General features: G+C 50.2%; 54 protein-coding genes and 8 pseudogenes. 46 read left to right on the top strand and 16 right to left on the bottom strand.

The genetic code is table 11. The features are described 5' to 3' along the window. Positions 1-81: 81 nt before the first annotated feature. On the top strand, positions 82-1,989 hold the full coding sequence (locus LH51_RS03475; protein WP_036519734.1) for an ATP-binding cassette domain-containing protein: 1,908 nt from the start codon (positions 82-84) through the stop codon (positions 1,987-1,989). Between the two features lie 3 nt (positions 1,990-1,992). On the opposite strand, the gene LH51_RS03470 is transcribed toward LH51_RS03475, so the two are convergent. Continuing rightward, on the bottom strand, positions 1,993-2,436 hold the full coding sequence (locus tag LH51_RS03470) for a universal stress protein (RefSeq protein WP_036519732.1): 444 nt from the start codon (positions 2,434-2,436) through the stop codon (positions 1,993-1,995). 215 nt (positions 2,437-2,651) lie between these two features. Here LH51_RS03470 and LH51_RS03465 point away from each other — a divergent pair, with 215 nt between their 5' ends. Further along, entirely contained in the window at positions 2,652-2,990 is a 339-nt protein-coding gene (locus tag LH51_RS03465; RefSeq protein WP_052063402.1) for a hypothetical protein, read from the top strand. Positions 2,991-3,055: 65 nt separating this feature from the next. Then, positions 3,056-3,220: a DUF1653 domain-containing protein gene (locus LH51_RS03460; RefSeq protein WP_327124166.1), complete on the top strand. Its 165-nt coding sequence runs from the start codon at positions 3,056-3,058 to the stop codon at positions 3,218-3,220. Positions 3,221-3,232: 12 nt separating this feature from the next. On the opposite strand, the gene LH51_RS03455 is transcribed toward LH51_RS03460, so the two are convergent. After that, positions 3,233-3,949 (bottom strand): hypothetical protein, encoded by a 717-nt coding sequence (locus LH51_RS03455; RefSeq protein WP_036519731.1) that lies wholly within the window; start codon positions 3,947-3,949, stop codon positions 3,233-3,235. Positions 3,950-4,137: 188 nt separating this feature from the next. Here LH51_RS03455 and topA point away from each other — a divergent pair, with 188 nt between their 5' ends. Together topA and LH51_RS03445 are read left to right on the top strand one after the other, a co-directional pair. Next, complete coding sequence (gene topA, locus LH51_RS03450) at positions 4,138-6,783, top strand: type I DNA topoisomerase (RefSeq protein ID WP_036519729.1); 2,646 nt, start codon at positions 4,138-4,140, stop codon at positions 6,781-6,783. 39 nt (positions 6,784-6,822) lie between these two features. Beyond that, positions 6,823-7,347 (top strand): DUF6586 family protein, encoded by a 525-nt coding sequence (locus LH51_RS03445; protein ID WP_036519728.1) that lies wholly within the window; start codon positions 6,823-6,825, stop codon positions 7,345-7,347. 24 nt (positions 7,348-7,371) lie between these two features. On the opposite strand, the gene lexA is transcribed toward LH51_RS03445, so the two are convergent. Then, positions 7,372-7,986, bottom strand: a complete 615-nt coding sequence (gene lexA / locus LH51_RS03440) for a transcriptional repressor LexA (RefSeq protein ID WP_036519727.1) — start codon at positions 7,984-7,986, stop codon at positions 7,372-7,374. Positions 7,987-8,112: 126 nt separating this feature from the next. Between lexA and dinG the strand changes: the two genes are divergently transcribed. The 7 genes and pseudogenes from dinG to LH51_RS03405 all read left to right on the top strand — a co-directional run bounded on the left by dinG (position 8,113) and on the right by LH51_RS03405 (position 15,768). After that, positions 8,113-10,227, top strand: coding sequence for an ATP-dependent DNA helicase DinG (dinG, locus tag LH51_RS03435; protein ID WP_036519725.1), 2,115 nt, complete (start codon positions 8,113-8,115; stop codon positions 10,225-10,227). Between the two features lie 47 nt (positions 10,228-10,274). Then, entirely contained in the window at positions 10,275-11,843 is a 1,569-nt protein-coding gene (rhlB, locus tag LH51_RS03430; protein ID WP_081960639.1) for an ATP-dependent RNA helicase RhlB, read from the top strand. Next, complete coding sequence (locus tag LH51_RS03425) at positions 11,843-12,070, top strand: hypothetical protein (RefSeq protein WP_036519723.1); 228 nt, start codon at positions 11,843-11,845, stop codon at positions 12,068-12,070. Before rhlB ends, LH51_RS03425 begins: the two co-directional genes overlap by 1 nt. A gap of 99 nt (positions 12,071-12,169) precedes the next feature. Beyond that, a pseudogene (locus LH51_RS03420) lies at positions 12,170-13,166 on the top strand (NAD(P)H-dependent glycerol-3-phosphate dehydrogenase). Then, on the top strand, positions 13,163-14,035 hold the full coding sequence (locus LH51_RS03415; RefSeq protein ID WP_160173671.1) for an alpha/beta fold hydrolase: 873 nt from the start codon (positions 13,163-13,165) through the stop codon (positions 14,033-14,035). Before LH51_RS03420 ends, LH51_RS03415 begins: the two are co-directional and overlap by 4 nt. Before the next feature lie 11 nt (positions 14,036-14,046). Beyond that, positions 14,047-14,913, top strand: a complete 867-nt coding sequence (locus tag LH51_RS18760; RefSeq protein WP_052063400.1) for a DUF4892 domain-containing protein — start codon at positions 14,047-14,049, stop codon at positions 14,911-14,913. A gap of 3 nt (positions 14,914-14,916) precedes the next feature. After that, entirely contained in the window at positions 14,917-15,768 is an 852-nt protein-coding gene (locus LH51_RS03405; RefSeq protein ID WP_052063399.1) for a patatin-like phospholipase family protein, read from the top strand. A 1-nt stretch (position 15,769) separates the two neighbouring features. Here the strand turns inward: LH51_RS03405 and LH51_RS03400 are convergent, their stop codons facing one another. Genes LH51_RS03400 through LH51_RS03390 form a run of 3 tightly spaced genes read right to left on the bottom strand, consistent with a single transcriptional unit; the run spans position 15,770 to position 17,188 of the window. Next, the gene (locus LH51_RS03400; RefSeq protein WP_052063398.1) at positions 15,770-16,333 is read right to left on the bottom strand and encodes a Smr/MutS family protein; all 564 of its coding nucleotides are present in this window, start codon (positions 16,331-16,333) and stop codon (positions 15,770-15,772) included. A gap of 57 nt (positions 16,334-16,390) precedes the next feature. Next, positions 16,391-16,822, bottom strand: coding sequence for a helix-turn-helix domain-containing protein (locus LH51_RS03395; protein WP_036519722.1), 432 nt, complete (start codon positions 16,820-16,822; stop codon positions 16,391-16,393). A gap of 42 nt (positions 16,823-16,864) precedes the next feature. Further along, positions 16,865-17,188 (bottom strand): DUF4258 domain-containing protein, encoded by a 324-nt coding sequence (locus tag LH51_RS03390; protein ID WP_160173670.1) that lies wholly within the window; start codon positions 17,186-17,188, stop codon positions 16,865-16,867. 243 nt (positions 17,189-17,431) lie between these two features. On the opposite strand from LH51_RS03390, the gene aroC reads away from it, so the two are divergent. The 9 genes and pseudogenes from aroC (at position 17,432) to LH51_RS03345 (ending at position 25,343) form a co-directional block, all read left to right on the top strand. Then, positions 17,432-18,523, top strand: coding sequence for a chorismate synthase (gene aroC, locus LH51_RS03385; protein ID WP_036519720.1), 1,092 nt, complete (start codon positions 17,432-17,434; stop codon positions 18,521-18,523). Positions 18,524-18,527: 4 nt separating this feature from the next. Further along, complete coding sequence (gene speD / locus LH51_RS03380; RefSeq protein WP_081960638.1) at positions 18,528-19,019, top strand: adenosylmethionine decarboxylase; 492 nt, start codon at positions 18,528-18,530, stop codon at positions 19,017-19,019. Next, positions 19,016-19,882 (top strand): polyamine aminopropyltransferase, encoded by an 867-nt coding sequence (gene speE, locus LH51_RS03375; RefSeq protein WP_036519719.1) that lies wholly within the window; start codon positions 19,016-19,018, stop codon positions 19,880-19,882. Before speD ends, speE begins: the two co-directional genes overlap by 4 nt. Positions 19,883-20,085: 203 nt before the next feature. Next, a pseudogene (locus LH51_RS22095) lies at positions 20,086-20,678 on the top strand (YitT family protein). 68 nt (positions 20,679-20,746) lie between these two features. Further along, positions 20,747-21,304 (top strand): hypothetical protein, encoded by a 558-nt coding sequence (locus LH51_RS18755; protein ID WP_160173669.1) that lies wholly within the window; start codon positions 20,747-20,749, stop codon positions 21,302-21,304. Between the two features lie 145 nt (positions 21,305-21,449). Next, entirely contained in the window at positions 21,450-22,460 is a 1,011-nt protein-coding gene (gene cysP / locus LH51_RS03360) for a thiosulfate ABC transporter substrate-binding protein CysP (protein WP_036519718.1), read from the top strand. Positions 22,461-22,482: 22 nt separating this feature from the next. Next, positions 22,483-23,339 (top strand): annotated as a pseudogene (cysT, locus tag LH51_RS03355) (sulfate/thiosulfate ABC transporter permease CysT). A 1-nt stretch (position 23,340) separates the two neighbouring features. Beyond that, positions 23,341-24,198: a sulfate ABC transporter permease subunit CysW gene (gene cysW / locus LH51_RS03350; RefSeq protein WP_036519717.1), complete on the top strand. Its 858-nt coding sequence runs from the start codon at positions 23,341-23,343 to the stop codon at positions 24,196-24,198. Then, positions 24,195-25,343, top strand: coding sequence for a sulfate/molybdate ABC transporter ATP-binding protein (locus LH51_RS03345; RefSeq protein WP_036519716.1), 1,149 nt, complete (start codon positions 24,195-24,197; stop codon positions 25,341-25,343). The genes cysW and LH51_RS03345 overlap by 4 nt, the downstream gene beginning before the upstream one ends. Positions 25,344-25,371: 28 nt before the next feature. Here LH51_RS03345 and LH51_RS03340 read toward each other — a convergent pair whose 3' ends face one another. The 4 genes from LH51_RS03340 to LH51_RS03325 form a co-directional block, all read right to left on the bottom strand. Continuing rightward, entirely contained in the window at positions 25,372-25,812 is a 441-nt protein-coding gene (locus LH51_RS03340; protein WP_036519715.1) for a universal stress protein, read from the bottom strand. A 14-nt stretch (positions 25,813-25,826) separates the two neighbouring features. Beyond that, on the bottom strand, positions 25,827-27,110 hold the full coding sequence (locus LH51_RS03335; RefSeq protein ID WP_036519714.1) for a TRAP transporter large permease: 1,284 nt from the start codon (positions 27,108-27,110) through the stop codon (positions 25,827-25,829). 24 nt (positions 27,111-27,134) lie between these two features. Further along, entirely contained in the window at positions 27,135-27,710 is a 576-nt protein-coding gene (locus LH51_RS03330) for a TRAP transporter small permease (RefSeq protein WP_036519708.1), read from the bottom strand. Positions 27,711-27,803: 93 nt separating this feature from the next. Then, positions 27,804-28,829: a TRAP transporter substrate-binding protein gene (locus LH51_RS03325; RefSeq protein WP_036519707.1), complete on the bottom strand. Its 1,026-nt coding sequence runs from the start codon at positions 28,827-28,829 to the stop codon at positions 27,804-27,806. Positions 28,830-29,098: 269 nt separating this feature from the next. On the opposite strand from LH51_RS03325, the pseudogene LH51_RS22090 reads away from it, so the two are divergent. The 4 genes and pseudogenes from LH51_RS22090 to phaR all read left to right on the top strand — a co-directional run. Further along, positions 29,099-29,743, top strand: a pseudogene (locus tag LH51_RS22090) (MFS transporter); the annotation flags it as partial. 34 nt (positions 29,744-29,777) lie between these two features. Continuing rightward, entirely contained in the window at positions 29,778-30,263 is a 486-nt protein-coding gene (locus LH51_RS22085; protein ID WP_235263485.1) for an MFS transporter, read from the top strand. Between the two features lie 64 nt (positions 30,264-30,327). Then, positions 30,328-30,594 carry a DUF6489 family protein gene (locus LH51_RS03315; RefSeq protein ID WP_036519705.1) on the top strand — a complete coding sequence of 89 codons (267 nt, stop codon included), beginning with the start codon at positions 30,328-30,330 and terminating at the stop codon, positions 30,592-30,594. A gap of 4 nt (positions 30,595-30,598) precedes the next feature. Continuing rightward, positions 30,599-31,162 (top strand): polyhydroxyalkanoate synthesis repressor PhaR, encoded by a 564-nt coding sequence (phaR, locus tag LH51_RS03310; protein WP_235263484.1) that lies wholly within the window; start codon positions 30,599-30,601, stop codon positions 31,160-31,162. On the opposite strand, the gene phaC is transcribed toward phaR, so the two are convergent. The 3 genes from phaC to LH51_RS03295 all read right to left on the bottom strand — a co-directional run bounded on the left by phaC (position 31,159) and on the right by LH51_RS03295 (position 34,127). Beyond that, positions 31,159-32,235, bottom strand: a complete 1,077-nt coding sequence (gene phaC, locus LH51_RS03305) for a class III poly(R)-hydroxyalkanoic acid synthase subunit PhaC (RefSeq protein WP_036519703.1) — start codon at positions 32,233-32,235, stop codon at positions 31,159-31,161. The genes phaR and phaC overlap by 4 nt on opposite strands. Continuing rightward, positions 32,232-33,146, bottom strand: coding sequence for a poly(R)-hydroxyalkanoic acid synthase subunit PhaE (locus tag LH51_RS03300; RefSeq protein ID WP_160173668.1), 915 nt, complete (start codon positions 33,144-33,146; stop codon positions 32,232-32,234). Before LH51_RS03300 ends, phaC begins: the two co-directional genes overlap by 4 nt. Positions 33,147-33,248: 102 nt before the next feature. Continuing rightward, the gene (locus LH51_RS03295) at positions 33,249-34,127 is read right to left on the bottom strand and encodes a LysR family transcriptional regulator (protein ID WP_036519699.1); all 879 of its coding nucleotides are present in this window, start codon (positions 34,125-34,127) and stop codon (positions 33,249-33,251) included. Positions 34,128-34,265: 138 nt separating this feature from the next. Between LH51_RS03295 and leuC the strand changes: the two are divergent. The 19 genes and pseudogenes from leuC (at position 34,266) to LH51_RS03205 (ending at position 53,040) form a co-directional block, all read left to right on the top strand. Further along, positions 34,266-35,686: pseudogene (gene leuC, locus LH51_RS03290) on the top strand (3-isopropylmalate dehydratase large subunit). 14 nt (positions 35,687-35,700) lie between these two features. After that, entirely contained in the window at positions 35,701-36,339 is a 639-nt protein-coding gene (leuD, locus tag LH51_RS03285) for a 3-isopropylmalate dehydratase small subunit (RefSeq protein ID WP_036519697.1), read from the top strand. A gap of 32 nt (positions 36,340-36,371) precedes the next feature. After that, a complete protein-coding gene (leuB, locus tag LH51_RS03280) occupies positions 36,372-37,451 on the top strand; it encodes a 3-isopropylmalate dehydrogenase (RefSeq protein ID WP_036519696.1) in 1,080 nt (359 codons plus the stop codon). Positions 37,452-37,535: 84 nt separating this feature from the next. Continuing rightward, on the top strand, positions 37,536-38,654 hold the full coding sequence (gene asd / locus LH51_RS03275; protein ID WP_036519694.1) for an aspartate-semialdehyde dehydrogenase: 1,119 nt from the start codon (positions 37,536-37,538) through the stop codon (positions 38,652-38,654). Between the two features lie 122 nt (positions 38,655-38,776). Continuing rightward, entirely contained in the window at positions 38,777-39,784 is a 1,008-nt protein-coding gene (locus LH51_RS03270; protein WP_036519691.1) for an aspartate-semialdehyde dehydrogenase, read from the top strand. A 97-nt stretch (positions 39,785-39,881) separates the two neighbouring features. Beyond that, positions 39,882-41,783, top strand: coding sequence for a type IV pilus assembly protein FimV (locus tag LH51_RS03265; RefSeq protein ID WP_036519689.1), 1,902 nt, complete (start codon positions 39,882-39,884; stop codon positions 41,781-41,783). After that, entirely contained in the window at positions 41,783-42,364 is a 582-nt protein-coding gene (locus LH51_RS03260) for a FimV/HubP family polar landmark protein (RefSeq protein ID WP_036519687.1), read from the top strand. Before LH51_RS03265 ends, LH51_RS03260 begins: the two co-directional genes overlap by 1 nt. A 12-nt stretch (positions 42,365-42,376) precedes the next feature. Then, positions 42,377-42,808 (top strand): tRNA pseudouridine synthase A, encoded by a 432-nt coding sequence (locus LH51_RS23990; RefSeq protein WP_327124147.1) that lies wholly within the window; start codon positions 42,377-42,379, stop codon positions 42,806-42,808. A gap of 14 nt (positions 42,809-42,822) precedes the next feature. Next, entirely contained in the window at positions 42,823-43,218 is a 396-nt protein-coding gene (locus tag LH51_RS23985) for a hypothetical protein (RefSeq protein WP_327124145.1), read from the top strand. A 53-nt stretch (positions 43,219-43,271) separates the two neighbouring features. After that, positions 43,272-43,898 carry a phosphoribosylanthranilate isomerase gene (locus LH51_RS03250; protein ID WP_036519685.1) on the top strand — a complete coding sequence of 209 codons (627 nt, stop codon included), beginning with the start codon at positions 43,272-43,274 and terminating at the stop codon, positions 43,896-43,898. Further along, a complete protein-coding gene (gene trpB / locus LH51_RS03245) occupies positions 43,882-45,102 on the top strand; it encodes a tryptophan synthase subunit beta (RefSeq protein ID WP_200881852.1) in 1,221 nt (406 codons plus the stop codon). The genes LH51_RS03250 and trpB overlap by 17 nt, the downstream gene beginning before the upstream one ends. A 17-nt stretch (positions 45,103-45,119) precedes the next feature. After that, a pseudogene (gene trpA, locus LH51_RS03240) lies at positions 45,120-45,919 on the top strand (tryptophan synthase subunit alpha). A 32-nt stretch (positions 45,920-45,951) separates the two neighbouring features. Further along, the gene (accD, locus tag LH51_RS03235) at positions 45,952-46,866 is read left to right on the top strand and encodes an acetyl-CoA carboxylase, carboxyltransferase subunit beta (RefSeq protein ID WP_036519683.1); all 915 of its coding nucleotides are present in this window, start codon (positions 45,952-45,954) and stop codon (positions 46,864-46,866) included. 14 nt (positions 46,867-46,880) lie between these two features. After that, the gene (folC, locus tag LH51_RS03230; protein WP_036519681.1) at positions 46,881-48,185 is read left to right on the top strand and encodes a bifunctional tetrahydrofolate synthase/dihydrofolate synthase; all 1,305 of its coding nucleotides are present in this window, start codon (positions 46,881-46,883) and stop codon (positions 48,183-48,185) included. After that, positions 48,157-48,726, top strand: a complete 570-nt coding sequence (locus LH51_RS03225; protein WP_144244154.1) for an SPOR domain-containing protein — start codon at positions 48,157-48,159, stop codon at positions 48,724-48,726. Before folC ends, LH51_RS03225 begins: the two co-directional genes overlap by 29 nt. Positions 48,727-48,765: 39 nt before the next feature. Further along, positions 48,766-49,263, top strand: coding sequence for a CvpA family protein (locus LH51_RS03220; protein WP_036519677.1), 498 nt, complete (start codon positions 48,766-48,768; stop codon positions 49,261-49,263). Between the two features lie 43 nt (positions 49,264-49,306). Further along, positions 49,307-50,842, top strand: a complete 1,536-nt coding sequence (gene purF, locus LH51_RS03215) for an amidophosphoribosyltransferase (RefSeq protein WP_036519675.1) — start codon at positions 49,307-49,309, stop codon at positions 50,840-50,842. Positions 50,843-50,852: 10 nt separating this feature from the next. Beyond that, positions 50,853-52,067, top strand: a pseudogene (locus LH51_RS03210) (O-succinylhomoserine sulfhydrylase). Then, positions 52,036-53,040 (top strand): tRNA dihydrouridine synthase, encoded by a 1,005-nt coding sequence (locus LH51_RS03205; protein WP_235263483.1) that lies wholly within the window; start codon positions 52,036-52,038, stop codon positions 53,038-53,040. Before LH51_RS03210 ends, LH51_RS03205 begins: the two are co-directional and overlap by 32 nt. 24 nt (positions 53,041-53,064) lie before the next feature. On the opposite strand, the gene LH51_RS03200 is transcribed toward LH51_RS03205, so the two are convergent. The 3 genes and pseudogenes from LH51_RS03200 to acnB all read right to left on the bottom strand — a co-directional run bounded on the left by LH51_RS03200 (position 53,065) and on the right by acnB (position 56,410). Further along, on the bottom strand, positions 53,065-53,310 hold the full coding sequence (locus LH51_RS03200; protein WP_036519674.1) for a hypothetical protein: 246 nt from the start codon (positions 53,308-53,310) through the stop codon (positions 53,065-53,067). 12 nt (positions 53,311-53,322) lie between these two features. Further along, a complete protein-coding gene (locus tag LH51_RS03195; protein WP_036519672.1) occupies positions 53,323-53,745 on the bottom strand; it encodes an immunity protein Imm33 domain-containing protein in 423 nt (140 codons plus the stop codon). A gap of 69 nt (positions 53,746-53,814) precedes the next feature. Beyond that, positions 53,815-56,410 (bottom strand): annotated as a pseudogene (acnB, locus tag LH51_RS03190) (bifunctional aconitate hydratase 2/2-methylisocitrate dehydratase). A gap of 291 nt (positions 56,411-56,701) precedes the next feature. Between acnB and LH51_RS03185 the strand changes: the two are divergent. After that, on the top strand, positions 56,702-57,169 hold the full coding sequence (locus LH51_RS03185; RefSeq protein ID WP_036519670.1) for a hypothetical protein: 468 nt from the start codon (positions 56,702-56,704) through the stop codon (positions 57,167-57,169). A 12-nt stretch (positions 57,170-57,181) separates the two neighbouring features. After that, a partial coding sequence (locus LH51_RS03180; protein WP_036519668.1) for a hypothetical protein occupies positions 57,182-57,411 on the top strand: 230 nt, incomplete at its 3' end.

The following is a 57,411-nucleotide window of genomic DNA, read 5'->3' as shown; positions in this document are numbered from 1 at the left end:
AATTATTCCACACTAAGCATGAACAACAGGCTTTTCTGATAGAATACGCCCCTGTTTAAAAGAGGCTTAACCGGACGAATTATGGCACTGATCAGAATTGATGCATTAACCCTGGCATTTGGAAATCGCGTACTGCTGGATAATGCAGCATTACAAATAGAAGCAGGTGAGCGTATTGCCCTGGTAGGATTGAATGGGGCGGGAAAATCAACGCTGCTGAAGCTGATCAGTGGCGAGTTACACCCGGATAATGGCACGCTTTGGCGAGCCCCAGGTGCTCGTATTGCGCAGTTACCTCAATCCCTTCCGGCCGCTGATGAGCGCTTAGTGCGTGACGTTATCAGTGCGGGCCTGGCGGATGTGGTTGCTATGCGTGAGGCTTATGAAACACTGGCACAACGACCTGATGATGCGGCTATGCGTCAATTGGAGCAGTTGCAGCAGCAAATCGAAGCAGTTGATGGCTGGGACCTGGAGCGCAAGGTTGAAAAAGTGCTGACCCGTCTGGGGTTAAATCCGGATCAGACCATGGCCGAATTGTCTGGTGGTTGGCGTCGCCGTGCTGCATTGGGTGCTGCTCTGGTACAGGAGCCGGACCTTTTGCTGCTAGATGAGCCGACCAACCATTTGGATATAGAGGCCATTGAATGGATGGAGCAGATGCTGCTGGATTTCAAAGGCGGGCTGCTGTTTATTTCGCATGACCGTGCCCTGGTTGAACATCTGTCCACAGCAATTGTAGAACTGGATCGCGGCATACTGACCAAATTTCCGGGAAATTACAGTCGCTTCCTGGAGCAAAAAGAAGCTTTGCTGGAAGAGGAAGCCCGGCATCAGGCAGAATTTGACAAGAAGCTGGCTCAGGAAGAACGCTGGATTCGTCAGGGTATCAAAGCACGCCGCACCCGTAACGAAGGACGGGTGCGTGCTTTAGAACAGTTGCGTCGGGAGCGTTCTCAGCGTCGTGATCGGCAAGGCAAGGCCAGCTTTTCGCTGGATGATGCAGAAAAATCCGGCAAGCTGGTGGCTGAGCTGGAAAATGTTTCGCATGCCTATGGCGATAAGCGTTTGATTAATAATCTGAGCCTGAAGGTTCAGCGCGGAGATCGTATTGGTTTGATCGGCCCAAATGGCATTGGAAAAAGCACACTGCTAAAAATCTTGCTGGGTCAGCTACAGCCAGATTCAGGTCAGGTGCGTATTGGCACCAAAATGGAAGTGGCCTACTTTGACCAGATGCGCGATACATTGGATCTGGAAAAAACCGTAATTGACAATGTTTCCGGTGGGCGTGAAAGTGTTGATGTGCAAGGGCGTTCCCGCCATATCATCAGTTATTTATCCGATTTCCTGTTTAGCGCAGAGCGTGCTCGTACACCCGTCAAGGCACTATCTGGTGGTGAGTGTAACCGAGTGTTGCTGGCACGTTTATTCAGTAAGCCTGCGAATATGCTGGTGCTGGATGAGCCAACCAATGATCTGGATGTTGAAACGCTGGAGCTGCTCGAAGAAATTCTGATGGAGTTTAATGGCACGGTGCTGTTGGTCAGTCATGACCGTTCTTTTCTGGATAATGTGGTTACCAGTTCGTTGGTATTTGAAGGCGAGGGGCGGGTTCAGGAATATGTGGGTGGGTATAATGATTGGCTGCGTCAGCGCCAACCAAACGTTATAGATTCCAAATTAGCTGTCGCCAAAGCTGATGTGGTTGCAGCCGTACCCTCAACAAAACCGACAGAAGTACGCAAACCTGTGGGGCGCAAACTCAGCTATAAATTGCAGCGTGAACTGGATGCCTTACCTGCTGAGCTGGAAGCTGCGGAGGCTGTGTTGGAGTCAATGCAGCAGACCATTGCTGATCCTGATTTTTACGCTCAGGATAATACGCTTGTAACGAAAAAGCTGGACGAGCTGCAACAGTGTGAAGCTCGTGTTGAGGTGCTGATGGAGCGCTGGCTGGAATTGGAAGCGCTCCAGGAAGAAAGCTAAGCGTCAGCTTTCCTGGCTTTTAACCCGCACCGCCAGTACATCACACTTAGCGCCATGTAAAACACCATTAGCTGTGGAGCCAAGTAGCAGTGCCAGGCCATGACGGCCGTGGCTGCCGACAATAATCAAGTCAGCTTCGGTTTCACTGGCTATGCGATGAATTTCAGATTCGGTGTGGCCGGTGACAATATGACGCCGGCTGACCGGGTGGTCGATGGTGGCGCAAAGGTGGTTTAGCTTCTGTTCTGCGTGCTCATCGAGCTGCTCCTGAATGGTAGAAAGATCCATCGGAACGTCACCTCCATAAGCGAAAGTGAGCGGTTCAACAACATGGATAATATCCAGTTCTGCCTGATACAAGCGCGCAAGCTCTGCAGCTTTGGTTATCAGCTGCTCAGACTCGTCAGACAGGTCGATGGCTAGCAGTATGTGGGAATAAGTACTCATGGCTGTGCCCTTTAATGAATTGTCTTAGATTAAGTATAGGATAGCAGGATGGAATGGGTAATCTCTATAGTTGTTATGTTGTCATTGATTGGCTCGATAATGTGGATACGTCCTAGTCCGCGTGAACGAATGGTTGCCAATATTCGTCTGCATGCCCGTCAACTGGGATTCTCTGTACAGATTGCTCACCTGGAAACACCACGTGGCAAAGGGAGATGGAGCCGGAAAAAATCCGTGTGCCAGCCTACCGGGTGTTACGCAATGATTTGTCGCGGGATGAGCGTGATCAGTGGACAAGCTGGCAGGTTTTCAGAACAGAGAATGTTGCTAACCAAGGATTGCCAGATGGCTGGTCCTGGAAGCGTGGTGAGTACCAGTTAAGCCATAGCGCTTGTGAGAAAATTGCCGCATTGATTCATAGCTTACCGGCCGGTGTCATTGCACTCGAGTCCAGCCCGGTGCATTTCAGCGTGTATTGGCGCGAATCTGGCGGTCCTGAACAGTTGGATGCTATTTATGCAGCATTACAGCCCATATTAACAGCCAAAATTTAAACAGGATGATATATGTTATTACCCTCTCCCGGACGTTACCGTCACTACAAGGTTCTGAATACCAAGTGCTGGATTGCGCCCGGCATTCCGAAACCGAGGAATGGATGGTGATTTATCGCCCGTGTTATGGCGAAGCTGGCTTGTGGGTCCGTCCTGCTGGGATGTTCAGTGAGTCAGTCATGACCGTTGATGGAGAAGAGCTCCCACGTTTTGAGCGTATCGGTGACTGATGCTGTTGGGTACTAGTTAGGATCTTTCAGGTAGGCATCAATAGAGTCAGCTAGTGCGCCGGGCCCAAAATCGCGTTTGGGCTGCAGTTGGTCAATCAGTTGTTGTACTGGCTGCAGTCTGTCCTGTTTTTGGCGCTGCGGTACGGCTGCTCGCACCAGAATTGCCTTGGCATGTTTATAATGCGATAGCGCACCGAGTTTATCACCCTGTTGCATCAGCGTTCGTCCTTGAGCTATATGTGCATCGGCAACCATGGATATATTCAGCCAATACAGCTCCTGCTGGTAAGTATGTGCCAGCTGAGGTGTCATCTTACCCTTGTTGGCCATGTCAATAATCAGCTTTTCAGCAAAGTTAATATAGATTTGGGCCTTTCTTACTGCTCTGTCATTATTGAAAGGTTCCTGTTTTGGACGTGTTCTGTCAGTATTGTCTTTAATTTTGCTGACATCTGTCATGAGCTCAGAGTCCGGCGCTAGTACGCCGATTTCTTCAATCAGTGACAATGCATGCTGGTTTAACTTATCTGTTATGTCACCCCGGCAGTTGATCTCTTTCAGAACGGCCAGTGCATTAAGCGTATGTTCTGACTGCTCCTTGAGCCATTTGAGACGGGCGTTGCGAGCTTCTTTATACTTTTCTCTGGAAGTTATAACAAAGTTGACCGACAGGGCTGCCAGGCCCAGTGCGGCAATCAGAAAAACGTAAAGGAGGTTGTCACTCAGCATTAGCTTTGGCACTCTGGTATAAAGAAAACGTAAAAAAGCGCTTTTACAGAGCGATTTAGCCCTATTATGGCAACTTTTTTGTAAAGTTAAACCGTCTTTATTAGACAGTTTAACTTGACCCCGCTCAACTCAACACTTATATATGCACGATATTTTCCGGCGCACAGCGACATAAAGGATCAGATTTAATGGGTAAAACCCTCGTTATCGTGGAGTCACCGGCCAAGGCTCGCACCATCAATAAATACCTGGGTAGCCAGTATGTGGTGAAATCCAGTGTGGGTCATATTCGTGATTTGCCGACCAGCGGCAGTGGCAGCACTACCGACCCCAAGGAGCGTGCGCGTTTAGCTGCGCAGACGCGTAAACTGTCAGATGAAGATAAGGTTGTCTACAAGAAGGCCAAAGCAAGGGAGCAGCTCATTCGGCGTATGGGGATCGATCCTGAACAGGGTTGGTCGGCTCGATATGAGATATTGCCAGGCAAAGAAAAAGTGGTTGATGAGCTGAAAAAGCTGGCAGCCAGTGCTGATGAAATATATCTGGCAACGGATTTGGACCGTGAAGGGGAGGCGATTGCCTGGCATCTGCGTGAGGCGATTGGTGGTGATGACAGCCGTTTTAAGCGTGTCGTATTTAATGAAATAACCAAAAAAGCTATCAAAGAGGCGTTTAAAGAACCTGGCGACCTGGCGATGAGTCGTGTCAATGCACAACAGGCCCGGCGTTTTCTTGATCGGGTGGTTGGTTATATGGTGTCGCCACTTTTGTGGGAAAAGGTGGCCCGGGGCTTATCCGCTGGACGTGTACAGTCGGTAGCCGTGCGCCTGGTTGTAGATCGTGAGCGCGAAATTCGTGCGTTTATCCCCGAAGAATACTGGGAGGTATTCGCTTCAACGGTCAGTGAAGACGGTGAATCTCTGAGGCTTCAAGTGGTCCGCCAAGGCGAGACAGCCTTTCGACCGACATCGAAGGATGAAACTGATCAACTGCTGGCGCTGCTGAAAAAAGCCGACTATCACATTACCGGTCGGGAAGATCGTGCTACCAGCAGCAAGCCATCAGCGCCTTTTATTACTTCGACGCTGCAGCAAGCCGCCAGTACTCGTCTGGGTTTTGGGGTGAAAAAAACCATGATGATGGCGCAGCGCTTGTATGAAGCGGGTTACATCACTTACATGCGTACCGATTCCACCAATCTGAGTGAAGAGGCTGTTGCCACCTGTCGAGACTATATTCTCAATCAGTTTGGCGAACGTTACCTGCCGGAACAACCGCTGCGTTACAGCAGCAAAGAGGGAGCGCAGGAAGCACATGAGGCGATCCGTCCCTCTGATGTTAACCAGACTGCCGATAGCCTCAGCGGCATGGAGTCGGATGCCGAGCGCCTGTATGACTTGATTCGTCGGCAATTCCTGGCCTGTCAGATGACTCCGGCGTTGTATACCAGTACCCGGATTACCGTGCGTGCCAATGATTTTGAGTTATCCGTGAAAGGCCGGATCCTGCGGTTTGATGGTTATACCCGCGTGTTACCCGCACGAGGTAAAAACGATGAAGATGTCATTCTGCCGGACCTGAAAGAGGGTGATAAACTGGCCCTTCAGGGTCTTGAGCCCAAGCAGCACTTTACCCGTCCATCACCTCGATACACTGAAGCCAGTTTGGTTAAAGAGTTGGAAAAGCGCGGAATTGGTCGGCCTTCAACCTATGCGGCGATTATTTCCACAATTCAGGATCGCGGCTATGTGGAAGTCCAGGGGCGGCGTTTTTATGCCTGTAAGATGGGCGATATTGTTACGGAACGCCTGAGCGAAAGCTTTGCAGATCTCATGGACTACAGCTTTACCGCGCGCATGGAAGAGTATCTGGATGAGGTGGCTCGTGGTGATCTGGATTGGAAAGCCTTGCTGGACAAGTTTTATAAGGATTTTGTACAAGATCTGGAGCAGGCGCAGGACCCGGAAGCAGGTATGCGACCCAATGCCCCAACGCCGACAGATATCGATTGCCCGGACTGCGGGCGTAAGATGATGATCCGTACCGGTAGCACCGGTGTGTTTCTGGGTTGTTCCGGCTATTCACTGCCACCTAAAGAGCGCTGCAAGTGCACTATTAACCTGATTTCCGGTGATGAAGTAGTCAGTGCTGATGCGGATGAAGAGGCCGAGTCGCGCATACTGCGTAATAAGCATCGCTGCAAACTCTGTGGCACGGCGATGGATTCCTATCTGTTGGATGAAAAGCGTAAACTGCATATCTGTGGTAACAATCCGGACTGTGCAGGCTTTGAGGTGGAGCAGGGTAGCTTTAGAATTAAAGGCTATGATGGCCCGACCATCGAGTGTGACAAGTGCGGCTCGGATATGCAGTTAAAAACAGGTCGGTTCGGGAAGTTTTTTGGCTGTACCAATTCAGAATGTAAAAATACCCGTAAGCTGTTGCGAAGTGGTGAAGCTGCTCCCCCTAAGATGGATCCTGTTGCCATGCCGGAACTGCAGTGTGAGAAGGTAGACGATACCTATGTACTGAGAGACGGCGCCAGTGGTTTGTTTTTGGCTGCCAGTCAGTTTCCAAAAAAGCGCGAAACACGTGCGCCGTTGGTCAGTGAACTGTTACCGCATAAAGATGAAATTGATCCTAAGTATCATTTTCTTATGACGGCACCGGTTCAGGATGAGGAGGGTAATCCTACTATTGTCCGCTATAGCCGCAAAACCAAAGAGCAATATGTGATGACTGAAAAAGAGGGTAAGGCGACCGGTTGGCGTGCTTTCTACGACAGGGGAAACTGGACAGTCGAGCAGGCTAAAAAACGCGCGTCTAAATCCTGATTAATCGAAAGTCCTGGAGCAAGCCCTGGAGGGGTTGAAATGAGTGAAGTGTACCTGGCCCGTACTAACCAGAAATTGAATTTTGCCAGATTGCATCTGGAGGCGCTGAAAAATGCCCAGAATTCGTCAGCCTGGAGTAAGCATGCATTAATCGAGTCCTATCAGGAGTCGGTCTTGTTTCATCTGGCATCTACGTACAGTGCGCTGTTGCGCGAGGTGGCTGAGCGTTACAGTGTGGAAACGGAGAGTATTGTGGGCTTGCCGGATCTGGCTCTGGGCTTCGAAAAGGCCGGGTTTGAGTCGCCAGAGTTGAGTGAGTTGCAGCAGTTGGAAGCGCGTCAGGACAGTTGGTTACATAAGCTGCTTCGAGCCTATGCCGCCTGTTGGGTAGCGATAGACAAACAGCATAATTCAACAGCTTCTTCGAGCCTTTCAGAGATTCATGTGATGCAGGTTAATCCTGATCATGCCGAAGATCAGGATGTTTATACCGAGTATCAAGCCTGGTTGGATAGTATGCGTAAATTAGTCGATAGGCTCAGGGAGGGTATGCAGGAGTGGTGAGTAACTCCTGCATACAGATTGTGTTTAGCTCTGCTGGCGAATAACACCTACGCCGAGACCCTCGATGATTAGCTCGTCTTGGGTCAAGTCCAACTCTATCGGGCTGAACTCTTCGTTTTCAGCGATCAGGCTAACTTTATTGCCTTGGCGCTGAAAGCGTTTAACCGTTACTTCATCGCCGATTCTGGCAACCACAACCTGCCCATTGCGTATCTCCTGGGTCTGGTGCACAGCCAGCAGATCACCATCCATAATACCGATGTTTTTCATGCTCATGCCACGGACACGCAGCAAGTAGTTAGCGGGTGGATGGAAAAAATCGGGTGCGATATTACAGCGCTCTTCGATATGTTCCAATGCCAGGATCGGTGAACCGGCGGCTACCGATCCTATCAAGGGGAGGCCGGTTTCTTGCGGATCATTAATGGGCTCTTCAGGCAGGCGTATCCCCCGGGAGGTGTGCTGAATGATCTCAATCGCCCCTTTGCGCTGCAGTGCTTTAAGGTGCTCTTCGGCTGCATTGGCGGATTTGAACCCTAGCTCCCGTGCGATTTCTGCACGTGTTGGCGGATAGCCAGTGGATTCGATGTGGCGGCGAATGCAGTCAAGTACTTGTGATTGACGCGCTGTAAGTTTCATTTTATAACCTGTTTTTGTGTACAGTAACTGCATTTTTGTACAGTATTGGCGCTACGTCAAGTCAGTTGTGTCTGAATGGTGTAAATTTTGATAAAATAGACCACTGAAATTACAGAGGATCTTCGCTTGCTGGAAGCGTCACTTAAGAAAGAAATACAAACAGCCTACAGTCGCTTTCTGGATAGTCGCGGGTTAAAAGCCCGTCCGGCGCAAAAGCAGATGATTGCCGCTGTTGCCCGGGTACTGGGTAGCATCCGGGCTGATGAGAAAGGCAAGCGCTTAGGTGATTCCCATCTTGTAGCTGTGGAGGCGGGTACAGGCACGGGTAAGACCATCGCTTATCTATTGGCGGCGCTACCCATTGCCAAACAACGTGGCTTAAAGCTGATTGTATCGACAGCCACAGTGGCACTCCAGGAGCAGCTTACCGACAAGGATCTGCCTGAATTGGAAAGCCATGCCGGGTTGAGTTTCAGTTACAGCCTGGCCAAAGGGCGTGGGCGCTACCTCTGTCTTAACAAAGCCGAACAGCTGCTAGACGACAAGATGTCCCAGGGACAGATGGCACTTTATGAAGACGAACAAGCGCGTGTGATCGAACCTGGCGTGGTGAATGCGGTCAAGGCATTAATGCAACAGTACGCCGAGGGTAAGTGGGACGGTGATCGTGACCGACTGGATGCGGCACCCTCCGATGAAACCTGGGGACACCTGACCAGTGATCATATGCAGTGCAGTAACCGGCGCTGCATCAACTTCAGTGTCTGCCCGTTTTATCGTGCACGTGAGCAGATGGGCGATGCCGATCTGATCATCGCCAATCATGATCTGGTATTGGCGGATCTTTCGCTCGGCGGTGGAGCTATTTTACCGGAACCCTCATCATCCCTGTATATTTTTGATGAAGGACATCATCTGGCCGATAAAGCCGGCGGTCATTTTTCCTATAGCTTGCGACTGCATACAGCACTTCGTCTAGTTGGCGGGATGGAGAAAAAACTGCAGCAGTTTGCCGGACAGTGTTCGTCGCCCTACCTGGATGACCTGGTGGTCAAACTGCACCAACCCATTGCGGATTTGCTCTTGGCATTGAGTGGCATGAAAGACCTGGCAGAAGCTCTGTTGTTTCAGGATAATCGTGGCCGCACGCCGCGTGTACGCTTTGCCGGAGGGCGTCAGCCCGAGTCCTGGCTGTCGCCTGCGAATGAAGTCGCCCAGTGTAGCCAACGTATTCTGATGCAACTGGAACAACTGGCTGCACTGTTAAAAGAGGCACTGGAAGGTAATCTGGCCGACATTGAGCGGGCGCAGGCCGAAACCTTTTATCCGCAGTTAGGTTTTCTGATTAATCGTTTACAGCAGATGAGTTGGTTAGCGGGTAGTTTTGCCCGGCCTGACGAACCTGGTGCGAGCCCGACAGCACGTTGGGTGGTATTGCACGACACCCAGGCCGGTCAGGATTATGAGTGCTGCAGCAGCCCGGTGTCTGTTGCCGCCACGTTGCAGGAACATCTCTGGGAAGCGTGCTTTGGCGCTCTGGTGACGTCAGCAACGCTGACGGCGCTGGGGAGCTTTGATCGCTTGAAAGCTACGTTGGGATTGCCTGAGTCGACCCCTTGTGAGCAACTGGCCAGTCCGTTTGATTATTTTAATTCAGCGGTGCTGGAAATACCGGTGATGCGTTCTGATCCAGGGCGTGCTAACGAACATACCGACGAAGTCGCCGAGTATCTTAATCGTGAGCTTCCTGGTATTCAGGCATCATTGATACTGTTCAGTTCCTGGAAGCAGATGCTTAGTGTACTGGATCAGTTAGATACCTCCCTCAAAACGCGAGTGACGGCGCAGGGCAGCAGCTCAAAATCAGCCATGCTGCAACAACACCGGGAGCGCATCGATGCCGGCCAGCCAAGTAGTTTATTTGGCTTGGCGTCTTTTGCGGAAGGTGTAGATCTTCCCGGGGCTTATCTCACCGATGTGATCATTACCAAACTGCCATTTAGTGTACCGGATGATCCGGTTGATGCCACCATGGCCGAGTGGATTGAGCAACAGGGCGGTAATGCGTTTATTGAGTGGACCGTACCGGCTGCATCGATGCGCTTGACGCAGGCTGTTGGACGGTTACTGCGCACTGAGAAGGATCGTGGTCGGGTGGTGATTCTGGATCGCCGCTTGGTTGGAAAATTTTATGGTCGACAAATTCTGAATGCCTTGCCACCTTTCCGACAGGTGTTCTGACAGGGTAAGATATAGCAGCAATTGATCAGTAATCAAAAGGTACTCACTTGAATACAGAAGCACAGACACAGACTGAAAGCCCAAACGAACAGCCCTCAAGCGGCGATGCAGAGCGCAAACCGCGCCGCAAGCGTCGGGACAGTCGTGGCAATAGCCGCAAGAAAAGCTGGTCACCCAGTGAGTTTGTTGTGCCTGCTGTTGCAGACAAGAAACGTTTTCATGATTTTAATCTTCCTGATGATCTGATGCATGCCATCGCTGATCTTGGGTTTGAATATTGCACGCCGATACAGGCCGCTACGATAGAACAGGCGCTTGAAGGCAAGGATCTGATCGCCAAAGCACAGACAGGTACAGGAAAAACCGCCTCCTTCCTGATGGGGGTTATTACCGATCTGCTGGACTTCCCCTTGCCTGAACCCCGCAAGCTGGCTGAGCCCCGTGCGTTGATTATTGCGCCAACGCGCGAATTAGCGTTGCAGATTGCGGCTGATGCCGAAGGGCTGGTGCGTTATGCCGGTATGTCGGTGGTATCGCTGGTGGGCGGTATGGATTTCGAAAAACAGCGTAAAGCCCTGGCAAAAGCGCCGGTTGATATCCTGGTGGCCACTCCCGGTCGTCTGATCGACTTTGTGCGTTCCAAAGATGTGGATCTTTACCATGTGGAAGTGCTGGTGCTGGATGAAGCCGACCGGATGCTGAGCATGGGCTTCATTCCGGATGTGCGCACCATTATTCGCCACACGCCACGTAAAGGACCTGAACGGCAAACGCTGTTATACAGCGCGACTTTCTCTGACGAGATTATGCAACTGGCCAGGCAGTGGACAGTTGATCCGGTACAGATCGAGATAGAATCTGAGTCACAGGTAACGGATAACATCAGTCAAAAAGTGTTTCTGGTGTCGGCTGCAGATAAGTTTAAATTGTTACGTAATTATCTGCGCATCAATAATGTTGAGCGTGCTATCGTGTTTTGTAACCGTCGTCATGAAGCCCGTGATCTGGCCGAAAAGCTGCGTCGCGATGGCGTCAAGTCAGCGTTAATGTCTGGTGAAATTCCGCAGAACAAGCGGATGAAAACCATGGATGACTTCCGTAGTGGCAAGATTGAAGTACTGGTGGCTACCGATGTGGCCGGGCGGGGTATTCATATTGATGGCGTCTCTCATGTAATCAATTATCAGCTCCCGGAAGACCCGGATGACTATGTACACCGCATCGGTCGTACTGGTCGTGCTGGTGCCAGTGGTACATCGATAGCCTTTGCTTGTGAAAATGACTCGTTCATGATTCCGGAAGTTGAAGCTGGAACCGGTGTAAAACTGGAATGTATTCATCCGGATGCAGCTCTGCTGGAAGATCTGTCGGCACATCCACCGCAAGCTAATGACACGGGTATACAAGCCGATGTAGAAACACCGGAGGAAGCTATGCCGGCGGTTGAGGCTCAGGAGACGGCGCAGCAGGAACCCCAGCAGGAACCCCAGCAGGAATCCTCTGATCGGGCGCCCAAATCTGAGCAGCCTGAACAGAAAGATCTACTTGCTGAAGCCGATGTACCAGGCAGTATAGAGTCAACGGATACGCAGCAGAAAAAACCGGATGAGTCATAATGGAGCCGCAGGATAAACACCGGACGCGAAAACTCAGAAACCTGCTGGGTATTATCGTCAGTGCGTTATTTGCTGTAGTTGGTGTGGCCGGGTTCCAGCGAACCGGTGATCCGATGTTGTTATTGGCTTTTCTGGTTATGGCGGCATTGTCGTTTGGTATAATCAGCCTGGTATTCAGGTTGGTAGATCGCTTGCTCGATAGCCTGGATAAACAGCATCGGAAATGATCCTTACAGGGTAATCAGCGTTTTACGGAGAGTCACGTGAGTCAATCGACACATATTGCCGTCCTTGGGGGCGGAAGTTTTGGTACCGTGATTGCCAACATGGTAGCCGAGAAAGGTCTGCCAGTGCGTTTCTGGATGCGTGATGCGGCACGGGTGAAGCAGGTTAATGCCGAGCGTTGTAACCCGCGCTATGTGCCTGATTATCCGCTAGCAGAAAGTCTGGAAGCCACGGCTGACCTGAAGTATGCCTTGCAAGGGGCTGAAGTGGTTTTTATCTCCATTCCCAGTCACGCTTTTCGTAGCGTTTTGCGTCAGGCGGTGGAGTGGTTAAATCCAGAGCAGCTACTCATCAGTACCACTAAGGGTATTGAAATGGAAAGCTTTAGCTGATGAGTGAAATCATTACGGCGGAAGTGCCTGGTGCGCGTATCGGTGTGCTCAGTGGCCTAATCTGGCTAAAGAGATAGCCAGGCGCCAGTTGGCGGCTACGGTGATCGCCAGCCAGGATGAAGCCCTGCGTACCCGAATTCAGCAATTACTCCACAGTCCTTACTTTCGCGTCTATGCCAGTACAGATACCTATGGTGTTGAGTTGGGGGGGACGCTGAAAAATATTTATGCTATTGCCGCCGGTATGAGTGCCGCTTTGGGAATGGGAGAAAATACCAAAAGCATGCTGATGACCCGCTCACTGGCGGAAATGAGCCGTTTTGCCGTTTCCATGGGGGCCAACCCTATGACGTTTTTGGGGCTGGCGGGCGTGGGCGATCTGATCGTAACCTGTATGTCACCCCTCAGCCGTAACTACCGTGTGGGTTATGCGTTGGGCGAGGGGAAAACTCTGGATGAGGCTGTATCAGCACTGGGCGAAGTGGCAGAGGGGGTTAATACACTGCGTCAGGTGCGTGACAAGGCCGCTGAAATGGATATTTATATGCCATTGGTAAGTGGATTGTATGAGGTGGTCTTTACCGGTGCTCCGGTATCAGAAGTGGCGCGAAATATGATGGTCAATGTACAGAGCAGCGATGTGGAGTTTGTCTTGCCCCGGCATGAGTGCGCTGTCACTGGCACCGAAAAGACAGAGGTAAAGTGAATCCGACACAACACAGGTTTACACTCCCACATCTGCAATTAACCGGGCAGAGCTGGGGAGATAAGCAAGATGAACCCGTCATAGCATTGCATGGCTGGTTGGATAATGCCGCCAGTTTTAACTGGCTTGCACCCCAACTGAGTAATTATTACATCCTCGCACCCGATTTGGCCGGGCACGGTCATTCCGACCATCGACCCGCGGCGACACCTTATTATATCTGGGATAATCTGGCTGACCTGATAGCCCTGGCGGACCAGCAGGGGTTATCCCGCTTCCATCTGATAGGACATTCCATGGGCGCTGGTATTGCGGCGCTGCTGGCGGCTGTGGCACCGGAGCGGGTGCGTTCACTGGTATTGCTGGATGGTCTGGCACCCATGACAACTCCCGCTGAGCAAGCTCCTGCGCAGATGGCACAGGCCTTTCGACAACGCAGCCGTATCGGCACTCGACATATTAACCATTACAAATCCTTTGAAGATGCCGTAACGGCTCGGATGCTGAGTCGCTTTCCCGTTCCCTATGCTGCTGCCCAGGCCTTGGTTGAGCGTGCACTCTCACCTTCATCGGCCGGATGGAAATGGCATACAGATCCCTGTTTGATTCTGCCTTCTGTGCTAAGGTTAACAGAAGCACAGGTATGTGAATTTCTTAAGTTAATTAAAGTGCCCGTGTTGTTGTGTCTGGCACAACAGGGGATCGCGACTTCACAGACCCATAAATTGGCTGCGTGCGTAGAAGCTCTACAGATTCAATACTTGCCAGGAGGCCATCATTTTCATTTAGAAGAAGAAACTGTTGAACATCTGGCCGGTCATATTTTACAGCAACTGAATGCCGCTGGTTGTGGATACAGCGAAATATAATAGGAGTTACAATGCACAATTGCTCAATCAGGTTATTCTTACTCGTTATTGTGCTTGTCAGTGGTTCGGCTATGGCCGCCAATCAGTTACCTGATTGGTTTGAACCCTATCCGCTTGCTGCGCTGGAAAATGAGACAGAGCGCAATGTGCCTGACTATCAGCTTCCACTGAGCCAGATTGCCCGTATTCAAGGTTTGCTGAGAACGCAAAATGAGATACGCCTGAGTGGTGAATTGGTTCGCCGTACATGGCAATTGGCCACCGGTAATACACCAGCTCAGGGCTTTGAACATGTCAGAGATCAACTGCTCCGTGCTGGCGCATCTATTCTTTATGAGTGTTCCTCACGCCAGTGTGGTGCCAGCAATCTCTGGGCAAACCAGGTATTTGGTTATGCCAATCTTTTGGGGGTTGATAGTACGCAAAACTACCTGGCTGCAGAAATAGCTACAGGTCATATGGCGATCTACAGCGTCAGGCGTGGTAATGGCCGTGTTTATCTGCATGTCGATTACATCCATTCTGAAGAGATGGCTGCCCGTTCTGAAACGGATACGCGCTGGCAAGAGCGCTTGAATAATCAAGGCCATGTGCTTTTGCCTGACTGGAAATTGTCAGGCGATGATCGGGTACTTGAGATACTGCAACTGCTGGGCGATCGTCCTACCTGGCAGCTACGTTTGGTTCTGCACCAGCGTGTAGGTAGTGGCGATACCGGCTTAACTGAAAGTAATGCTGAAGCACAGCAGCTGGAAGCGCAGCTTCTGGATACCGGGGTGGATCGGAATCGAATCTCTGTTTATGGTGTTGGATCTCTGGTGCCCTCTGTACTCGGTGATCACGAATCAGTTTTGACCATTATACGTCTGCAGGACTGAAGCATGCCCAGTGTTTCCTTGGTGCTGGGTGCCGGTGGCGCGCGTGGCTACGCGCATATTGGCGTGATAAACCAGCTGGTTTCGCGTGGTTACGATATCGTTTCGATTTCAGGCAGCTCGATGGGGGCTCTGGTCGGTGGCGTATATGCTGCAGGCGGGCTGCAAGCCTACAGTGACTGGGTCAGCAAGCTGCGGTGGATTGATGTGGTGCGTTTGCTGGATCTGCATTTCCGGCGTGGCACCATACGTGGTGATAAGGTGTTTCAGCATATAGAGGCGCTCATTGGCAATCCGCTCATCGAAGATCTTCCCTTGCATTACACCGCCGTTGCAACGGATCTTTGTGGCCAGAAAGAGGTCTGGTTTCAGAAGGGCGCTTTGCTGGATGCGATTCGCGCCTCATCAGCCGTTCCAGGGGTGTTTACCCCAATTAAAAAAGCAGGGCAGGTTCTGGTTGATGGTGGGGTGCTAAATCCCTTGCCCATCATTCCCACGGTTGCCGTAAATGCTGACCTGATTGTGGCGGTTGACTTAAACGCCAGTGATGATGAAGTATCAGATACAGTTATGCCCGGCATCAGGCATTTACTCTCGGATAGAAGCATGCGAACACATAGCCGCATGGGGGTGGTTATGAGTTCTATGGAAGTGATGTTGGGAGCCTTGAGTCGTTACAAGGTAGCGGGTTATCCACCCGATCTGATGGTGCGCATTCCTAAATCCCTGGCTGGGTTTCATGAGTTTCACCGCGCAGAGGAGTTGATTGATCTGGGTTGGCGCATCGCAGCCAAGCAGTTAGATCAATTGGAAGCGCGTCATTATGACAACTTCCACACAGACGATCAGTACAGTTAAATCAATTTTTTCGTGCTTTCAGCAGGACATATACCGCACCGGTACCGCCTTCTTTAGGCTGCGCTGAACAAAATGCCACCACATAGGGCATCTGGCGCAACCAGTCGTTGACACAAGACTTTAAGGTGGCGGGTTGGCCTGGTTGAGTAAACGCCTTGCCATGCACAATCAACACACAGCGAGCGCTGTCCCTGACTGCGTCACGGATAAAACGGCTGACTTCATCGCGAGCCTGATCAACGCTAAAACCATGCAAATCCAACCCTTGCTCCCAGGGTATATGACCCTGACGCAAGCGTTTAAGCCGTCCTATCTGAACACCCGGAATGGCAAACAGCAGCTCATCTTCTGATTCTACCAACTCAGCGGCCTCGGCTGACAGGCCATCAATGAATTGCTCAGGCTCACGTGCTGCCATCAGGCGTCTGTAGGCCACTGATACGTCCTGGTGAGTGGTTTTTGGACCCAGGTCTGCGCGTGTCTTTTCAAGGGGAGTTACCCCTTTCATTAGCTTGGCGAAGTCCAGATCATCCTGATCATCCGGTGGTGGGGTAAACTCTGTCATGGCGTTTGGGTCGTTAAACTCTTAAGTCTATTGAAAGATTGAACTCATCAGTAGTTACTAAGCGGCATAATGCCAACCATCTGAAGACTCTTCAAAACACAAGTTTTCATGACTCTCTTTTGAGTCAAGATCTGCTAATTTTTCCAGCAACTCGTTAATTTTGTCATTTTCATAGTGGCCTTTTGCCAGAATACGAATCAACCTACCTGCCATTGATGTTGGTTGCTTCTTCTCCCAGCCGGCAACGGTCTGATCCTCTACTCCCATAGCATCTCCAAGACGCTTCTGTGAGAGATTCAGTTCCTTACGTAAAAATCGAAATTCAGCACCAGTCATCTTGGTGGGGGATTCAGTGATTGCTAAAGCAATTGCTTTATGCAGACCCTCAATGTCCTCTATTGACACGCCTGGCCCATAATCAGTTGTGTGTTCGGTGTATCCATTTTTCAAATACACATTGGGCAGGCCACAACTTCTGTAGTGATACATGCCTCATCTCCAATTTGGATAAATATATTTTTAATTAGTTTCTTAGAAAGTTGTTATGATAACGGTATAGCAACTGTCTTCTCTCAACTCTTTGTAATCAATTGCAATAGCAATGCTAACCCAAGTGCCAGCTGATTGCCCTTCCACCTTCATTTCCCAATTTCCTTTTGCTGCTTGGCTTGGGCCTTCCTTGATTGATCCAGTTCTAAGCACTCTGATAATATCAGTTCGGGTGATCCCTCTTTCATACATCCGATCTTCAGCATGGTTAGTAAATATGATGCGACTGCTATCTTCTGCCACTTGTCGCAAAATATCTTGGGCCTGGTCCTTCTTGAGAGGCAGCGTTAGTATCTTGGCACTCAAAAAAACCTCCTTGTTATATATTTGTGGATGTTGCTGCCTATGAACTCTACCTATAAATAATATACCTATATACATTATAGGTAGAGTTTAATTATAGCAATAGACTCTTCTTGCATTGCTCGTTACTAACAGCATTTTTTTGCCACAACGCTGTTAGCAGTCCCCCTAATCAATTAAGATTGTCTGCTGCTCGCATGTCAATGCAAAGCGTTTAACTCGATTTATGACAACAGGATAGACAACATGTCCGGTAATACCATCGGAAAGCTTTTTACTCTGACCAGCTGTGGTGAAAGTCACGGGCCTGCACTGGCCGCCATCGTGGATGGTTGTCCTCCGGGGATCCCACTGACAGAAGCTGATCTGCAGTTGGATCTGGATCGCCGTAAGCCAGGAACTTCGCGCCATACCACGCAACGCCGTGAAGCGGACCAGGTGCGGATACTGTCCGGTGTGTTTGAAGGGCGAACTACGGGTACGCCTATCGGTTTATTGATTGAAAATACCGATCAGCGTTCTAAAGATTATTCCGATATCCAGGACACTTATCGTCCAGCGCATGCTGACTATGTCTATGATCATAAGTATGGTTTTCGTGACTACCGTGGCGGTGGTCGCTCTTCGGCCCGGGAAACCGCTATGCGGGTTGCGGCTGGCGCCATTGCCAAGAAGGTACTGGCCGAACTGGGTGTGACAGTCAGAGGCTATCTGTCACAGCTGGGGCCGGTGTGCATCGATCCGGCGCGCTTCAATTGGGATGAAGTGGGGCGTAACCCCTTCTTTTCACCGGATGCTGTTGCGGCTGAAGCCATGGCTGAGTATATGGATGCCCTGCGCAAGGAGGGTAATTCTGTGGGTGCCAAAATTTCGGTTGTGGCGTCTGGTGTGCCTGTCGGGCTTGGCGAGCCGGTGTTTGACCGCCTGGATGCCGAGCTGGCGCATGCACTGATGAGCATTAATGCGGTGAAAGGTGTTGAAATAGGTGATGGATTTTCCGTTGTTAATCAAAAGGGTACTGAGCACCGAGATGAAATGACTCCGGAAGGTTTTCTCTCTAACCACGCAGGTGGTATCCTTGGAGGTATATCAACCGGGCAGGATATCCTTGCCCATATCGCATTGAAGCCAACATCCAGCATGCGTTTGCCGGGGCGTAGCATCAATAACCGCGGTGAGGCCGTAGAGGTAATCACCAAAGGGCGGCATGATCCCTGTGTCGGTATTCGGGCAACACCGATTGCTGAGGCCATGATGGCCATAACCTTGCTGGATCACTTGTTAAGGCATCGGGGCCAGAATGCCGATGTTAGAACGAGTCTGTTGACACTAAAGTAGGCCTATGAGCATTAAAGACATCGATGATACACAAAAGTATTTTAATACCCTGTCACAGCAGCGCAGCTGGCCTGTGGGCTCGGCTGTAACAAGCCGTGATCGTAAAGACTTTTTTCTTCGTCGTGATGATTATGAGTTTGCCGGTAACCATCTGATCATTGACCTGTTTGGTGCGCAGCAACTCGATAGTCTGGATCATATGGAAGAGGCTCTGAGAGAAGCTGTGGAGGCTGCAGGGGCAACGTTGCTGCATATTCATCTGCATCACTTTACGCCCAATGGTGGAATTTCTGGTGTAGCCGTACTGGCTGAGTCACATATCAGTGTGCACACCTGGCCTGAGCGGCAGTTTGCCGCCTTTGATGTGTTTATGTGCGGAGATGCCGAGCCGGCTAAAACCTTACCAGTGTTGCAGCGCTTCTTTACCCCAAATGACGTGGATGTCAAAGAGTTCATTCGTGGCCGTATGCCCCTGGATACCGCCGCTGCCCCATGAAAGCCTTTACTGAAACCCTAAGTGATGGCTATGGCCAGACTTTAAGTATCGATGCGTGTTTGTTTGAACAGCAAACTGAGCATCAACACCTGATTATTTTTCAAAATCGTTTTTTTGGTCGGGTGATGGCACTCGATGGTATCGTGCAGACCACCGAGCGTGATGAGTTCATCTATCATGAAATGATGGTGCATGTGCCTGTGTTCGCACATGGGCAGGCGGCACGGGTATTGATTATCGGTGGCGGTGATGGCGGTATATTGCGTGAAGTACTCAAGCATTCGCAGGTTGAGCAGGTGGTTCAGGTTGAGATAGATCAGGCGGTGATTGATCTATGCCGGGAATACTTGCCAGGACATTCAGCGGGGGCTTTTGATGATCCACGTGCCGAAATAGTCATTGCCGACGGTGTCACTTATGTCAATTCTGCCACTCCGGCACCTTTCGATGTGATTATTTCCGACTGTACTGATCCGTTGGGTCCAGGTGAAGTGCTGTTTTCCAGTGAGTTTTATGCCGGCTGCAAGCGCCTGTTGAAGCCCGGTGGTATTTTTGTGGCCCAGAACGGGGTGGTGTTTATGCAGCCGGATGAGCTGGTCACGACCCGTCAGCGTCTGGGGCCTTATTTTGTCGATCAGAGCTTTTATACGGTGTCCGTGCCCACCTATGTTGGCGGTAACATGGCATTGGCCTGGGGCTGTGACGATACAGCTAAACGCTGGGTGGATGAAGCTGTATTGGCTGAGCGCTTCCAGCGCAGTGGTCTGACTTGCCACTACTATACGCCAGCACTGCATAGAGCGGCTTTCGCTTTACCAGCTTACATGCAGGCCTTGTTGACCCCGGATGCTGCGAGTTTTTAGGGCGTTTAGCCCGTATTTGGTGCATTTTCTGAAAAGATTAAATTTTTAATCGTTTGAAAATAAAGACTTTTTAATTATATCGACTCTGGTATGATTCCTGCTTGATTCTTACTACCCTGAGAATCTGTACCCAGGGCTTTCACAAGAAGCCGGGTACCTGAACCGTTATTGACCACAAGTCAGTACACTATAGAGGTTGTATCATGAGTACCACACACCGCTGGCTCTCCCTGTTTGAGGGCTGTTTGCTCGTTGCACTGGGCGTACATCTGCTAAATGCTGCCAATCTGCTTATCAGTGGTACGGCCGGGATCGGCATGCTTTTCACCCAACTGACACCACTTTCCTTTGGTCAGTTATTTTTCCTGCTCAATCTGCCTTTTTATCTACTTGCCTGGCACACATTAGGGAAGGATTTTACCTTAGAACCTTTTGCAGTATCTCCATGCTCGCGGGACTTTCCGAGCTGATGCGCTTATTTATTCATATCGACATAGATCCGTTGTTTTCGGCGTTACTCGGCGGGATGCTGGTCGGCTTTGGCCTGATTCTGCTGTTTCGTCATAATGCGTCGCTAGGTGGTCTGAATATTCTTGCCCTTTATCTGGAGCGGCGCCTGGGTATCCATGCCAGTAAAACCACGCTGGCCGGTGATGCACTGGTGTTGCTGCTGGCTGTCATGGTGGTGGATATGACCAGTTTGATCTATTCGTTGCTGGCTTTTTTGACCCTGTGTTCAGTTGTTGGGCGTTACCATCGTCCTCCTGTGTGGGCGCGAGTCAAAGCCCACAGTTGAGGCTCATCTATTCAGCTAACCTTCAGTCGTCTTCACTATACTCAAGTGATAATCTACTTTGGAGGTTTATGATGAACAAACTACTGGTACTGCTTTTCGCAGGTGTTGCTCTGCCTGTATGGGCTTCACCTCCGGCTTTCACACCGGCAGCGCAGGAGCAGCGTGGTCGGTCAGGTGAGGCGAGGGAGCAGTCAGCACGAGAGTCCTCTTCAATGGGCCCGCAACATCGTGATAGTGATACAGAAAACCTACTCCCATCCTTAACGTCCACGGAGACGGAAGGGTTGATAAGTCGTGTACTGGAAGAGTATTTCGGCCTGTCGGCACCTGAGACGCATCAGGCTTATAACCAGCGTGCTTTACCACCCGGGTTGCAGCGGAAGCTGGATCGTGGTGGTAGTTTGCCACCGGGTTGGCAGAAAAAACTCGCCAGAGGCGAAGTGATGCCAGTGGATCTTTACCAGCAGGGGGTTCGATTACCCAATCATTACGGTCGTCACCTGCCGCATCAACAGGAAGAAACCGAGTTGCTGTTATTAGGTGATAAGATTGTGCGGGTAGTGCAAGGTCAGGGCACAATACTGGACGTGATAGATATCACCAGCGCTATTTTACAGCCTCGTTAAGCTTGTATGGGCGGATAGATACAAGGCGTAATTCCATATAGCTAAATATTATAGATAAAATTCTTGTTATAACCATTGTCTTAATATAATCTCGTCTCCCATAGATAAATGCTTTTGATGCATTTGTAGAATAGGTGGAGATGATATGAAGCTGGTAAAAAACGTAAAGACTCTTGCTGCAGCCTTGGCCCTTGGCCTGGCTGCAGGTCAGGCTCAAGCAACTGATGATTCACTGCTGAACTCGTCGTATGATATTGCACGGGAGTTGTTTGCCAGTTACAACGAGCACTTTGCTCAGTACTGGCAGGAAAAAACCGGAAACAGCATTGAGATTCGCCAGTCGCATGGTGGCTCTTCACGTCAGGCCCAGGCGATTATTCAGGGATTGCGTGCCGACGTTGTCACCTACAATCAGGTGACTGATGTCGATATTCTGCATGAACGCGGCGATCTGTTACCAGCTGATTGGCGCAGTCAGTTACCCAATGCCAGCTCCCCCTACTACTCCACCATGGCGTATTTAGTGCGTAAAGGTAATCCTAAGGGCATCAGCAACTGGGACGATCTGGCGCGTGAAGATGTCAGCACCATATTTCCTAATCCTAAAACCTCTGGTAATGGCCGCTATACCTACTTGGCTGCCTATGGTTATGCGCAGCAAACCTTTGGTGATGATCAGTCCAAAATTGACGAATTCGTCAAAACCTTTCTTAGCCGCGTAGCCGTGTTTGATACTGGTGGCCGTGGTGCAACCACCACCTTTGTTGAGCGTGGCCTGGGTGATGCGCTGCTGACCTTTGAGTCGGAAGTGAACAACATCGTCGCGCAATATCCTGAGCAGGAATTTGAAGTGGTTGTACCTAAAGTCAGTTTTTTGGCTGAATTTCCGGTAGCCGTGGTTGAACAGCATGCTGAACGTAATGGTAATACGGAATTGGCGCGTGCTTATCTTGAAGAGCTTTATTCAGAAGCATCTCAGCGTTTGTTAGCAGGTTTTAACTATCGGGTACATAACGAAGTGATCCAGGCTGAGTTTTCTGACCGTTTTCCCGACCTGGAACTTCTGACAATCGAACAGATCGCGGGTAATTGGGAAAATGCCATGACAGAGCATTTTGCCAGTGGTGGCAAACTGGATCAGTTGCAACGTCGCTGAGTTGATTAAGGATTAACGGACAATGTCTACAGCCATTGCACCCGCCATTTCTCTGACCCCCGGTAAGCGTGTATTACCGGGGTTCGCGCTGAGCATGGGTATTTCACTGCTGTTTATCAGTTTGGTATTGCTGTTACCGATTACTGGATTGCTGGTACAAACGGCTGGCATGACCTGGCAAGAGTACTGGGCGGTGATCAGTGATCCACGGGTGGTGGCGTCTTACAAGGTAACAGTTTGGGCTGCTGGTATTGCATCATTATTTAATGGCATTGTTGGCTTGCTGCTTGCCTGGGTACTGGTGCGTTATGAATTTCCGGGTAAGCGCATCGTTGATGCGTTAATGGATCTTCCCTTTGCACTGCCTACGGCTGTTGCTGGTATCACCCTTTCGGCGTTGTTTGCTGAAAACGGTTGGTATGGCTCAATTCTGGCTGAAGCCGGTATCAAGGTGCTTATACGCCGCTGGGAATTATTGTCGCCATGTCGTTTACCAGTCTGCCGTTTGTGGTACGTACGGTTCAACCTGTTCTGGAAGATCTGGCTCCAGAAGATGAAGAAGCCGGGATTACCATTGGTGGATCTGATTTGACGGTATTCCGTAGAGTGGTTTTTCCAACACTTTGGCCAGCCTTAATGACCGGGATTGCACTGTCGTTCACCCGTAGTCTGGGGGAGTTTGGTGCCGTCATTTTTATTGCCGGTAATATGCCTTATGTGAGTGAAATCACCAGTCTAATGATCTTTATTCGCTTGCAGGAGTTTGATTATGCAGCGGCTAGTGCGATTGCTTCGGTGGTGTTATTGGCATCATTGATTCTACTTTTTTTGATTAATATCTGGCAGGCGCATTATCTGCGCCGTATACACGGGCGGTAATATGCGCACAGCATCACATCTGCGAGTGGGTGATCACCCTTGGGTAAAATGGTCGTTGATCTTGCTGGCATTGAGTCTGGTGGGATTGTTGTTGGTGATACCGCTGGTGGCTATTTTTGCTCAGGCATTTTCTGGTGGTTTAGAAACCTATGTCGCTAACCTGACTGATTATTACACCCTGAGAGCGATTGGCTTAACCCTGTTTGTGGCCGTACTGACCGTACCGATTAACCTGGTATTCGGGGTGTTCCTGGCCTGGTTGGTCACACGGTTTGATTTCCCAGGGCGCAAACTGCTGATTACGCTGATCGATATTCCCTTTGCGGTGTCGCCGGTGGTGGCAGGCTTGCTGTATCTGCTGTTGTACGGTTCTAACGGTTGGCTGGGTGGCTGGCTGATGGATAAGGACATACAACTGATGTTCTCCTGGCCGGGGATTCTGATGGTCACGGTATTTGTGACCTGTCCTTTTGTTGCACGGGAATTGATTCCGCTAATGCAGCAGCAGGGCCGTGATGAAGAAGAGGCGGGTGTAACGCTGGGTGCATCGGGTTGGCAGTTGTTTCGCCGGGTGACCTTGCCGAATATCCAGTGGGCATTGATTTACGGGGTGGTATTGACCAATGCACGAGCTGTCGGTGAATTTGGTGCTGTATCAGTCGTATCCGGCAATATTCGTGGGGAAACCAACACGCTCCCTCTGCATGTAGAATTGCTGTATCAGGATTATAACGCTGTCGGCGCATTTACCAGTGCCTCTTTATTGGCCGGTATTGCTCTGTTAACTCTGTTTATAAAGTCTTTTGTTGAATGGCGTCAGGCACGTCAAATCGCATTGCTGAGTGAGGTTGAAGCATGAGTATCCGGGTTGAAAATGTCAGCAAGCGTTTCGGTAAGTTTCAGGCACTGGAGACCTTGTCGCTAGAGATTCCCGATGGTGAATTGATTGGTCTTCTAGGACCGTCCGGTTCAGGTAAAACCACCTTGCTACGGATTATTGCCGGGCTGGAAACGGCAGATACCGGTAATATTTACTTTCATGGTGATGATGTTACCCGAGTGCATGTGCGTGATCGCCGCGTCGGCTTTGTGTTTCAACACTATGCGCTGTTTCGGCATATGACGGTGGCGCAAAATATTGCCTTTGGTCTGGAAGTAATGCCTAAAGCGCGTCGTCCCGCTGCGACTGAAATCAAAAAACGTGTGGAAAATCTGCTGGAAATGGTGCAGTTGGGCCATCTTGCATCACGCTATCCGGCTCAATTGTCAGGTGGGCAGAAACAGCGTGTCGCCTTGGCCAGAGCGCTGGCGATGCAGCCTCAGGTGCTGTTGTTAGATGAGCCGTTTGGCGCGCTGGATGCAAAAGTACGCAAAGACCTGCGCCGCTGGCTACGCAGTCTGCATGATGAACTGCATTTTACCAGTGTGTTTGTTACCCACGATCAGGAGGAAGCGTTAGAAGTATCTGATAAGGTGGTGGTGATGAGTGCTGGACGTATCGAGCAAGTAGATACGCCACAGCGACTTTATGCACAACCGGATAGTCGCTTTGTGATGGGCTTTTTGGGACATATCAATATACTGGAAGGCCGTATTAAATCAGGGCGGATGCAGCAAGGTAAGGCGTGGATTGATCTAGAGGAAGTTCCAGCAGATTTACCTGAAGCGCAGCTTTACCTGCGCCCTCATGAAGTTCACCTGCAGACTGAGCCATCTCCATATGCCAATTTACCCCTCAAGGTAAGTGCGGTCAGCCTGATAGGTGCAGAAGTGCGGGTAGAGTTAGAAGCGGATGGCTGGAGTAGTCCCGAACCCTGGGAAGTGGGTATCAGTCATGCACAGTACAACAGTTGGCAGCCCATGCGTGGTGATCTGTGTTTTGCTGTGCCGGATGTTGGACACCTGTTTACCCCGGCCAGCACGGAGCCCAGTCTGCTTCACTGGCATAAAAAAAAAGCTTCATTGGTTGAAATGCCAGCGAAGCGTCTGGTTAAAACCGCCTGAGGTAAACCTCAGGCGTGCCTGAGTGGCTTTATACTACCAGTGTTGGGCACTTGGCCCGACTGGCGACACGCTCAGACACACTACCCATTAGATAGCCCTCTATATCCCCATTGGTGCCTCGCGTTCCGACTACAATCAGGTCAACGCCTTTTTCTTTAGCGAATTTAACAATGGTTTTAGAGGGGCGACCGCCTTTGACAAACGCCCGTACTTTGGTAGCACCTTTATCCTTGGCGTGCTGCTTGGCATGATTCGCTACGTCGGTAGCAAACTCCTTGAGCGCCTTATCCGGGATCTGCAGTTGTTCTGGTCGAACCATTGACAGGGATGCCTCAAACAGACTGTGGTGTTTGTACACACACAACAGATAGATCTCGGCATCGGTGATTTTCTGTATATCGACAGCTATATCCAGCGCATTTAATGCACCTTCCGAGCCATCCACTGCCACCAGTATTTTATCAAACACAATAGCCTCCTTGGTTATCTAAAGGCAAGATCACGCAGGAAGAGAGCAATCTGCGGGAAGTAAATAATCAGTATCGCTGCCAATACCAGCATAAATATAAAGGGTGGAGTACCACGGATAACTTCCCAATAGGGGCGTTTAAAAATCGCGATGGCGGTAAAAATATCACAGCCAAACGGCGGTGTGGCTGAGCCGATGGCCACCATCAGGGTGATCAGTACACCTACCAGTACCGGGTCCAGACCTGTTGATGCGATGGCGGGTGCAAAAATGGGTGTCAGCACCAGGATTACCACGATCGGATCAACGAACATGCAGGCAATAAAGAAGGCAATAGCGATAGCGAAGAGCACACCTATCGGACCGGCTTCGTTAATACCCAGACCTCCGAGAATCGTCTGCGGAATCTGTGCAAAAGAGATAATCCAGGAAAAACCGTTTCCTACAGCCACCAGAATGAACACCACAGCAGTAATCAGGCCAGTGGATTTGGCAATCTTGTAGATGTCCATGGCTTTTAATGATCTGAATACAATAAATTCCAGAATCACGGCATAAAGTACACAGGCGGCAGCGGCTTCAGTTGGACTGAAAATACCGCCATAGATACCCCCGACGATGATGACCGGAAAACCCAAGGGCCACAAGGCTTCCTGGATGGATACCAGGCGTTCTTTCCAGGTAGATTTGGGCTCAGTTGGCACCTTATGTATATAAGCGTAAGCAATACAGTACGCTGAGAACATGGCAAGAATTAATAGACCGGGCCCTACACCGGCGATAAATAACTCCCCGATAGATGTTCCGGAAATGACCCCGTAGATTATCATGCCGATACTGGGTGGAATCAGAAAGGCAATATCACTGGAGTTGATGATCAGCGCAAGGGTAAATGAATCCTTGTATCCGGCCTTTAGCAGCTTTGGACGTAAAGGGGAGCCCACCGCAACCACAGTTGCTTGTGTTGAACCGGAAACCGCCCCGAATAAGGTGCAGGAGGCAGCTGTACTTACAGCAAGACCGCCTTTGATGTGCCCGATAAATGCCATCACCATGTTAATCAGTCGATTAGCAGACTGCCCTCGGGTCATAACATCTGCAGCAAGAATAAACATGGGAACAGCAATTAGCGCGGTAGGGCGTATGCCACCCATCATCTGTTGAATCATGATATTCATCTGGCCAAAGCCATCAAACGACATGTAAAAACCGACCAGGGCCGCCATAATCAGCGGGATCATCATTGGAAAGCCCAACAGCAACAGAATGATCATTGTTGCCAGCATATAAGTAATCATAACCTTATCCTTCTGTCATGCTGTTTATACTTCGGTTTCAGTCTCTTCATAGCCATCGACGACGTGCGTGGACAGGTAGACATCACGAGAAAAAATATTCTTGATACCGGTCAGGAAATATTGGATCCCGGTGATGGTAAAGCCAATCGGTACCCATAAATACATCAGGTAGAGGGGGACGCCCATCGTAGGTAATACCCGCCCAGTGCTGTAAATACTTTCAATGTAGGTAACCGAGTAGTAACACAGAAAAAACATGGTGGCAGATGTCACAAAGGAGATAATGATCATCAAAATGCGCCGGGCCGAGGTAGGCAGGGCATCATAGAGTGCGGACATGCGAATATGTCGACCATGTCTGGCAGCATAGCCAATACCGGCAAAGGTGATCATTACAATCAAAATGCGGTTAACTTCTTCGGAAAAAAACAGGCTTTCGCCAAGCACAAAGCGTCCAACAACATTGGCAACGGTGTTCAGTGCCATTAACAGTACACCAACCGCCAGAATAACCGCTTCTATTCGACTGATGCCTGAATCGATAACACCCAGAAAGCCGGGTAGGCCGGAGGTGTGGTTATCAGGAAGATCATCCTGCATGTGGGTATCCTCTTGCTGTGATCAGGTCGGCTACCTGAGATAAAAGGTGCAGAGGATGAGTGCTCCCTCTGCACCAATTCACATGAAGTTGGATTATTGAGCTTTGTAAGGCTCAAGATCCGCTTTAAACTGCTCTAGCAGTTCCTGTCCGCTGTCACCGGTCATTTCGATGAAGCGCGCTTCAACGCGAGGTGCTGTATCCATAAAGGCCTGACGCTCTTCATCAGTCAGACGGGTTACCGTAACATCAGAGCTGGCTTCCAGAATTTTCTCCAGCATCTCTTCACTCAGGCCTGGGACGTATTCAGTGATGTAATCAAAGGCATGCTCAGACGCATCACGAACCAGTTGCTGTTCTTCAGAAGACAATCCATTGAAAAAGCTCTGGTTGGCCATTAGTGCGGTGGTGAACTGGCCATGACCGGTAAAGATCAGGTTAGGAGACACCTCATACAGACCACCGGACTCAATCCAGAAGATCGGGTTTTCCTGACCCTGGATGATGTTGGTTTGCAGACCACCATAGACCTCGCCCCAGGGCAGGGGTGTCGGCGTTGCACCGAAGGCACGGTAGGTCTCGGAAAGCAGCGGGTTGGTCATGGTACGGATGTTTTTGCCGCGGAAGTCCTCAGGCGTCCTAACCGGTGTATCGGCAGTGACTACCATTTCACCTTCCGGGTACATTTTCAACAATTCCAGGCCCTGTTCTGCATAGAGTTCAGGGAACATTTCATTGATTGCTGTGCTGGTACGGAAAAAGTCGACGATATCGTCATCATTAACAGGCAACAGGTAAGGAATGAAGAAGATTTGTGCTTCAGGGATCAAGGAGCCTGTGAACCCAGGAGACTGATTGACAAACTGCAGTACACCCATCTGAGTTTGTTCCATGATGTCATCCGACTCACCCAGTTCGCCGAAGCGGAAAACCTGAACCGTATTATCGGAATTCTCTTCTATATATTCCTTGAATTTGTATGCAAAGACATCCTGTACATCACCTTCGAACTCTTCATGAGCATAGCGCCAGTTGGCGGCTTCAGCTGCCGTACTGAAACCTACCATGCCGGTCATTAATACACCCGCTACAGCGGTACTCAGTATGTTTTTCAAGGTCATCATTTATTCCTCTTTAGCTTTTTTGTGTGTGATATCCGATCACGCTCAGAAGTACTGTATTATCCTCATCTTAGGTTGATACTGTTTCAGCGTGGCAAATCAGCGCCGAAACTGCAAGTTAACTGGGGTTAAAGATTCTGGATTGCAGGGAATAAATTTCATTAATTACGTGTTAATCTATTGTTTTATTTGTAAAAAATATTTTTTAGTGTTTATTTTATGTCACTGATTCTCAAGTTGACGAAATCGTGCCGCTTCGGACTGTTTACATGAGCCAGCCACTACCCTATTTCAGGCTATCCGGTTTTTACCTGTTTTACTTTGCTTTACTGGGTACGCTGGTGCCTTACTGGAGCCTTTATCTACAATCCTTCGGTATGACGTCTCAGGCAATTGGTCTACTGATGGCTATGCTACATCTGTCTCGGGTTATCGCACCGAATATCTGGGGCTGGGTTGCAGACAAAACCGGTTATCGTATCCGCGTGGTGCGCTACGGTGCTTTTTTAACTTGGATGATTTTTATCGCTATTTTTTGGCAAACGTCAGCTCTGGGTATTGGCATTGTCATGTTGTTGTTCAGCTTTTTTTGGAATGCTGTGTTGCCGCAATTTGAAGTGCTGACATTGCAGCATCTTGGTGAGTCCCGTGATCGTTATAGTCAGATCCGCTTATGGGGCTCCGTCGGCTTCATTCTGGCCGTTATCGGCACGGGGGCTCTTCTGGATCTGATCAATATTCGCTGGTTGCCGCTGGTCGCGTTGTTATTAATGATATTGATCTGGCTCAATACGCTGCTTATCAAGGCGCCGGTTGTGCAGTCTAAGCCGCTGGAAGATGAGCGCAGTTTATGGAGTATTGTGAAAACACCTCAGGTGATGGTGTTTTTGTTGATCTTTTTTTTTGGTTCAGTTCAGTCATGGTCCTTATTACACTTTCTACAGTGTTATGTTGCAGGACTTGGGATACAGTCGAGGCAGAATTGGTCAGCTATGGGCTGTGGGTGTGGTGGCAGAGGTCTTATTATTTATGCTGATGCCACTGCTGTTTCGGCGTTTTACCCTACGCCGCATTATGTTGTTAAGCTTATTACTCTGCTCGATACGCTGGCTGCTGATTGCTATCTATCCAGATCGACCAGCATTATTGCTGCTTGCGCAGCTTTTGCATGCGGCTAGTTTTGGTAGTTTGCATGCAGTTGGCATCGCGCTGGTCTATCATTATTTTAGTCATGCAACACACGGACGGGGGCAGGCGTTGTTTGCCAGCGCTGGTTTTGGTGCCGGTGGTGCGGCCGGGGCGATGCTCTCGGGTCTGTTTTGGGACGTATGGGGTGGGCAAGGCACCTTTCTGGCTGCTGCATTGATCAGTATGCTGGCTATGTTGCTGGCGCTGTGGTGGATATTTCCCGAACAGATCAAGCGGCTGGATTAGCATTGGGCAGTTGTTATATCCTAGGGGGCAGACAAAATGTACCAAACATCCATAGAGGGCAGCTATGAAGTTCAGTATTGATATTGAAATGACACCGGACGAACTCCGTGAAAGTCTCGGGCTGCCGGATGTGTCCTCGCTTCATGAGGAGATGATTGGCACTATTCGTGAACGTATGCAGCAGGGCGTGGAGGGCTATGATCCCGTCACCCTGTTTAAACCGTTTATGACGTCTGGTATGGGAACAGTAGAGGGGTTTCAAAAACTGATGTTCAGTTTGATGAATCAATATACGCGTTCTAATAATAAAGATGGATCTGAGGAAAAATAGATTAATGAGCACAAAACAGAAGAGTAATGGCGTGCGTATACTGAGAAAATATACTAATCGACGCTTGTACGACACTTCTCGCAGTTGTTATGTAACCCTGGAGGATGTTAAAGAGTTAGTGCTCAACTCGGAGCCTTTTCAGGTACTGGATTCCAAGTCAGGTCAGGATCTGACACGTAATATCTTGATGCAAATCATTAGTGAACAGGAAGCCGAAGGGCATGGCACACTCTTGACCAATCAGGTGCTGCAGCAGTTGATCCGTTTCTACGGCGATAGTATGCAAGGCATGATGAGTCAATATCTGGAGCAGAGCATCGGTGCCTTTCTGGAACATCAGGATCTGATTCGTGATCAGATGCAAAATATGATTGGTGCAGCGAATCCGTTGACGATGATGAACCGGATCGCGGATCAGAACCTGGCTATGTGGAAAATGTTCAGTCCAGGTGTTAATCCCGATGGATCACCGATGCAAAGCCCGAAAAAAACGGATACAACTGATGCTGAAAAGGACAAGTCAGGTTCCGGTGTGACGAGTCGACGAGAGGACCCAAAGCGCCGCTAGGCGTTATTGTCTAGGTCTGACTGTAGCCAGTTGGCGATTGAATCGATCAACTGGCTGCCTGTTCTACTACTCACAAACAGGCCTATATGGCCGGTTTTTATCTCTTTTTCCCGGTATAGCTGGCTACTGGTCATTCCTTTAAGTGCTTTTGATGATGAAGGTGGTACCAAGTGGTCATGACTGGCATAAATATTCAGCAGCGGCTGGGTAATGTGACCTAGATCGACTGATTGATTACCAATCTTCAGGGTATTCTTTATCAATTTATTTTGCTGGAAAAAATTTTTGATGAATTCACTGAAGGCGGCTCCAGCCTGATCCGGGCTATCGTAAATCCATTTTTCCATACTTAGAAAGGCCCTTGCGCTGGCCTCATCACTCAGGGTGATGGGCAGGTCCAGGTTTTTTTGCAGCCCCAATCGCATCGGCATAAGTGAATTGTAGGTTTCATTGAGCAAGGTGCCGGGTATATTACCATAGGTCGCTACAGCCAGGTCGGCATCAACATGTCGTGCCAGCTTGCTCAGGGTGAAGTCTTCGGTATCAAAATTAACCGGTGTCACCAAAGTAATCAAGCGTGCAATTTTTTGCGGATGCAGTGCTGTGTAACAGAGGCTGAAGGTGCCGCCCTGACAGATCCCCATCAAGTTGATGCGTTCTTGACCGGCATGTCGAGTGGCTGCGTCGATACATTGATCAAGATAGTGGTTGATGTAGTCGTCCAGGTCCAGGAATCGGTCTGATGCATCCGGATATCCCCAATCAATCAAATAGACGCCAATACCTCGCTGCAGTAATTTTTGCAGCATGGAGCGCTCTGGTGTCAGGTCAATCATATAAGGTCGATTAACCAAGGCGTAGCAGATGACGATAGGGGGGAGTTCGGGCTGTACAATTTCCGGTTGGTAGTAATTCAGTCGTACCTTGTCCAGTTGAAAAATTGTCTCAAAGGGAGTCTGGCCAGTTTCAACCGGTGGCATGCGCTTTAGCAGTTTATAACTTTCCAGGAGTTGCTGATTAAAGCTGATGATTTCCTGTTTTAGCTGTTTTGAATCCAGCTTTATGCGGCTCATTGGCGCTCTCTCTGCAGAGTGTTTATATCATCTTTAAGTTGGCGTAGTTCATCCCGCAGTTCGCTGGAATCTACTTGTGCGCGTTGCAGGTGCCTTAGTTGTTTGCTTAACTGGTGAATCTTCTCAAATGCCAGGTTGAGCGACGCTTCTGTAGCTATTCCGAAAAGCTTCAATTGCTGGTTGCGCTGCTCCTGAAACCACAGTCTAAGCTGCATTAAGGTATTACTGACGCGACCATGTGCCAGTTGGTACTCTTCTGTGGCCAGTTGTTCTGCATAACTGGCTTCGTAAGCCTCCACCCAGAGTCGATGTAGCGCTGTCAAGCTGCTGATGGTTCCATTACCGGTTTCGATCTGCTCTGACAGGCGGTTCAATGCCCGGCTGTTAATCTGTGCATAGTGTGCTGAATACTGCTGCAGGGCTTGCTGGTGTTGATTCAGCAGTTGGCCAGATTCACGCAGTGCTTTCTGCTGATTGAATGGAAGCTCTGCAGGTGCGCCCTCCATCAGGCTGCGCATCCCTTTCATCCACGGGTGGTCAATGAACTGTTCATCATTAAAACTATGGGTACGCAGTAATGCCCCTAATTGTTCGGGCAAATGCCAGCGTTTGATAACCCAGTCTTCTGTAAGGCGGTTGATATGCTGGTGAAAGTCAGTAAAAAATCCTGCCAGTTCTGGCGCATCTTCTTTATGACACTGAGTGAGCAGTTGGCCGGCGAAGCGGGTAAACTCCACAGACTCCTGCGTCATAACAGCGAGTAGCTCCGCATGCTGCTCCGGAAGGTGTTGCCAGCCTGTCTGCTGAAGTTGTTGCATCAGCTCAGTCCAGTCGGGTAGCTCAGTATCTGCCTGTTGGTTTGGGTAGAGCTCTAGCCAGCGCCGGATCGTTGCTTGCAGGTCGTCAGTCACAAAAGGCTCCATCTGCCTGGCGGTTTTTTGAAGGGTGATAGTAATACAGCCAGTCTCTATTATGAAACAGCTACTACCCATTATGAAACAATCAAGCTTAAGCTAATGTGAATCACCACACTGTCTGAGCAGGGTTACCATCTGCTGCGCGGCATTAGATAGCGTTCGGTCGCGATGATAGATATACCCCAGTGGCCGGTGAACCGGTTCGGCGTCCAGGTCCAGACGTTTTAACTGGTTGTCTATCATGGTTTCCGGCAGCAGACTCCAGCCCAATCCGATGGATACCATCATTTTGATCGTATCCAGATAGTTGGTACTCATGCCCAGGTTGGGTTCCAGTTGCCAGGCCGACATCTGCTGGCGCACCAGTTGATGGGTAAATGTATCCGGGCGTGGCAGCAGGCCGCTGTAGTGATTCAACTCAGCCAGTGTTACAGCCTGTTTATCGGCCAGAGGATGATTTGCTGAAACTACATAGGAAAGCCGGTCGTCCCAGATCTGTTCACTACAGATGCGCGCATTTGCCTTGGGGGCAAGGGTAATCAGAGCCAGCTCTATATCGCCCTTGAGTACGCTTTCATAGGCCAGTTCAGATTCATCAAAGCGTAAGTCCAACTCAACCAGCGGAAATTGCCGGGTGAAGTCTTTAAGCAGCGGCGGCAAACGGTGCAGACTGATATGATGACTGGCGGCAAAGGAAAGCCGGCCGGTTACCTGCTGGGTCAGATTGCTGACCAGTGTTTCAGCATCCTTGAGTGCCATGAGAATCTCATGGGCTTTGGGGAGCAGCTGCTGGCCAGCTTCAGTCAGACTGATATGCCGTCCAATACGATCGAACAGACGGCAGTGTAGCTGCTGCTCCAGTAAGGCAATGCGTTTGCTGATGGCTGACTGTGTCAGAAATAACCGATCCGCAGCCTCCGAGAAAGAGCCCATCTCGGCTACCATAACAAAAGCACTAAGGCTGTGTGTATCCATATCGACTTTACACTTGTTGAAAAAGCTATTGTATTCCATTTTGGAATGGAATGGATAAAAAATATGAATTTGTTTATTGTGTTGGACTCTTTTACCATGCTGGCTATTAGATAAAAAACCTGTCCGGAGATTAAAGCTATGACTGGCAAAACCCTGTATGACAAATTGTGGGATGACCACCTCGTAAGTGAAAATACAGACGGTAGCGCACTGTTGTATATCGACCGTCATCTGTTACATGAGGTTACGTCACCTCAGGCTTTTGAAGGCCTGCGTCTGGCTGGGCGCAAGCCCTGGCGTATTGATACCAATTTGGCAACGCCAGATCATAACGTGCAGACCACGGATCGCTCGGGCGGAGTGGACTCCATTGTTGATCCCATCTCACGCATTCAGGTGAAAACTCTGGATGAGAACTGTGACAGTTTTGGTATTACCGAATTTAAAATGAACGACCCGCGTCAGGGTATCGTGCATGTCGTTGGGCCGGAGCAGGGGGCAACTTTGCCCGGCATGACCGTGGTCTGTGGCGATTCGCATACAGCAACGCATGGTGCTTTTGCAGCTCTGGCGCATGGTATCGGCACTTCCGAAGTTGAGCATGTATTGGCAACTCAGTGTCTGATTGCCAAAAAAATGAAAAATATGCTGGTGCGTGTGAATGGCACCCTGGTCAGGGTGTCACCGCCAAGGATGTGGTGTTACATATTATCGGCGTTATTGGTACGGCAGGGGGTACAGGTTACGCGATTGAGTTTGGGGGTGAGGCGATTCGTGGTATCTCAATGGAAGGGCGTATGACCATCTGTAACATGGCCATTGAAGCGGGTGCACGGGTCGGTCTGATTGCTGTCGATGATATTACTGTGGATTATATCAAGGGTCGCCCGTTTGCCCCTAAAGAAGCGCATTGGCCGATGGCGGTTGAGGCCTGGCGCAAGCTGGTATCCGATGCGGATGCTGTGTTTGATCAGGTAGTCGAAATTCAGGCGGCTGATATTGAGCCGCAGGTTACCTGGGGCACGTCGCCGGAAATGGTAGCTTCAGTGAGAGCCCTGGTGCCAGACCCGGCTAGCATGAACGACCCTGTCAAACGCGAAGGCACTGAACGTGCTTTGCAGTATATGGGTTTGAAGCCCAATCAAAAAATTACCGATATTCAACTGGATCGGGTATTTATTGGTTCCTGCACCAACTCACGGATCGAGGATCTGCGTGAAGCGGCCGCTGTGGTTAAAGGCAAAAGAGTGGCAGCAACCCTGAAGCAGGCGCTGGTAGTTCCAGGTTCCGGCCTGGTGAAGTCCCAGGCTGAAGCTGAAGGTCTGGATAAAGTATTTATTGACGCTGGACTGGAGTGGCGTGAACCGGGCTGTTCCATGTGTCTGGCGATGAACCCGGATAAGCTGGGTGCCGGAGAGCACTGTGCGTCAACCTCCAACCGTAACTTTGAAGGCCGTCAGGGCTTTGGTGGTCGTACGCACCTGGTGAGTCCGGCAATGGCTGCGGCCGCCGCGATTGCCGGTCATTTTGTTGATATCCGTGAAATCACCAGCGCCTGAACAGGAGAAAGACAATGAAAAAATTTACTCTACATCAGGGTATCGTGGCACCGCTTGATCGTGCCAATGTTGATACGGATATGATTATTCCTAAGCAGTTTCTGAAATCCATCAAGCGTTCCGGTTTCGGTCCGAATCTGTTTGATGAGCTGCGCTATATGGATGAAGGCCAGCCGGATCAGGACAGCAGTCAGCGTCCGCTAAATCCGGATTTTGTGTTAAACAAACCCCGTTATCAGGGTTGCAGTATTTTACTGGCGCGCAAGAATTTTGGTTGCGGTTCCAGTCGGGAACATGCGCCCTGGGCGCTGGAGGATTTTGGGATTCGTGCTATTATTGCGCCAAGCTATGCGGATATTTTCTTCAATAACAGCTTTAAAAACGGACTGTTACCGATAATTCTTAAAGAATCACTTGTTGATGAGTTGTTTGATCAAGTGGCGGCCAATGAGGGTTATCAATTGAAAATAGACCTGGAAAATCAGCAGGTGATCAAGCCGGATGGTGCGGCGTTATCTTTTGAAATTGATGCGTTTCGTAAACACTGCCTGTTGAACGGTCTGGATGATATAGGTTTGACGCTGGAGCAAGGTGACGCTATCGGTATCTATGAGGCAAAACGTCGTGAATCGGCTCCCTGGCTGTTCTCTTAAACTGTAATTTATTGATTTAAGGTATTTGTTAGATGTCAAAAAATATACTGATATTGCCCGGTGATGGTATTGGCCCGGAAATAGTCGCTGAAGCACGTAAAGTACTGGAAAAGGTTAATGAGCAGCTTTCATTGGGTCTGGAATTGAGTGAGGCCCTGGTGGGTGGTGCGGCGATTGACGCCACCGGTGTCCCTTTGCCTGCCGAAACGCTGGCAGCGGCCAAAGCGGCTGATGCCATTTTGCTCGGTGCTGTCGGTGGACCGCAATGGGACACTAATCCGGATTTCCAGATACGTCCTGAAAAGGGCTTGCTGGGTATCCGCTCTCAGTTAGCGTTGTTTGGTAATCTGCGCCCGGCAATTCTCTACCCGCAATTAGCCCATGCGTCGACACTGAAACCCGAGGTCGTTTCCGGTCTGAATATTCTGATCGTACGTGAGCTGACTGGCGGTATTTATTTTGGTCAGCCGCGCGGCTATCGCACCAAAGAAAACGGTGTGCGTGAGGGTTATAACACCTATGTCTATGACGAGAATGAAATACGTCGCATCGGTCGGGTAGCCTTTGAAGCGGCACGTGCCCGTAATAAAAAACTCTGCTCAGTCGATAAAGCCAATGTGCTGGAAGTGACGGTGCTCTGGCGCGAGGTAATGAATGAGCTGGCTGCCGACTATCCGGATGTCGAGCTCAGTCATATGTATGTGGATAATGCCGCTATGCAGTTGGTCCGCGCACCCAAACAGTTCGATGTGGTCGTTACCGGCAATATGTTTGGTGATATCTTATCGGATGCTGCCGCGATGCTGACCGGTTCTATAGGAATGCTGCCATCGGCTTCACTGGATGCAAATAACAAGGGTATGTATGAGCCATGTCATGGTTCTGCGCCCGATATTGCCGGTCAGGGCATTGCAAACCCGTTGGCAACCATTCTCTCAGCCGCTATGATGTTACGTTACTCTCTTGATTCAGCTGCGGCGGCCGATAAAATTGAAGCGGCCGTGAGTCAGGTGCTGGATCAGCAGTTGCGTACCGCTGATATTATGTCAGAGGGTATGACACGGGTGAGTACCTCTGAGATGGGCGATGCCGTAGTAGCCGCTCTAAACTGATCAGAGCGTTGCAAAAGGGAGGTGTTTTGACTGATGCCTCCCATTAATCTGTTTTTTTAATTTATATGAAATTTGGGGGCACGAATGAGACGTGTAGGTTTTGTTGGCTGGCGTGGTATGGTCGGTTCAGTACTGATGCAAAGAATGCTGGAAGAGCGGGATTTTGATCATATCGCTGAACCTGTGTTCTTCACCACATCCCAGGCTGGAAAGCCTGGACCGGATATCGGCAAAACCATTCCTGCACTCAAAGATGCGCGTGATATTACCGAGCTGCAGCAGATGGATGCGATTATCTCCTGCCAGGGGGGCGATTACACCACTGAGGTCTATGCCAAACTGCGTGAAGCCGGTTGGAAAGGCTACTGGATAGACGCGGCTTCAACGCTGCGTATGGCGGATGACAGCATCATCGTACTTGACCCGGTCAATCAGCAGGTAATAGAGCAGGGGCTGACTAAAGGCATAAAAACCTATGTCGGGGGTAACTGCACCGTTTCCCTGATGCTGATGGGCCTGGGCGGACTGTTTCGCGAAAACCTGGTGGAGTGGGTTAGTTCCATGACCTATCAGGCAGCGTCCGGTGCTGGCGCACAGAATATGCGTGAGCTGATCAGCCAGATGGGGCAGATAGAGTCTTCGGTCAGTGCCGAGTTGGCTGATCCGGCCTCCGCTATTCTGGATATTGACCGCAAGGTTGTCGACGCTATGCGCAGTGATGCTTTTAAAACCGATAATTTCGGAGTGCCGCTGGCAGGCTCACTGATTCCCTGGATCGATAAGGCTGTGGAAGCCGGTCAGAGCAAGGAAGAGTGGAAAGGGTTTGTCGAGACCAATAAAATCCTCGGCTGCTCAGACAATCCGATTGCCATTGATGGCACCTGCGTGCGTATCGGTGCCATGCGCTGTCATAGCCAGGCCTTCACCATTAAGTTGAAGCAAGATGTGCCAATGGATGAAATAGAGTCCATCATCGCATCAGCCAATGACTGGGTTAAACTGGTACCGAATGAGCGTGAAGTGACTATGCGTGAGCTGAGTCCTACCCAGGTGACTGGTACTTTGAGTGTACCCGTTGGGCGTCTGCGCAAGATGAGAATGGGGCCAGATTTCCTGAATGCCTTTAGTGTCGGTGATCAGTTGCTTTGGGGTGCGGCGGAGCCGCTACGTCGTATGCTGCGAATTCTGATGCAGCATCAGTAAGCTTTTCAGGTATGATAACCAGCCCGGCGCCGCAAGGTCTGTCGGGCTGTTTTGTTTCAGGTGGCGGGTATTGGAATTCCTGGTCGTCATCCACTACGTTTTAACCGGAGATGAGTGCGTCTATGTCAGTTGTTGTTGCAGTAACCGGTGTCTCTACCCTGTTGGGTGAGAACCTGCTTGAAATTCTTGAAAGCCGGGCATTCCCCGTCGCGCGTCTGCTGCTTACCGATCCAGGTGAGGTCAAGGGACGTAGCGTGATGTTTTCAGGTCATGCAACCCGTGTGGTTTCAGCAGAAACGGCTGATTTTTCAGACGTTGAACTTGTATTTAATTGCCAGCCGGATGCTTTGCCTGAGCAGTTTGCTGCTACTCAGTTGGACTCTGGCGTGTGCGTGATAGACCTTTGTCCGGATGTTGAAGTTGCACAAACGGCGTTGTGTGTGGTGCCTGAGGTTAATTCAGAATTGATCAGGACTGGTGTGCACAATGGCTATTACGTATCACCTGCTCCGGCCGTTGTGGCGGCCGCGGCAGTACTGGCTACGCTACATGAACGCTTTAAGCTGCTGCGCCTTAATCTTACCAGCCTGAGCTCTGTGGCCGAGGCGGGTAAAAAAGGTGTAGAGGCCTTGGCATCCGAAACAGCTAAGCTGTTGAATGGTCGTGATGCTGAAGCCAGTTTTTTTGGTCAGCAGATCGCGTTTAATCTGCTACCTTTGACCGGAAAGGTTACCGAGTCGGGTGCTACGGATACGGAAACACAAATCATTACCCAGTTACGCCGTGTGCTTAATGATGAGCAGTTGGAAATAGCCGTCAGCAGTCTGCAATTACCACTTTTTTATGGGCAAAATGTCGTTTTACATGCGGAGTGTCAATTTCCTGTAGATTTAAATGAGGCACAATCCCTGTTACGTCAAGTGCCGGGAGTGAGTTGTATTGCCGATCAGATATGCTCTGCAGTAGCCAATGCCGCTGGCAAGGATGAGGTGTTTGTATCGCGTCTGAGAACTGAGCCGGATAATGATTGCGGCATCATGTTGTTTGCTGTCACGGACAGTATGCGCAAGGGTGGTGCGCTTAATGCGATACAGATTGCCGAGCAGGTGTTTACTCAACTTGACCATTGAAGGGGTTATACATAATACTTGGTATACTTATATTGGATAAGCAACTGCCTGTTTTGCTGGGACAATCAGTTTAGTTGCGGATCAAGAGGGAAAACAGATGCTGCGTAAACTTGCCTTAAGCCTCGCGATAGCCGGGGTGCTTGGAGTACCTAATGCAAATGCCCTGGGGCTTGGTGAGATAAATATAAGCTCGGCGCTGAATGAGCCACTTAATGCAGAGATTCGGTTGATGCAGGTGAGGGATCTTTCGCCCTTGCAGATTCAGCCACGCATGGCCGATGCAGATGAGTTTTCCATAGCCGGACTGAGTAAGTCTCGTTTTCTTAATGATATTCGCTTCCAGGTACAAGTGACGCCGGATGGTGCGGGCGTTATCCAGATGACTTCGACTGAGCCAGTAAGAGAGCCTTTCCTCAATTTTCTGGTTGAGGTGAATTGGCCAAATGGGCGTCTGGTCAGGGAGTACACAGTGCTGCTTGATCCACCGATGTTTGATCCTGCGCCAGTACGCGGGCAGGTACAACCGGCAGTTTCTTCAGCTCCCGCGCCCACTGCAGCAGCAATAACAGCCGCTCGACCTGCAGCAGAGCAACGCACACTGCCTACATCAGCCAATCAGATACATGTGGGTGCCAACGATACTCTTTGGGTGCTCGCAAACCGTCACAGACCCAATAGTTCTATTACCCCGCAGCAGATGATGGTGGCCTTGCAGCGTTATAACCCGCAAACGTTTCCAACTGCAAATATCAATATAATGCGCGCCGGTACGGTGATGGATATTCCATCTGTGGATCAGATTCGGGCGTTATCACCTGCTGAAGCATCAGCCGAAGTGGCTCGTCAAACTGACGCCTGGCGACAAGGCAGAAGTCAGTCAGCAGAAGCTCAGCCAACGCCTCAGGTAGAAACTGAGGTAGAAGTGGAAGCAGAAGCCACGTCTGAGGCTGTGGATGCGGCCCCTGACGAAGCTGAGGCTGAAGAAGTTGCGGCTGACCCTGAAGCGGAAGCAGAGACTTCTGGTGAGGCCCAGGCCGAAGCCGCAGATGCGCTGGCTGATGCAGAGCTGCGGATTGTAACGCCGGATGAGGTTGATACAGAACAGGAGACACCGGTAGCTGGTGATATGGCTGCGCGTGATGAGATGCTGCTGAGCTCAGAAGTGGCTGATGGCTTGTTACAGCGTAGTGAGGATCTTGATAGCCGCTTAATGGTTACGCAGGAGACTGTTGATAAAATTGAGCGTGAAAATCGTGACTTGAATGAAAAACTGGATGCGATTCAGGAACAGCTGGTATTAATGCAGCGTATGCTGGAGCTCAAGGAGCAGCAGATTGCTTCACTACAGGCTGTTGAGCAAGAGCCGGAACCAGAGCCTGCCGGGCTCATGGATAAAATCACCAGCTTACCGGTTGTGGGTGGTCTTGCTGCTGCGCTAGTGGCTGCTCTGGCGGCTTTGTTGCTATCAAGGCGTCGTCGCGACAAGACACCTAAGCCCATGTTTACAGCACCCGATAGTCTGTCGGGCGACAAGGTCGCCGCAACAGCTGCTGGCGTTACGGCTGTTGCTGTCGCGACAGATGACAAGGTGGAGGAGTCGTCAGAACCCGATCAAGCTGATGATACAGTGATGCCAGCCAGTGCTGAAGCTGATGATTTCTCCGATTTGGATCTGGACCTTGATCTTGATCTGGAGCTTAATGAAGATGATGATACTCGGGTTGTTGATGAAGAGTACGATCTGTCAGCTGAAAATGACTTCGATGACCTTTTGGGTGAAACCGAGCTGGGTGATGAGCCTGTAGTTGATGAAGATGTATCTGAAGTTGAGCCGGAAAAACTGGCTGAAGCTGATACTCCAGTTGATCAGGACGATGAAGACGATGAAGACGATCTGCTGGATGATTTGCTTAATTACGATGAGCCTGAGCCTAAAGACAGTGTTGAGCCTCTGATGACCAGAGCGAAGATGAACTCGAGTCTCTTGATGATCTGTTGATGAGCGATCTGTCTGATACAGATGACGAGTCGGCTGATGATGAGCCGGATGAAATCGTCCGGGATGATAGTGATGAACTTGACTTTGTTCTGAATGAGCCTGATGAAGGGATGGCTGATGCATCAACTAAAGACGTTGAGCCTGAGTCCAGTGCTGATGATGATCTCGATTCTCTGTTGGGCTCCATGGAGATTGAAGATGTCGAGACAGAGGTTACTGAAACAGAAGTTACTGAATCGGAGACCAAAAAGCCGGGTGAAAAAGTTGAGGATGAGCTAACGGCCAATATCGCTCATGATCTGGAATCTGATCTGGATGATGAATTGAATGATATGCTGAATAGCACTGATGATGATATCTCACTAGAGGAATCACAATCTTCCGATGAAGCCATCGATATGCTTAATGGGCTTAACCTGCTTGATGGTGCTGATGAGAATGAGACCAAATTGGATCTGGCACGTGCCTATCTGGAAATGGACGATGCTGAAGGTGCGCGTGAAATCCTTGGAGAAATTCTCGGGGAAGGTAATGACAAGCAAAAAGAAGAAGCACAGAAGTTGCTGGATAGTCTGAGTTGAGATATTGACTGAATGCTGGAAAACCCACCTTTATCAGGGGCGACAGATGTCGCCCCTTATCGTTATGCGGCCGCTGTAGAGTATTCAGGTGCGGCTTACCATGGTTGGCAAAAACAACGCCTCGACCCCATTCCCTGTATACAGGGAAAAGTGGAAGAGGCCTTGTCTCGTGTAGCAGACCACCCGGTTGATGTGATCTGTGCCGGGCGCACAGATGCCGGTGTCAGTGCCAGTTATCAGGTGATTCATTTTGATGCACTGGTACAACGACCCGAGCGCGCTTGGGTGATGGGTGGAAATACCTATCTGCCTGAAGATATTGCGTTGCTTTGGGTTAAGCCGGTTAATAAGGACTTTCATGCGCGTTTTTCAGCGCGGGCAAGACGTTACCGCTATATCATTTATTCGGCACCGATTAAGCCCGCCGTGCTGACGAGGGGGTAACCTGGACCTGGAAGGTGCTGGATGAGGTTAAAATGCAGCAAGCGGCCAGATTGCTGGTAGGTGAGCATGATTTCACTTCCTACCGTGCTGTGGCTTGTCAGGCTAAAAATCCGGTTCGCAGGGTTCAGCATCTTGAAGTATACAGGCAAGGTCGGTTGTTGATTATCGATATTAAGGCAAATGCTTTTTTGCATCATATGGTACGTAATATTGCTGGGGTGTTGATGAAAATCGGTGCAGGTGACGCACCAGTGGGCTGGGCTGAAGATGTGTTAAATGCGCGCGATCGCCGTCAGGGCGGGGTTACCGCATCGCCATCCGGGCTGTATTTCGTGGATGTAGATTATGAGCCTGAATTTTTACTGCCAAAAGCCGAGCTTGGACCCTTTTTCCTGTCACCAGCAGACTGACGCCGCATTCCCTGTCTGTTATCATAGCTGGCTTGGTGAAGCTTGGGGTTGTTATGCGGACACGGATTAAAATTTGCGGTATAACACGACAGGAAGATGCTTGCTGTGCGGCATTGCTGGGCGCTGATGCGTTGGGTTTTGTGTTTTATCCTCCCAGTCCTCGTTATATATCAGCTGAGCAGGCGGCTGATATCGTGGCGCAGTTACCAGCATTTGTAACATCGACTGCTCTGTTCGTTGATGCAGAGCGTACACAGATAGACAAAGTCCTGGCCCTGACTGGTATCGATCTGCTGCAGTTCCATGGCAATGAAGAGCCAGTATTTTGTGAAAGTTTCAATCGACCCTATATAAAAGCACTGCGTGTCAAAGAAGATACTGATATAGCTGCTGAAATAGCGCGTTATCCCAGTGCCAGAGGTATTCTGTTGGATGCCTATGTGCCCGGAATTCCCGGTGGAACCGGTATTACATTTGACTGGCAGCGTATTCCTGCTGAACTGCAGCAACGTATTGTGCTGGCCGGTGGGCTGCAGCCGGATAATGTAGCCGCTGCAGTTCAGCAGGTGCGGCCACTGGCCGTGGATGTGAGCGGTGGTGTTGAGGTGGCTAAGGGTATTAAAGATAGCGAAAAAATCAGACGTTTTATTAACGAGGTGAATCGTGTCAATTCAAACTGATCAGTCTGTAAAGCAAACCTACCCTGACGCACATGGACACTTTGGCCCATATGGTGGGCGCTTTGTGTCAGAAACCCTTATCGGCGCTCTGGAAGAGCTGGAAGGCGTGTATGAAAAATTATGGGCTGATCCGGCGTTTAAAGCCGAATTTGACCGGGATCTGGCGCATTATGTTGGTCGCCCATCGCCTTTATACCATGCTGAACGCTTGTCTCGTGAAGTCGGTGGAGCACAGATTTACCTGAAACGCGAAGATTTAAACCATACCGGCGCACACAAAGTAAATAACACCATTGGGCAGGCGTTGCTTGCCAAATTTATGGGTAAGCCTCGCGTCATTGCTGAAACGGGTGCCGGTCAGCATGGGGTTGCATCAGCGACGGTGGCTGCGCGCCTTGGTTTGGAGTGCAAGGTTTACATGGGTGCTGATGACATTAAGCGCCAGGCGTTAAATGTTTACCGTATGCGACTTTTAGGCGCTGAAGTGATTCCGGTAACATCAGGGACACGTACACTAAAAGATGCCATGAATGAAGCCATGCGTGACTGGGTCACTAATGTAGATAATACCTTTTATATCATCGGAACGGCGGCAGGTCCTCACCCTTATCCGAAGCTGGTGCGTGATTTTCAGTGCGTTATCGGCCGCGAAGCGCGCAGTCAGTGTCTGGACCAGACCGGGCGTCTGCCGGATGTTATTATTGCCTGTGTTGGTGGTGGATCCAATGCGATCGGTTTGTTTCACCCCTTTATCGAAGATACCTCAGTGCGCATGATCGGTGTAGAGGCTGGTGGGCATGGTCTGGCAACTGGCCAGCATGCGGCTCCACTAAGCGATGGTCGCCCGGGTGTGTTGCATGGAATGCGCACTTACCTGATGGAAGACGACGCGGGTCAAATCCTGCCCACCCATTCAGTATCAGCTGGCCTGGATTATCCCGGAGTAGGACCGGAGCATGCCTGGTTGAAAGATAGTGGTCGTGCTGAATATGTAGCTATCGATGATAAAGAAGCATTGGATGCCTTTCGCACACTGACCCAGGTTGAGGGTATAATGCCGGCTCTGGAAAGCAGTCATGCCATTGCTTATGCGATGAAACTTGCCAAAACAATGAGCAAGGATCAGAACATCGTAGTAAATCTGTCTGGCAGGGGCGATAAGGATATACATACTGTTGCCGAGCTCGATGGCATAACGATCTGACAGGATACTGGAAACTGATGAGCCGATTACAAACACGTTTTGAAAATTTGCGCGCTAGTGGTCGCAAAGCGCTGATCCCTTTTGTCACAGCGGGTGACCCAAATCCTGCCGTGACACTGCCCTGATGCATGCATTGGTTAAAGCAGGGCTGATGTCATTGAGTTAGGCGTGCCTTTCTCAGATCCAATGGCTGATGGCCCGTGATTCAGCTGGCCTGTGAACGTGCTTGGTACATGGTGTGCGCTTGCTGGATGTCATTGCCATGGTGGCTGAATTCCGAAAAACGGACAAGGAAACACCGGTTGTGTTGATGGGCTATCTGAACCCAATTGAAGCAATAGGTTATGAAAACTTCGCCGATCATGCCGTAGCAGCGGGTGTGGATGGTGTATTGACCGTAGATCTGCCGCCTGAAGAGTCGCATGATACCAGTCGCATGTTTACCGAAAAGGGATTGGATACCATCTATCTGATATCACCCGCGACGTCAGATGCACGTCTGCGTCAGATCTGTGCGCTGGGAACGGGTTATCTGTATTACGTTTCAGTGAAGGGCGTAACCGGCTCTGCGGCGCTGAATGTTGGTGAAGTAGCTGCTAAAATAGATCATGTCAGAAGCATGACCGATGTACCACTGGCGGTGGGCTTTGGTATTCGTGATCCTGAATCAGCGCAAGCCATTGCGGCAGTGTCTGATGGGGTTATTGTCGGTAGCGTACTGGTTAACCGGATTGCTGAACTGGCCGAAACACCGGAACAGATCCCCGAACAGGTTAGTCAACTGATTGCGGCTATGCGATCAGCCATGGATGCCTGAAACCAAATTTTAAAGCGGAAATGTGATTAACGATGAGTAGCTGGCTGGATAAAATTGTTCCCTCTCTGGTAAAACGTACAGAGCGCAGGCATAGCAGTGTGCCTGAGGGCTTGTGGGAAAAGTGCCCCAAGTGTGACTCGGTGCTGTATAAGCCGGAACTGGATAAAAATCTGAATGTCTGTCCAAAATGCGATCACCACATGCGTATTGGTGCACGTCGTCGTCTGGATATATTCCTTGATCCAGATAATCGTGCCGAAATCGGTGCAGAAGTCTTGCCGGTTGATCGTCTTAAATTCAAGGATTCAAAAAAATACAAAGATCGCCTGACAGCGGCAGAGAAAGACACAGGTGAGACTGATGCGCTGGTTGCCATGCGCGGTACGTTAGAGGGTACGCCTGTAGTTGCCGTGGCATTTGAATTTCGTTTTATGGGTGGCTCCATGGGTGCTGTTGTGGGTGAGCGTTTTGTGCGTGCTGCTCATCTGGCACTTGAGGAACGCATCCCTTTGATCTGTTTCTCAGCCTCAGGTGGTGCGCGGATGCAGGAAGCACTGTTCTCATTGATGCAGATGGCTAAAACCAGTGCGGCGTTGGAAAAAATGCGCCTGGCAGGTGTACCGTATATTTCGGTATTGACAGATCCGGTCTATGGCGGTGTGTCGGCGAGTCTGGCGATGCTGGGTGATCTGAATATTGCAGAGCCAAATGCGCTGATCGGTTTTGCCGGTCCCCGAGTGATTGAGCAGACTGTGCGTGAGAAATTGCCTGAAGGTTTTCAGCGCAGCGAATTTCTGTTGGAGCACGGTCAGGTGGATATGATCATCCAGCGAAGAGAAATGCGTACGCGCCTGGCTTCATTGATCGGTAAGTTGACAGGTGTTTCAACCGCGTGTCTGCTTCCTGCAAACGGTGATCAGCCAGACGCTGAAGTACCAGAACACTGATTCGGGAAGTCAGCGTGTCACAACAACAACCTGCAGCTGATGCCAGCCTGGATCAGTGGTTAAGTTATATTGAAGCTTGCCATCCGGCAGAGATTGAGCTGGGTCTGGAACGTATGCGCCAGGTCGCTGGCCATCTGGCGCTGGACCTGAGTAGCAGCTTTAAACTCGTCGTTGCTGGTACCAATGGTAAAGGCACCAGTATTCGCTTGCTGGAGTCGATACTTCAGGCCGCCGGACTTAAGGTGGGGACCTATACTTCACCGCATTTTCTGCGCTATAACGAGCGTATTACTCTGCTGGGACAAGCAGTTTCTGATGCACAGATCTGTGAGGCATTTGCCCAGGTAGAAGTTGCCCGCAAGGGTGTGCCGCTGACCTATTTCGAATATGGCACGCTGGCAGCTCTGATAATTTTCAGCGCGGCAAAGCCGGATGTACTGTTGCTGGAAATCGGACTGGGTGGACGCCTGGATTCGGTTAACCTGGTGGATGCGGATGTTGCACTGATCACAACAATTGCTCTGGATCATACAGACTGGCTTGGACCGGACCGTGAATCAATAGGTTTTGAAAAAGCGGGAATTTTCCGGCCAGGTTGTTTGGCTGTGTGTGGCGATCCACAGCCACCGGCCAGCTTATTGAAGCATGCTGCAAACCTGGGCGTTGACCTTCGAACTAACGGACAGGCATACCACTATAGTTTGGATGGTGATGCTCTCTGGGCTTGGCAAGGGCAGGACTTGGCAGGGCATTGCACAGCACTGTCATCACTGCCCTGTCCCAGCTTGCCTTTGCAAAATGCCGCGGCTGTATTGCAAGTTTTGCAGTTGATACCTTTTGATATAGCTAAGCAACACGTGGATGCTGGCCTGGCTAATGCGCGCTTGACCGGGCGGATGCAGCCAGCACGTCTTGCTGGTTACCCCTGTATTCTGGATGTGGCACATAACCCTGAATCAGCTACTTATCTGGCCTCTGTGTTGAGCCAACACCCAGTGTCGCCGACACATCTGTTATTGGGTATGCTGGCTGACAAAGACATGACGAGCGTTTGTGAAGCTTTGCTGCCAGTCGTTGATTTCTGGCACCTTGTGACACTGGATAACCCCCGAGGCGCCAGTGCCGATCAACTGAAACAGATATTGAATAAGCTTGGTGTCCCTTCTACATCAATGGCAGAATACAGCTGTGTCGATACGGCGCTGGCACAACTGCCGTCACAGCTGACCAATACGTCTCGGTTGGTGATTGCAGGTTCTTTTTTTACAGTAACAGATGCATTGAAAACAGTTGAGTGGACCGATGGACGTCAGGGATAATTTGAAACAGCGCTTGATCGGGGCCGTTATTCTATTGCTGATCGGTATTGCTTTTTTCCCATTGGTGTTTAATGCGGCAGGTTATGAAGAGCGTAAGCTAGACTCTCGTATTCCAGCAACACCCGAAGTGGTCCGGTTGGTGGAGACTGAGATGCCGCCCCCCGTCATAATAGAGCAGGCACCAGTCGCCCCCGTTACAGAAGCACCGGTCGTTTCGGCACCGGTTGCCGAAATAACCGAATCCCTGGAAGCGCTTCGACCCAGCCTCAATCCAGCTGAAGAAACTCCAGCGCTGGATGCTGATCAAGTCCCGGCAGCCTGGGCCCTGCAATTAGCCAGTTTTCGTCAGGAGTCTAATGCACGCGAACTAAGAACTCGGCTAATTAATGCCGGATACCGTGTCTATATTCGCCATGGTGAAGATGTGGTACGGGTTTTCGTTGGTCCGGAAATGCAACGTGGGCGCCTCGAAGAGCTCAAGCTATTGTTGCAGCAGGAATATGGTTTAGAAGGTATGATCGTGCGTTTTACCACGCAATAGTCAAACAATGAACACCGGCAGGGTAGAAATCGCTTGATAATGAACTGGGCAGACTGGGTAATTCTGGCAATTGTATTGATCTCATCGGTGATGAGTCTACGTCGCGGCTTTATTCGCGAAGCAGTGTCATTGTTGACCTGGGTTGCGGCCTTTATTGTTGGGCGCTTATTTTATGAAGTGCTGGCGGAGATTATCGCTAGCTACTTCGATGCTGTACCTTCGGTGCACCAACTGGTTGCTTTTCTTATACTCTTCATTGCGACGCTGATCGTTGGTAATCTAATTGGCAGCTTGATTGGATCATTGGTTAAAATGACTGGGCTTTCTGCCACTGATCGCGTGTTGGGTGTGGGTTTTGGCGCTTTACGTGGCGGTCTGGTGGTTGTCATTATGCTGGTGTTGTTGAAAATGACACCTGCCATACAAGACCCTTGGTGGAATGATTCGGTGTTGATCCCACATTTTTTAGTTATGGAAACCTGGTCGCGGGATATGGCTAGAGATATAGGTCAGATGATCTGGAACGCAGGTAGCTGATTTTCAGTTAACCTATCAAATTATCACCTCAGAGGTTGAATTCATGTGCGGTATAGTTGGCATTTTTGCCAGAAGCTACGTTAACCAGACTCTTTTTGATGCCCTGACAGTGTTGCAGCATCGCGGCCAGGATGCGGCCGGTATCGTTACATCTGAAGGTAACCGCTTCTTCATGCGTAAGGATAATGGACTGGTTAATGAGGTGTTTCGTACTCGCCACATGAAACGCCTGGTAGGTAATCTGGGAATAGGGCATGTGCGTTATCCAACGGCCGGTAGCTCCAGCTCAGCCGAAGCCCAGCCTTTTTACGTTAACTCACCCTACGGTATTGCGCTGGCACATAATGGTAATCTGACCAATGCCGAGCAGTTGGCTGATGATATCTTTCGTGCTGATCTTCGCCACATTAATACAACTTCTGACTCTGAAGTATTGCTTAATGTGTTTGCACATGAATTACAGCAACTGGGCAAGTTAAACCCCTCACCCGAAGATATCTTCGCGGCAGTATCCAAAGTGCATCAGCGTTGTCAGGGTGGCTATGCGGTCGTGGCCATTATTACCGGATACGGTGTGCTGGCATTTCGCGATCCGCACGGTATACGCCCACTGGTGTATGGCAAGCGTATTGTAAATGGCCAGGCTGAATATATGGTTGCTTCAGAGAGCGTCGCCCTAGATACCTCTGGTTTTGAGCGGGTTCGCGATATCATACCTGGCGAGGCGATTTTTATTGACCGTGATGGTGGCTTGCATCTGCAACAATGCACGCAACAGCAGACGCTGGCACCCTGTTTATTTGAGTATGTCTATCTGGCACGGCCTGACTCTATTATCGATGGCGTATCGGTACATGAATCGCGGATGTTGATGGGGGTACGACTGGCTGAAAAAATACTTAAGGAAATGCCCAATCATGATATCGATGTGGTGATCCCGATTCCGGATACCAGTCGCACATCAGCATTGGAGTTGGCTCATACGCTGGGCGTCACTTTCCGTGAAGGCTTTATCAAGAATCGTTATATTGGCCGCACTTTTATCATGCCGGGGCAAACCCAGCGTAAAAAATCGGTGCGTCAGAAGTTAAACCCCATCTCCAGTGAATTTAAAGATAAAGTGGTGATGTTGGTAGATGATTCGATTGTGCGTGGTACAACCTCCAAGCAGATTATCGAAATGGCGCGCGATGCCGGTGCACGCAAGGTGTATTTTGCTTCCGCTGCACCGGAAGTGCGCTTCCCCAACGTCTATGGTATTGATATGCCAACCGCATCGGAGTTGGTTGCGCATGGGCGCAGTGCCAAAGAAGTCGGCGACTATATCGGCTGTGACTGGATGCTTTACCAGGATCTGGATGATCTGAAATCCTGTGTTACCCAGTTGAACCCGGCAATCACAGTCTTTGATACCTGTGTGTTTGATGGCCAGTATGTCACTGGCACAGTTGACCGTGCTTATTTGGATCGTCTGGAACAGAGGCGTAGTGATGACGCCAAAAATCCCGTAAATAACACCGATCCGGATGCTGATATCGATAGTGATACCTCCGCTGATCTGCATACCCGAATTGAATAAGGAGCGGTTAATGTCCAAGGGTTTTGAGCGTGATGCACGTATCCAGTTTTCCCGTGAAGACTGCGAGCTGGATACTCTGGCAGTGCGTGCTGGACAGTGGCGTACTGATGAAGGTGAGCATGGGGATCCGATCTTCACCACCTCCAGTTTTGTGTTTTCCAGTGCCCGTGAAGCCGCTGCCCGATTCGGCGGTGAGGAACCAGGCAATATTTATTCCCGTTTTACTAACCCGACAGTGCGTGCTTTTGAACAGCGCATTGCCGCTATGGAAGGGGGCGAGCGTGCTGTTGCCACAGCCTCTGGTATGGCGGCAATCCTGAGTCTTGGGCTGGCACTGCTGAAATGTGGTGATCATGTCGTCTGTTCCCGCAGTGTATTTGGTTCCACCGTTTCGCTGTTTGATAAATATTTCAGCCGTGCCGGTATCACGACCAGTTTTGTTGATCCAACTGACTTGAACGCCTGGAAGGCAGCTATTCGACCAGAAACCCGTTTGCTGTTTCTGGAAACACCGTCTAATCCGCTGGCTGAGCTGACAGATATAGCCGCTGTGGCCGACATTGCCCATGCGCATGCGCCTTGCTGGCAGTCGATAACTGTTTCTTGACCCCGGCACTGCAACGCCCATTAGCGCTGGGTGCGGATGTGGTGATGCACTCGGCTACCAAATACCTGGATGGTGCAGGGGCGTTGTGTTGGTGGTGTGCTGGTTGGGCGTGATAAAGAGATGGAGGAGGTGTTTGGTTTTATCCGCACCGGTGGTAGCTGCATGAGTCCGTTTAATGCCTGGGTGTTTATGAAGGGGCTGGAAACCCTGCCGTTGCGTATGCGGGCACACAGTGAAAGTGCTTTAATTTTGGCGCAGTGGTTACAGCAGCAGCCTGGTATACGCAAGGTCTATTACTCCGGTTTGCCGGATCATCCACAGCATGCGCTGGCCTGTCGTCAGCAGCAGGGCTTTGGTGGCGTATTGGCCTTTGAGGTTGACGGTGATCGTGATGCCGCCTGGCGTTTCATTGATGCCACAGAGGTGGTGTCCATTACCGGAAATCTGGGTGATGTTAAAACCACTATTACCCATCCGGATACCACTACCCATGGACGTATGAGCGCCGACGAAAAAGCTCAAGCAGGTATTCGTGATAACCTGATCCGCCTGTCAGTTGGTCTGGAGTCGGTCAAGGATCTGCAGGATGATCTGCGCAGAGGGCTGGCGGCACTTTGAAAAACGCTTCTTTATGAGTCAATTATACCTGGCACCCATGGAAGGGGTGCTGGATTACACGTTGCGCGATTTAATCACTTCTATTCCGGGTATAGACCAGTGCGTAACTGAGTTTATCCGTGTATCTGATAGGCTTCTGCCCGCGTCAGTTTTTTACCGCCTGGCACCGGAACTGCATCAACAGGGTTGTACGCGTTCGGGTATACCAGTGTATTTGCAGTTGCTCGGTAATCATCCGTCATTAATGGCTGAGAATGCGGCTAAAGCGGCAGAGCTGGGCGCCCCTGGTATCGATCTTAACTTTGGTTGTCCGGCAAAAACTGTCAATAAGAGCCGTGGTGGTGCGGTGTTATTAACCGAGCCAGATCTGCTGTATGAGATAGTAGCTGCTGTACGGCGAGCTGTTCCCGCTACTATTCCAGTGACGGCTAAGATGCGCCTGGGCTATGTGGATAAGGCGTTAGCGATAGAAAATGCACAGGCCATTGAAGCCGCTGGTGCATCTACCTTGACGGTGCATGCCAGAACTAAGCTGGAAGGTTATAAACCACCAGCCCACTGGGAGTGGATCGCACGTATCCGTGAACAGGTGAAGCTGCATTTGGTGGCTAACGGTGAGGTCTGGAATGCTGACGATTATCAGCGTTGCCGGCATGTATCCGGCTGTGATGATGTCATGCTGGGGCGCGGTATACTGAGTAACCCTTTTCTGGCGGAAGTGCTATCAGGTAAAGCTGGAGCTATGTCCCAGTCTGACGCCTGGCAGCGGCTCTTACCTATGTTGGAGATATATCACCGTCAGGTGATTGATAAGGTGTCTGAACGCCATGTTCATGGGCGTACTAAGCAGTGGTTAAATATGCTGCAGTGGCAGTTTCCTCAGGCTCAGACATTGTTCACCGAGATACGCTGTGAGCGTGATCCGCTAGTGATATTGCAACACATTATACAGCAGCAAATGTTGCTGGCTTAGGTAAGCTGAGCTCAGCGCGCAGAATCATTCACTCTCAAGCTGACGGCGTTGCTGTTCAAGTTGCTGCTGCTCTTGCCAGGCCTCATACATCTCTTCATCACTGGGCTGGGTGATGGCTGAATACCAAACCGGCGAGGTTCCGAGTAAAAATCCGGCGACGGCCAGGGCTATCCCCAGGGTTTTAAGTTTTGGTTTGATCGATAAGCCTACCAGAACAATAATTACGCCAATAAAGTGCAGCGCATAAGTGCCGAATGAAGACATGTCCATGGTGATAAATCCTTAACTGCGTTCGCGGGATGCCAGAAAATCTTCAATATCATTGGTGATCTTAACATCAGTCCGTGGTACCGGAATAGTAAAGTCAAACACCTGCCGCCACTCAGTCGAGTCTGGTGTGCGTTCCCATACGGTACCCGCGTTATACTGAACCAGTTCAGGCAGAGCGGGATCCAGTTGGCAGATTTTTTCCAGTGGCACAGGTATCAGGTTTAAGTGCTCATCAGCGAGAAACTCCTCTGTTTCATAGCCGGTAAACATGCGCCAACCGGTATCATTCAAGTGCTCAGGTACAGTTTTGTACATAAAGCGAACTGGAAGTTTTTCATCAAACACCAGCTTTGAAACCAGCGCCAGAAAGCCATTTTTGGTTTGCGCTGTTTCATAGCCTGGCTCTGGTGCTGTATCAGGATTCAGGGGCTTCATAAGGTCCTCATTATAGAAAAACCCCGGCAAGCGCCGGGGTTTCGGTAGGGCTAAACGCTTAGTTTAGTGTCAGACAGCCGTTGTTGGAATAACAGAGGCCGCTTTATCAACATATTTTTCCATCTGATCGAAGTTCAGGTAGCGGTAGATTTCACCGGCCATACTATCGATTTTGTTGGCATAGGCCATGTATTCTGCAACGCTTGGCAGTTTGCCTTCCAGCGCTGCAACCGCCGCCAGCTCAGCTGATGCCAGGTACACGTTAGCTCCATTACCCAGACGGTTAGGGAAGTTACGTGTCGAGGTAGACACAACAGTCGCCTTGTCTGCTACACGTGCCTGGTTACCCATACACAGTGAACAGCCTGGCATCTCCATGCGTGCACCGGCTTTACCGAAAATGCTGTAATAGCCTTCTTCAGTCAATTGCGCCTGATCCATCTTGGTTGGAGGAGAGATCCACATCCGCGTTGGAATGGTCTTGCCTGAAGCTTCGAGTAATTTACCCGCTGCACGGAAGTGACCAATGTTGGTCATGCAAGAACCGATAAATACTTCGTCGATCTTATCGCCGGCGACATCAGACAGCAGACGTGCATCGTCTGGATCGTTAGGTGCGCAGAGGATAGGCTCTTTGATATCAGCCAGATCGATTTCAATGACGGTGTGGTAATCGGCATCTTTGTCGGCACGCATCAGTGATGGATTAGCCAGCCACTCTTCCATGCCCTTGATACGGCGCTCAATAGTGCGGACATCGCCGTAGCCTTCAGACTGCATCCATCTCAGCATGACGATGTTAGAGCGCAGGTATTCGGCTACAGACTCTTCAGACATGTTGATGGTACAGCCAGCTGCTGAACGCTCAGCTGATGCATCAGACAGTTCAAATGCCTGTTCTACAGTCAGATCTTCCAGGCCTTCAATTTCCAGAATGCGACCGGAGAAAAGGTTTTTCTTGCCGGCTTTAGCAACGGTCAGGTGACCTTCTTTGATCGCATAGTAAGGAATCGCATGTACCAGATCACGCAGGGTGATACCGGCATTACGCTTGCCTTTAAAGCGTACCAGCACAGATTCTGGCATATCCAGCGGCATCACACCGGTTGCAGCTGCAAACGCTACCAGGCCAGAGCCTGCAGGGAAAGAAATACCCAGCGGGAAGCGGGTGTGAGAGTCACCACCGGTACCGACTGTGTCAGGCAGCAGCATACGGTTTAACCAGGAGTGGATGATACCATCACCAGGACGCAGCGCCACACCACCACGGTTCATAATGAAGTCTGGCAGAGTATGGTGTGTTCCCACATCAACAGGCTTGGGATAAGCGGCTGTGTGACAGAAAGACTGCATCACCAGATCCGCTGAGAAGCCAGGCAGGCCAGATCTTTCAGTTCATCACGGGTCATCGGACCAGTAGTGTCCTGTGAGCCGACAGTGGTCATTCTGGGTTCGCAGGAGGTGCCAGGGCGAATGCCATCAACACCGCAGGCCTTGCCGACCATTTTCTGAGCAAGCGTGAAGCCTTTTGTAGATGCGGCTGGCTGCTCTGGCGTACGGAACAGGTCAACGGGTGGCAAGCCGAGAGTTTCACGGGCTTTCTGAGTCAGGCCGCGTCCAATGATCAGAGGAATACGGCCACCGGCACGCACTTCGTCCAGCAGCATCTGCGTTTTCAGTTCAAAACGGCACAGCTCTTCACCGGTTTCATGGTTTTTGGCGACGCCTTCATAAGGATAGATATCGACGACATCACCCATATTCATTTTCTCAACATCCATTTCGATCGGCAAGGCGCCGGCATCTTCCATGGTGTTGTAGAAAATCGGTGCGATCTTTCCGCCAAAGCAGAAACCACCGGCACGCTTGTTAGGAATGTTTGGCATATCATCGCCAAAGAACCACAGCACTGAGTTGGTAGCAGATTTACGTGAAGAACCCGTACCGACAACATCACCGACATAGGCGACAGGGAAGCCTTTGGCTTTAACCGCTTCGATCTGCTTCAGTGGACCGGTAACACCTGGGTCTACTGGCTCAATACCTTCACGCTCCATTTTCAGCATGGCATTGGCGTGTAGCGGAATATCCGGACGCGACCAGGCATCCGGAGCGGGTGACAGGTCATCTGTATTGGTTTCACCAGGGACTTTGAATACAGTCACTGTGATTTTTTCAGGTACTTCAGGCTTGGAGGTGAACCACTCGCCAGCGGCCCAAGAGGCCATAACTTCTTTGGCGAATGCATTTCCGGCATCGGCCTTTTCCTGAACATCGTGGAAAGCATCAAACATCAGTAAAGTATGCGACAGTGCTTTAACAGCGATAGGAGCCAGTTTTTCATTATCCAGGGCGGTAATCAGTGGCTGAATATTATAGCCACCCAGCATAGTGCCCAGCAGCTCGACAGCTTTTTCAGGCTGATCAGCGGGGATGTCGCTTCACCCTTGGCGATGGCATCAAGGAATCCGGCCTTAACGTAAGCGGCCTGGTCCACACCTGCAGGAACACGATTGCTCAACAGATCAAGAAGGAACTCTTCCTCACCTGCTGGTGGGTTTTTCACCAGCTCAACCAGTGCGGCAGTCTGCTCTGGATCCAGTGGTTTGGGTGGGATGCCTTCTAAGGCACGTTCTTCTACATGTTTACGGTAAGCTTCAAGCACGATATAGCCCTCATCTGTTGTCACTATCGAACATCGACAAAACAGCAGTCGATGTCGTTTCGAATTTGTTATCGAATGGTGATTGGCGCTGTGAATTCTAGCTTATAGGGGGGTAAAGTTAAGTTTTGTCGACAATCCGGAGGTTATACTTTGGATAAAGATCCTGCCCAAAAGAGCTGTTTCAGGTCTGCAAATTGACGCGAATCAACTAAACGTTGATCTCTGATTGCAAGGTTTCCGGGGGCTGCGTATAAAGAATACAAGCGTTATTAAGTCCATGAGGCTGTAAACATGAATGCACTGAATATACCTTTACATGATCCTGGCAGATTTGCTGAAAAGCTGCAGATCTGTTTCGAATTGCAAAAAAGTCGTTCGCTGATTTGTGAACAGGCCGATTCTGAGCTGGGTTTGTGTTACTCGTCGCGTTATATCAGTGCGGTGCCAAAGCATCTGAGAACGCATATACGCAGAATATATTTTGCTATTCGTAAAGGTGATTCCGGGCGTTTGACGGGTGCCCTTATCGATCTGTTTCTGGTACTGCGTGGCAAAGGTCGTCCTCTGGTCAATCGGGTAATCGATCAGGCGGAGCCCTTGTTAGACAAGTCAACACTGTCTGCATTGAGAAAGTTTGCCGATACCTCTGATTTTCGTTTTATCCGAAGTCTGCCGTTGCAGTATTCGGTGTTGGTGAATGGTAGTTTATCTATGTCACCACAATGCTTTAACCCCGCTCAGTTTGAAGAGTGTGCATAAGGAATTCTGTCCGTGGCAATTCAACAACCCTATAAAATTGGACTGTCGGGCTTCGGTCAATCAGAGCAAACCATGCTGGAGCTGTTTTTCAATAGCCGGCATCAGAAAACCTTTCAACTGGCTCCACCGGATAAAGCCAATGTGCTACTGCTGGATTTGTCAGGTGCAACCGGAGAGATGCAGTATCTGAAGCTTCTACGACAATACCCTGCTTGTGCCGGGCTCACGGGGATTGCCTTGAC

The sequence above is a fragment of the Nitrincola sp. A-D6 genome (assembly GCF_000764495.1).
Taxonomy (GTDB): domain Bacteria; phylum Pseudomonadota; class Gammaproteobacteria; order Pseudomonadales; family Balneatricaceae; genus Nitrincola.
Note: the sequence above shows the minus strand (reverse complement) of the source record. Positions and strands in the feature narration are given on the sequence as shown.

What these genes read in the sequence shown, in the direction of transcription:
- LH51_RS22085 (WP_235263485.1), top strand. Translation starts at nt 29,778, where the DNA reads ATGTTGCAGGACTTGGGATACAGTCGAGGCAGAATTGGTCAGCTATGG.
- LH51_RS03265 (WP_036519689.1), top strand. Translation starts at nt 39,882, where the DNA reads ATGCTGCGTAAACTTGCCTTAAGCCTCGCGATAGCCGGGGTGCTTGGA.
- cysW (WP_036519717.1), top strand. Translation starts at nt 23,341, where the DNA reads ATGCGCACAGCATCACATCTGCGAGTGGGTGATCACCCTTGGGTAAAA.
- accD (WP_036519683.1), top strand. Translation starts at nt 45,952, where the DNA reads ATGAGTAGCTGGCTGGATAAAATTGTTCCCTCTCTGGTAAAACGTACA.
- aroC (WP_036519720.1), top strand. Translation starts at nt 17,432, where the DNA reads ATGTCCGGTAATACCATCGGAAAGCTTTTTACTCTGACCAGCTGTGGT.
- LH51_RS03205 (WP_235263483.1), top strand. Translation starts at nt 52,036, where the DNA reads ATGATCTGCGCAGAGGGCTGGCGGCACTTTGAAAAACGCTTCTTTATG.
- speE (WP_036519719.1), top strand. Translation starts at nt 19,016, where the DNA reads ATGAAAGCCTTTACTGAAACCCTAAGTGATGGCTATGGCCAGACTTTA.
- asd (WP_036519694.1), top strand. Translation starts at nt 37,536, where the DNA reads ATGAGACGTGTAGGTTTTGTTGGCTGGCGTGGTATGGTCGGTTCAGTA.
- LH51_RS03260 (WP_036519687.1), top strand. Translation starts at nt 41,783, where the DNA reads ATGAGCGATCTGTCTGATACAGATGACGAGTCGGCTGATGATGAGCCG.
- topA (WP_036519729.1), top strand. Translation starts at nt 4,138, where the DNA reads ATGGGTAAAACCCTCGTTATCGTGGAGTCACCGGCCAAGGCTCGCACC.
- LH51_RS03195 (WP_036519672.1), bottom strand. Translation starts at nt 53,745, where the DNA reads ATGAAGCCCCTGAATCCTGATACAGCACCAGAGCCAGGCTATGAAACA.
- LH51_RS03455 (WP_036519731.1), bottom strand. Translation starts at nt 3,949, where the DNA reads ATGCTGAGTGACAACCTCCTTTACGTTTTTCTGATTGCCGCACTGGGC.
- LH51_RS03400 (WP_052063398.1), bottom strand. Translation starts at nt 16,333, where the DNA reads ATGACAGAGTTTACCCCACCACCGGATGATCAGGATGATCTGGACTTC.
- lexA (WP_036519727.1), bottom strand. Translation starts at nt 7,986, where the DNA reads ATGAAACTTACAGCGCGTCAATCACAAGTACTTGACTGCATTCGCCGC.
- LH51_RS03330 (WP_036519708.1), bottom strand. Translation starts at nt 27,710, where the DNA reads ATGCAGGATGATCTTCCTGATAACCACACCTCCGGCCTACCCGGCTTT.
- LH51_RS03395 (WP_036519722.1), bottom strand. Translation starts at nt 16,822, where the DNA reads ATGTATCACTACAGAAGTTGTGGCCTGCCCAATGTGTATTTGAAAAAT.
- LH51_RS03250 (WP_036519685.1), top strand. Translation starts at nt 43,272, where the DNA reads ATGCGGACACGGATTAAAATTTGCGGTATAACACGACAGGAAGATGCT.
- leuD (WP_036519697.1), top strand. Translation starts at nt 35,701, where the DNA reads ATGAAAAAATTTACTCTACATCAGGGTATCGTGGCACCGCTTGATCGT.
- LH51_RS03405 (WP_052063399.1), top strand. Translation starts at nt 14,917, where the DNA reads ATGCCCAGTGTTTCCTTGGTGCTGGGTGCCGGTGGCGCGCGTGGCTAC.
- LH51_RS03220 (WP_036519677.1), top strand. Translation starts at nt 48,766, where the DNA reads ATGAACTGGGCAGACTGGGTAATTCTGGCAATTGTATTGATCTCATCG.
- LH51_RS03335 (WP_036519714.1), bottom strand. Translation starts at nt 27,110, where the DNA reads ATGATTACTTATATGCTGGCAACAATGATCATTCTGTTGCTGTTGGGC.
- phaC (WP_036519703.1), bottom strand. Translation starts at nt 32,235, where the DNA reads ATGAGCCGCATAAAGCTGGATTCAAAACAGCTAAAACAGGAAATCATC.
- speD (WP_081960638.1), top strand. Translation starts at nt 18,528, where the DNA reads ATGAGCATTAAAGACATCGATGATACACAAAAGTATTTTAATACCCTG.
- LH51_RS03200 (WP_036519674.1), bottom strand. Translation starts at nt 53,310, where the DNA reads ATGGACATGTCTTCATTCGGCACTTATGCGCTGCACTTTATTGGCGTA.
- LH51_RS03270 (WP_036519691.1), top strand. Translation starts at nt 38,777, where the DNA reads ATGTCAGTTGTTGTTGCAGTAACCGGTGTCTCTACCCTGTTGGGTGAG.
- purF (WP_036519675.1), top strand. Translation starts at nt 49,307, where the DNA reads ATGTGCGGTATAGTTGGCATTTTTGCCAGAAGCTACGTTAACCAGACT.
- LH51_RS03315 (WP_036519705.1), top strand. Translation starts at nt 30,328, where the DNA reads ATGAAGTTCAGTATTGATATTGAAATGACACCGGACGAACTCCGTGAA.
- LH51_RS03325 (WP_036519707.1), bottom strand. Translation starts at nt 28,829, where the DNA reads ATGACCTTGAAAAACATACTGAGTACCGCTGTAGCGGGTGTATTAATG.
- cysP (WP_036519718.1), top strand. Translation starts at nt 21,450, where the DNA reads ATGAAGCTGGTAAAAAACGTAAAGACTCTTGCTGCAGCCTTGGCCCTT.
- LH51_RS03345 (WP_036519716.1), top strand. Translation starts at nt 24,195, where the DNA reads ATGAGTATCCGGGTTGAAAATGTCAGCAAGCGTTTCGGTAAGTTTCAG.
- LH51_RS03425 (WP_036519723.1), top strand. Translation starts at nt 11,843, where the DNA reads ATGGAGCCGCAGGATAAACACCGGACGCGAAAACTCAGAAACCTGCTG.
- LH51_RS03295 (WP_036519699.1), bottom strand. Translation starts at nt 34,127, where the DNA reads ATGGATACACACAGCCTTAGTGCTTTTGTTATGGTAGCCGAGATGGGC.
- leuB (WP_036519696.1), top strand. Translation starts at nt 36,372, where the DNA reads ATGTCAAAAAATATACTGATATTGCCCGGTGATGGTATTGGCCCGGAA.
- LH51_RS03475 (WP_036519734.1), top strand. Translation starts at nt 82, where the DNA reads ATGGCACTGATCAGAATTGATGCATTAACCCTGGCATTTGGAAATCGC.
- LH51_RS03445 (WP_036519728.1), top strand. Translation starts at nt 6,823, where the DNA reads ATGAGTGAAGTGTACCTGGCCCGTACTAACCAGAAATTGAATTTTGCC.
- LH51_RS03470 (WP_036519732.1), bottom strand. Translation starts at nt 2,436, where the DNA reads ATGAGTACTTATTCCCACATACTGCTAGCCATCGACCTGTCTGACGAG.
- phaR (WP_235263484.1), top strand. Translation starts at nt 30,599, where the DNA reads ATGAGCACAAAACAGAAGAGTAATGGCGTGCGTATACTGAGAAAATAT.
- LH51_RS03185 (WP_036519670.1), top strand. Translation starts at nt 56,702, where the DNA reads ATGAATGCACTGAATATACCTTTACATGATCCTGGCAGATTTGCTGAA.
- LH51_RS23990 (WP_327124147.1), top strand. Translation starts at nt 42,377, where the DNA reads ATGCTGGAAAACCCACCTTTATCAGGGGCGACAGATGTCGCCCCTTAT.
- LH51_RS18755 (WP_160173669.1), top strand. Translation starts at nt 20,747, where the DNA reads ATGATGAACAAACTACTGGTACTGCTTTTCGCAGGTGTTGCTCTGCCT.
- LH51_RS18760 (WP_052063400.1), top strand. Translation starts at nt 14,047, where the DNA reads ATGCACAATTGCTCAATCAGGTTATTCTTACTCGTTATTGTGCTTGTC.
- LH51_RS03465 (WP_052063402.1), top strand. Translation starts at nt 2,652, where the DNA reads ATGGAGCCGGAAAAAATCCGTGTGCCAGCCTACCGGGTGTTACGCAAT.